Below are 55,020 nucleotides of genomic sequence, written 5' to 3'. Positions count from 1 at the left end.
AGCGTGCCCGCGCCGCTTCCCAACGCGCTCATCTTTGGTTTGGCCCCGCTGAGTGGCTTGATGTCCGCTGGGGACCGCGAGGCGGTGCTCGAGGCGGTGACCGCCGGACTCGACATCGTGTCTGGCCTGCACGAGTTCCTCAACGACGACCTCGAGATCGCGACCGCCGCCGCCATCTCCGACGTGGTGCTTCACGACGTCCGCAGGCCGCACGCGACCAAGGACTTGCGCATGTTCGACGGCGCGATCGACACGGTGGACTGCGTGCGCATCGCGGTGCTGGGCACCGACGGCGCTATCGGCAAACGCACCACGTCGACGTTGCTCACCAAGGCGCTCAACGATGCGGGCATTCATACGGTCATGGTGGGCACCGGTCAGACGGGACTCATGCAAGGAGCCAAGTACGGCGTGGCGCTCGATGCGATTCCCGCACAGTTTGGCGTGGGCGAACTTGAGGGCGCCGTGGTGGCGGCGTGGGAGGGCGAGCACCCCGACGTCATCGTGATCGAGGGCCAGGGCGCGCTCAGCCACCCCGCCTACCTCAGCTCCACCGTGGTGCTGCGGGCCTCGCGCCCCCAGGCGGTCATCATGCAGCACGCGCCCGCGCGCACCATGTTGTCCGACTATCCCGATGTGCCGATGCCGTTGGCCGCCACAGAGGTTGCCCTCATCGAGGCGTTCGGCAAGACCACAGTGATTGGTCTGACTATCAATCACGAGGGCATGACGCCCGCCGAGGTGGACGCTGCAGCGATCCTGTACGAGGCCGAGTTGGGCATCCCCGCCACTGACGCGCTGTGGCGCGACCCCCAGGAACTCGTGGTGATGGTGACAGACGCGTTCCCGTTGCTATTGGCGCCGCTCGCGCAACCGACGGAGATCAGATGATCTCGCCCCGCATCGAGATCGACCTCACCGCCGTGGAGCACAATGCTCACGAACTGGTGAAGGCCCTCAAGCGGCGCAACATCGGCGTCACTGGCGTGACCAAGGCGACTCTCGGCTCGCCAGAGGTCGCGCACGCCATGATGCGCGGCGGCGTCAAGCGCCTCGCCGACTCCCGCATCGAGAACCTCGAGGCCATGCGCGACGCGGGCATTCGAGTTCCCATGACCTTGCTTCGTGCACCTGCCCCAGAGTGGGCCGACCGCGCGGTCGCGTGCTCTCAGGCGAGCATGGTGAGCGACCTCGGGATCGTCACGGCACTGTCAGTAGCGGCCGGGAAGCGGGCCCTCATCCACGGCATCATCTTGATGGTGGAACTGGGGGATCTGCGCGAGGGCATCATGGTGGCCGACGTGTTGGACGCCGCCCGCGTCATCTCCCGCACCAGGCACGTGGTGCTCGCCGGCATCGGCACCAACCTGGCGTGCCGCAGTGGCGTGGTCCCCGGCGACGACCAGATGCAGGAGCTCTCCGCTCTCGCCACCACGATCGGCTCCAAGTTTGGTGTGCCCACACCGCTGGTGAGCGGGGGAAACTCCGCCAACCTGGCCTGGGCTCTGGGCAAGGACCGCGTGGGCGCCATCAACGATTTGCGGCTGGGCGAGTCGATCCTGCTGGGCCTCGATCCGCTCACGCGCAAGCCCGTTCCCGGCCTGCGTCAAGACGCCTTCACGGTGGTTGCACCGGTCATCGAGTCGCTCGTCAAGCCGACGGCTCCGTGGGGCCTGCGCGGTCAGGCCGCCTTTGGCAAGCCCGATGCGGCGCGCAGTCGCGGCACCATTGTCCAGACCATCGTGGCGCTTGGTCGCCAGGACGTCGACCCTGACGGACTCACCCCGCCGGTGGGCATGTCGATCCTCGCGTCCAGCAGCGATCACCTCGTGCTGGAGACGCCCGGACGTCTCGCGGCCGGCTCGGAACTGCGATTCACCCCCGACTACTCTGCGCTGCTGCGTGCCATGACGTCACCGTTTGTGCCGGAGCGACTGCTCACCATGGCCGTCGGGGTTCCCGACAAGGAACCCGCCACCCGCTAGCGTTCGCTATGCGCCGGTGAGCATTGCCGCGAACGCGAGCGCAGCGGGTGCGGGATCATGCCCTGCGGTGACGAAGATCTCCCGGTAGGTCGGGGGATTGCTTGGCAGGGTGACGATGCCTGGCACTGGCGGGCTTGCGTCGATCGCCATGCGCGGCAACAGCGCGACGCCCAAGTAGTTGGCCACCAGGTGCTGGGCGGTGACGTAGTCCTCTGTCACAAATGCGATCTCTGGCGTGAACCCCGCTTCGGCGGCCTGCGCGTTGAGGTGGTTCTGGCAACGGTTGCACCCGGAGATCCAGCGATCTCCGGAGAGTGCGGCCATATCCGCGTGAGGGCCGCGGGCTTGGGAGTGGGCCTCCGGCAGCACCGTGAAGTACTCATCGTGCTTGAGCCACGTGAGCGGTAGGCCAGACGGCGGGGGTGTGGCGGTGTCAGCGAAGCCGATGACGAGGTCGGCCGCGCCGTCGCGCAGCAAGGCGAGAGCGTCGTCGGTCTCTGCCTCGACAAGCCCAATCTCGACCCCTGGGTAGGTGCGGGCGAACAGCGCGAGCGGTGCCGGGAGCTCCATCGAGGCAAACGAGGTGAACGCGGCGATCTGGAGGCGGCCGACGCTGAGTTCCGCGTGCTGGTGCAGCGCCCGCTCGGCATTGTCGAGGCTGACGGCGATGGCGTCCGCGTGCTCGAGCAAAGCTTGGCCGGCGGGGGTGAGTTGTGTGACGCGGCCAGCGCGCACCGTCAGTGGCACGTTGGCTGAGCGCTCAAGTGCGCGCAGGTGATGGGCGACGGTGGGCTCGGCGACGCCGAGGGCGCGGGCGGCGGCGGCCTTGGAGCCATGCCGGGCTACCGCACGCAGGATGAGGAGTCGTTCGACGTCGATCACCAGACCATCATCCCATTGAGGTTTAGGTAACAACAACAGTGGATTGTGTGAGTCCGGATACCGGACAATGCTGGGAATCATGATGAATGTCGCCGTCGCGAATGCGTTCGACCGCGTGCCCGGGTACCTGGACACCGCGAGTGTCGGCCTGCCTGCGCGAGCGACCGCCGTGGCCCTCCACGCGGCAGTGGGCGACTGGGCAGCTGGCCGGGTCGATCCGGCCGCACTCGACGGGCCGGTCGACCGGATGCGCGCTGCGTACGCGCGGATCGTCGGCGGCGAGGCCACCGACGTCGCGTTGGCCGGATCGGTGTCCCAGGTGGTGGGGATGGTGGCCGCGTCGCTTCCCCCGGGCTCGCGGGTGCTCGCGGCAGAGGGCGACTTCGCGTCGGTGTTGTTTCCTTTCATGGCTGACGGCAGGCTTGACGTGACGCTGGTGCCCCTCGAGGGCCTCTTGGACGCGGTGCGCCCTGGCGTAGACCTGGTCGCGGTCAGCGCCGTGCAATCGTCCGACGGGCGCGTGATGGATCTGGACGCACTCGCCAAAGCCGCACGGGCAGTCGGCGCCAAGACGTTGATCGATGCGAGCCATGCGGCGGGGTGGCTGCCGATGCGGTCCCGCGACTTCGACGTGGTGGTCTCCGCCGCGTACAAGTGGCTGACGGCCCCGCGTGGCATCGCCCTCACCACGGTGCACCCACGCGCCACGTGGCTGCGCCCAGTTAACGCCAGCTGGTACGGCACCGACGAGCCTTGGAACAACCTCTACGGACCGCCAATGCACCTCAGCGCCACGGCACGACGCTTCGACACCTCCCCGCCATGGCAACTGGTCGAGGCAGGGGCGGTGGCGCTTGAGCTACTCGCCGGGCTACGCCGATCCGACGTGCGGGACTACAGCGTGGGCCTGGCCAACCAGTTCCGTGACGCGGTGGGCATGCCGCCAAGCGACAGCACCATCGTGGCCGTTGGTGGTGTTGATGCACGCCAACTGGCCGACGCTCGTGTGCGCGCCTCCGCGCGCAGCGGTCGCGCTCGACTGTCGTTCTACGTCTACAACGATGCGAGCGACGTGGACGCTGCTGCCAGGGCGCTGCGCGTCCGCGCGGCTGCGTAACCGGAACACCGGTGGCGCCGTACCCTGACGAACATGGCCGTCAGCCACACCCGTCGAGCCCGCGCCGCCCGCAGGCGCAAGCGCAGAGTCGACGCTGCCGACAACGACCTCACCCCCGCGCAGTGGAACGCGATCCTCGCCGCGTGGGGAGGCTGCGCGTATTGCGGAGCCCAGGCGTCTGCCGGGGCGTCGCTCCAGCGCGACTGCGTGCTTCCCATCTCGCGCGGCGGGCGCTACACGCTCGACAACGTCGTCCCGGCGTGCAGGTCCTGCAACGCGAGCAAGTGCAACGAAGAGGTGACGCACTGGTTGCGGCGCAGGCGCCTCGACGAGCGGGCCTTCCTCGTGCGGTTCTATGAGGTGACTGGGGCATTGGCGGATGTCACGTAGGTCGAGCGACGCCGCGCCAGCGGCTCAGGTGAGTCGGAGTGCAAACGAGCGCCCTGGATGGGCCCTTTCCGAGAGGAAGCTCGCTAGGCGGTGAGAACCACCAGGCGTTGCGTCGCCCTTGTCATCGCGACATAGCGATCCACTGCACCCTCGATTCCGATCCCCAACGCCTGCGGCTCGACCAACACGACCAAATCGAACTCGAGCCCCTTGGCCTGCTCGGGGGTCAGCGAACTGACGCGCGACGTCGCCCGATATCGGGGATCGCCGATGACGCAAGCGATGCCGTCGATGTGCTCGGCGAGCCAGCGATCGACAATCGCGTCGAGGTCGTGGGTCGGCGCATGCACGACGGGTACGCCCGTGGTGCGAATCGAGGTGGGAACGTTCGCGTCGGGGATTGCGTCCTTGATGATCGGCTCTGCCTCTTCCATGACCTCGGCAGGAGTTCGGTAGTTGATGCTCAGTGTGGAGACCTCGATCAGGTCGAGGCCGATCCGTTCGAGGCGCTCACGCCAAGACTCCGCGAAGCCGCGGCGTGCCTGGGCGCGGTCGCCGACGATAGTGAAGCTACGCGAGGGGCAGCGGGATAGCAGCATCCGCCACTCGGCGTCCGTGAGTTCCTGAGCCTCGTCGACGACGATGTGCGCGAACGGCCCGGAAAGTACATCGCGGCCATTGATGGGCTCCGCGCCTGCGTTTGCGAGCGTGGCCCTCAGGTCCTGTCCACGCAGCATCGACATGACGTGAAGTTCGGAGTCGTCGGTGGCGATCAGATCGCCCACCACCTCCGCCATGCGCTCGCGTTCAGCGGTGCTGGCGGCCTTGCGCTCACGAGAGCGCCGCGACGCGGCCGGGTTGCCCAGCCTGCGCCTGGCCGCGTCCAGGATTGGCAGGTCGGACACTGTCCACGCTGTCGGGTCGGCACGCTGGAGAGCGGCCACCTGCTGAGATGAGAGCGACGGCGCACACATCGCGAGGTACGCGGGCACTGACCAGAGGTCGCCGACAATCTCCGCCGGATCAAGGAGCGGCCACGCACGGCCGAACACACGGGAAAGCTCGTGGTTACTCGCCATGGCGCGCCGAACTTGCGCACGCGGATCCTCGGTGACCATTCCATACGCATCGAAGTCTTCGCTCGCGCTGGAGTCGCCGTCCCCATCGTCCTCGTCACGTTGATCGCGAAGTTTGTCCGCCACGATCGTGACTAGTGCCTCCCACGCCTGATCCCTGGCGTCGTTGTGAGGCGTTCCTGGCTCGGGAGCGTCGAAGGCCAGAGCCCACTCGTCTCCGCCGAGCACCACGTCGCCCCACGAAGTCTCCACCTCGAAGGTCTCGGTCGGCGGCTGCTCGTAGAGCCGCACGGCGGGTTCGATCGCATCGAGTAGTTGCGAGCGGCCTTGACTTGCGCCACTTCCGCATGGGGCTCGAGCACAGCATCCGGTCCCTCGGGCACGAGGTCGCGCAGCGTGCACGTTCGCACGCCCTCCTCGCCGAGGCTTGGCAGCACGTCGGAGACGTAGTCCAGGTAGGCCCGGTGCGGGCCGATGAACAGGACACCGCCCCTGTTGCGCGCCAGTTGCGGATCCGAATAGAGGAGATACGCGGTGCGGTGCAGGGCGACCACTGTCTTGCCCGTGCCTGGCCCGCCGTCGACTACGAGCGCGCCGCGGGATCCGGCCCGGATAATGGCGTCCTGGTCCGCGGCGATGGTGGCCAGCACGTCCCTCATGTGCGGCGAGCGGCTCGCGCCGAGGCTTGCGATGAACCTCGACTGGTCGTCGAGCGCCGCGCGCGCTCCAACGCCCGCGATCACGAGGGCCTCGTTCTCGAACACCTCGTCCCAGTAGTCGGTGATCTGCCCACGTGTCCAGTGATATCGCCTGCGGCTTGCCAGTCCCATCGGGTTGGCATGCGTCGCGCCAAAGAACGGTTCCGCCGCCGGTGAGCGCCAGTCGACGAGCAGCCTGCGCCCAGCGGCGTCCTGGAGGCCAAGGCGCCCCACATAGACCGGCTCGCCGTGACTGGCGCTGACCATGCGTCCCAGGCACAGGTCAAGACCGAAGCGCTCCAGAGTCTTCAGGCGCGCGGTGAGGCGATGGACCTCCATGTCCCTGTCCATCGCCTGCTGACCGTGGCCACCCGGGCCCCTGCGCGCGTCGTCCAGGCGGAGCGATAGGTCGTCAATCGTGTGGCGGAGAGCCGCCGACATCGCCTCGAAGTGGAGCTCATCATCGGCAATGAGTTCGGGACTTGCCTTGGCGGCGAGGCGAGGGGCAAGGTCGAACACACTGCTGGTGGGGGGATGCACGTGATCAACTCCGTTCGTCCTCAACCAGGCGATAGTGGCGGATCCGCCGCAGACGCGGCGCCGCTCCCGGTGTCGGTCGACAAGTGTGCGCCGTCAGGGGGGCCTTGCCGCAAGCCCCCCAGTGCGATATAGATTGGAAATGGAAGGTGTTGCTCGGCTCTGACGACACCCGTCACGCGGTGATGGCGTGCGACTCAGGGTGGTGCGCGTCAAGCGCAGACGAACTGACTCGCCGACGCGGCGCGAGGCCGACGGGATCTCTCTCTACCCGACCACAGGCAGCACCATGCCCCCGTCTGGAACAGAGCCCCATCGGCATTGACGGCCTGACAGAACGCCGAGCCGCGGTCCACCTTCGATGGCCCACCGCCGTGATTGTCGTGTTCACCATGGTGCGAGTGATGCGGTCCGTCGCGTCCTCGTAGCGGTGAAAGCCGCCGCGGAAGCCGTCGGTGTTGGAGCCACCCGACCCGCACGGTAGGCCAGGAACGCCACCGTGCTCCGATGATCGAACTTGATCGCGGTGCACCCAGTGAGTTTGTCGAGGCGGGTGGCGTGGCTCTCGCGCTCACCGTCGCTCGAAATCCCGTACAGTGGGCCACGAGGGGAGTACTTCTCAAGTTCCGTTTCGGTCAATACGAACATCCCACGATGTTCCCGAGCGGGCGCCAGCCGCCAGCACATGCGGAAGGTGAAGGAGACCTCAGAGCTACAGTGTTCTGAGGAGACCCCGTTTGTTGACTGTCCCCCTTCTTGCCTCGCCTTTCGCGACGGCCGCACCCCTCGCGTCGGTCGCCGACGCGGTGGCCCCCCATCCGACCATCGGCACCCCTTTGCTGTGGGCAGGGACGTTGGTGGCCGTGCTCGTCGTCGTGGTCCTGGACTTCTTGGTCACCCACAAGCCCCACGAGGTCTCGATGCGCGAGGCCGTCAAGTGGTCGATCATCTACATCGCGCTGCCGCTCCTCTTTGGCGTGTGGGTCATTGCTGCGCACGACAGCACCACTGGCATCGAGTACTACACGGGCTACCTCGTGGAGAAGTCGCTGTCGGTGGACAACCTGTTCGTGTTCATGCTGCTGCTTGCGGCGTTCGCGGTGCCCAGGGAGTTGCAGCAGCGGGTGCTGCTGATCGGCGTGGTGGGCGCCCTGGCGCTGCGCGGCGTGTTCATCGCGCTTGGCGCAGAGATGCTCCAGCGCTTCGACTGGACGTTCCTGCTGTTCGGCCTCATCTTGGTCGCGACCGCCGTCAAGGTGCTGCGCGACGCGATCGATGGTGACGAGAACGAGGTCGATCCAGACCAGCTGCGCTCCGTGCGCATCATCCGCAAGTTCTGGCCCGTGACCAACTCCTACCGCGGCACCAAGTTTTCCGTGCGCGAGCACGGCCGACGCGCGGTCACCCCCCTGCTGCTGGTGGTCATCGCGGTGATGTCGACAGACGTGGTGTTCGCTGTGGACTCCGTGCCAGCCGTGTACGGCATCACCGGCGACCCCTACCTGGTGTTTGTCACGAACGCCTTCGCGCTCATGGGCCTGCGCGCCCTCTACTTTGTGCTGGAAGGGGCCCTATCGCGACTCGTGCACCTGGGCTACGGCCTCGCCGCGATCCTGTTCTTCATCGGCGCCAAGCTGGCGCTGCACTGGGCGCACGGCATCTGGCCAGCCACGCCCGAGATCCCCACGCTGGCGTCGCTTGGCGTGATTGTGGGCATCCTGGGTGTGGTGACGGCCACGAGTCTGTGGGTCACGCGCCGCGGAGTGGGCGTGGATAAGGGCGTGCACCTCGGCGGGTAAGCCGGACCGTCCGCGATGCGTCCGTCGGGACTGGATCCGCTGTGGTGCGGCATGTCTCACTCGATAGGACTCACTTGACAATATGGAAAGTCATGTCCTAACTTTCCACTATGGAAAACGACGAGACCTCAGAACTGAGCCCCGCCGATGCGCTCGCCAGCACCCGCGCCGGTCGCGAGGCGATCGCTCGCCGCATCCGAGTGCCGTGGCAATGGGACGCGGGCGAGGCGGTGAGCATCGGCATCTTCATGGCGCTCATTGCCTACACGAGCCCGCCGTGGACCACCATGGTGATATCCGGCTGGGCCATTGTCTTCCTGGGCATGGTCGAGGCCAGGCGCCGCCGCACGGGGATCGTGGCCGGCGGCAATACACGTCGTACCTTCGACCCTTTGCACCTGGTGGTGCTGGTGGTCACGCTCGGCGTCTTCACGCTGGGCATGATCGCTGGGGCCCGGTGGTGGGACGGGATCCCTGTCGTGACAGCCGTCATCGCGGCCGGCGTGATCCTGGGTGGCTATCGATGGATCAACCGCCGTGCCGTGGCACGGGTACTCGCGGGCTCATGACCGCGCCACGGTTCGATTCCACCATCCACGCCGCCACACGTCTGCAACTGTGCGCCATGCTCGCTGAGGTCGACGCCATCGACTTCGCGGCCGTGCGCGAGGATCTGGGCATCAGTGACTCAGTGCTCAGCAAGCACGTGAAGGTGCTAGCAGACGAGGGCTACGTGGCGGTCAAGACGTACAAGTCCGGGGGGCGGTCGCGCAAGCGGCTGGCATTCACCAAGATAGGCGCCCAGGCCTACGCGGGTCACATCGCGGAACTCAAGCGACTCATCGGCTGACGTCTCACGTGGGCCGCTTCGCCTATGGTGGATTCTGACCCAACCTTGAGGAGCAGCCATGTCCGACGCCACCCTTCCCCAGATCACCCGTGACGCCAAGGGTGCGCCCTCCGTCGACTTCACCGGCGCGAGCAAGCCCGACGGTCTGGTCGTCGAGGTCTTGGAGACCGGGGACGGTCCGGCCGTGGTCGAGCGCCAGCAGATCACCGTGCACTACACGGGGTGGCTGTGGGACGGCGCGCAGTTCGATTCGTCGTGGGACCGCGGCGAGCCCATCTCCTTCGGCATCGCACGCGGCTCGCTGATCGACGGCTGGGTGGACGGCCTGGTGGGCCAGCCGGTCGGCTCCAAGGTGCTGCTGGTGGTTCCGCCGGAGGCGGGCTACGGCGACCGCTCGATGGGTCCCATTCCCGGTGGATCCACCCTGGTGTTCGCAGTGGACGTGCTCGCGGCTAAGTAGCGGCACCCACCCTGGACGACGCCGAAGCCACTCCCAGCCACGAGTGCGGCACACGGTCGAAGCACCAGCCGAGTTTGGGTGCCTTATCCGAAATCCACAGTGCAGGGACCCGCTTGTCGCCGCGAGTGGAGCCCGCCAGCATGAAGCAGTGGTTCTTGGCGAGCAACTCGGGAGCGACCGTGGCGAGTGAGATGCCCTCGTCGATAGTGAGCGGCGTTCGGCCCCGCTGAGCGATGGCGGGCAGCGCGTCGCGGGGCGTGATGTCGCGGTACTCGTCGCCGCGCTCGACGCCGACGAGCAGGTAGAGGGGTGCGTCGGGCACCGCGAGCTCTGGGCGCGGGAGGTAGTGCGCGAGACCCTGGCGGGCGTCGGACGAGTGATTGCGGTCCAGCACGCCCTTGCAGTCCGAGTCCACAAGCCGCAGCAGCGGGACTCTGGCCTCGTCGCTGATGAGGGCCCGGGTCACTACGAGTAGCGCGGCCAGTCGTCCGGCAGAGGCTGGCTCCTGGTCGTGGGGAAGCACGGCAGCGCGGTCGATGAGCGGCGCGGCCAGTTCGCGGAAATCCTCTTCAGTGATGCCGGCGAACCGGGGATAGCCAAGGTGGCAGTAGGCGTCGACTTGGCTTGCGATGGTGTCGCTGAGGTGTGCGGACACGAGACCTCCGGTGTGGACGGACCGCAGTGGTGAGACGACAACGCGCAACGGAGCGATGCCGTTCCAGCGGACGCGCCCGCGGCGAAGGGCTTTGGTCCCAGACGTCGGTCCCAGGCTTTGGCACGCTCGTTCCATGGGATCGGCATTCAAAGAAGCCTCCATTGAGCCCACCGACGCGCGGATTCGTGAAGCGCTTGGCTCCAGCGCCGACGTGTGGGCGCAGGCAGTCGCACTGTTCGAAGACGCCAGCGCATCGGTCTCGTGGCGGTACTACCGGGACGGCGGATGGCTTGCGAGAGCCTCGCGCGGCAAGACAACGGTGGCGTGGCTTGCCGTGGAAGAGGACCTGCTGAAGATCGCGTTCTACTTTGCGCAGCGTCATCGCGAAGTTCTCACCGACTCGGAGGCGATTCCCCACGAGTTGCAAGAGCGGATCGCTGTCGAGCCCATGATGGGCAAGGTCCTTCCGGTCTCAATTGAGGTGCGAGACTCGACAGATCTCGCCCGGGTTGCGAGCGTCCTGGCCATCAAGCTGTCGGCGAAGTAGCACCTGGTCCGCCAGCTCATCCGCGCAATCCTCCGCGGCCGCGACGTCTACAGCACGCCGTAGGTGCTGAACAGCCCGCCAGCGATCACCGTAGCGGCGAGCACCGCCAAGACGATGCCCCGTGGCGAGCGCACCCGCATCGCGCAGAGCGCGGCCAGCACCGCCAACCCCACGGCCACCTCGGACCACCAATACCCTACCGGGGTGGAATCGGCGATGCGCGCGATCCCGTGTGCCGCCTCGCCCACCGCAATCCCCGGCCACACGGCGGCAGCGAGGCCGAGCCAGGAGGGCGACCGCGCCTGGTTGCCTGCGCCGCGAAGGGTCCACGTGGCCGCGCCCATGACTGCGCCCACGGCCACCCCGACCGTGCACCAGAACACGATCCACGAGGAGGACACCCCGAAGCCCCGCACCGCCGCCGTCGCGTAGTACCCGACCATCACCAGTGGCCCGGCAAGAGCCGCGAGCGCCACCGCATGCCACAGGCGTCGGCCAGCGAGCGCCGTTGCCGCAGCGACCGCCACGACTGGAGCGGCAGAGTTGAACAAGGGATGCAGCAAATCTGGCGCGACGGTTTGACCAAAGGACATGCCGACGCCCGCGAGCAGGGGGCCCGCCAAGGCGGAGCCGACGACAACGGAGCGGTGCATGCGCTCACGGTACGTGCACGACACACGCGCCGCTATGGGGGGAGTCCCTGATCTCGCACCGCGCACTTCTCGGGTAGGCATACCTGTCAGGGGCGTCGCGGCTAGGCTTGCTTCGCCGGCCAGTGTTGGGGGGAAGGTCTCCATGCTTCATGAGTACTTCTACGTGTGGAAGCCGATTCGCAGGCAGGTACCGTACGCGTACGTGTCGATGGGCCTCAAGAACGCGCTGTGGGCAGTGGCCGTTTCGCTGGTGGCTTCGGTCTTCTTCTTGGTCGACCTCCCAGTCTTCAGCGTCAGGTTCTTGGCCTTCCTCATCGCATTCCTTGGAGTGACCGTGGTGGCGGTCATAGTGGTGACCGCCCTGTGTTTGGCGGTGGCCTGGGCGGTTGAGAGGCCGGTCGCACCACCCGTAGCAGGCTATGTGTGGGACGAGACTGGCGTGGAGCGCGCCAGGCGTGCCAGTCCTGAGAACCCCGTGTCCGTGGACGAGATGCTCCGAGCCGCACGCGCGTCCTCCATGGCGATCGCATGCATCGCGACGGCCCTCGTGGTCTGGGGTTGGCTCGCGCGCGGCGGGTCGGTTCCCAACGCAGTCGCGACCACGGCTCTCTTGACCCCGGCGGCCATCGTCGCACTCCACTACGCCGTGAGAAGACTTCGGCAGGCATTCGCGCCCGTCTACCGTGCCTTCCATTTCTCGGCCGTGAAATGGGGGCTGCTTTTCTGGGTGTCAGAGCTCGCGGCCGGGTCGGCCATTGCTGGCGTCTTGGTCTTGCCGCTGATCGACTTTTCCGCGACCTCCGCAGCTGCGTTCAGTTATCAGCTTCATTGGCTCGTCTCGATCTCGTTGGGGCCGCTGATCGTCAATGCAGTCGACTTTGTCGTGCTCCGTCGAGGGCGGCATCTGCGTACCTTTGACGTGGCACCGTTCGTCACGCCTGCGGTGCGCGGCACTGTCGCGCAACAGGCGACGGACCTCAATCGAACGGACGGCGAGACGGGCGCGCTGGTGTGGGACGGTGACCGCCTCGTCGGGTATGTGCCGCCCCTCGCACTGCTCATGGAACCGCATACGCCTCTGGGCAACCTGCTTCGACCGCTCCTCAGTGCTACTCCGATTCCGCGCTTCTACGGGGGCGACGTTGACCCATTGCTGTTCTTCAATCCGGAACTTGAGCCGGAGGCGGTGTGTGTGGTCCAACACGAGGACGACGTGGTCGGCTACATCACGACATCGATTGTTGTTGCTGCGTACTCCGGCCTTCTCAACGAGAAGCTACGGCCGGATCACCAAGGGGATCTGCCGCAGGGCCTTTCGTAGGAGCCACGCACGTCCTCGACGGGCGCCAGCGCGCCGGGCAGCCAGGCTTCGCGCACATGACAGAGGCGGCGCGGTCGTACGGACATGACGCCAGCCTCACGGCTGGAGCTCGACCTGGGTCCATGTGCCGCTGACCAACTCATAGAGCGTGCGAGCGTGGAACCGCGCATCGGAGAACTCCATGAACTCGATGCGCTGAGGCGAGATGATCCAGCCTCCCCACGAGTCCGGCATGGTGGGATCGGTGTCGCGCGAGGCCGCGTAGGCCGCTTCCAGCGCGCCGCGCACGGCTGGCTCGCCTTGGTGGCTCACGCTCGCCACGATGCGGGCCTCGCGCGACCGAGCCTCGAAGATTGCCCGCGCGCGTTCTCGTTCCAGCAATGAGGCGACACCCTGGACCCGGACTTGCCTGCCGAGGGCGTCCCACCACATCGTCAACGCGCATCGAGCATCGGCGGCGATTTCACGGCCTTTGCGCGACCCCAATGGTCCCGAGATGACGATGCCGTCGGCGTCGACGTCCTTCACCGCGACCGTGCGCGCATTCGGATAGCCATCGAGCCCCGTGGTGGACAACACCGCTGAGTGTGGTAATCGCAGATCGGTCTCGCTGGCGTGGTCGAGCCATTGGCGAAGCTGGTCGAGCGGTTGGGGGGACATAGAGCGATTTTAGTGCGGTCAGCGCGGGCCCACCGCGGCGTCGCCTGGTTGCGCGCAACACGGGGGACCTGTGCGGGTAGAGGCACGGGCCACGGGGCCGGATGCTCGCTCGCAAACGTAGCCAAGTCCCTGGAACATGTCCAGACCCCGGGTCTGGCTCCGCGCCGCACTTGACTCTCCCCTTGCGGGACACTGTTGCCTGGCAGTGCAAGGAGGAAACCGTGGATTCGCTCATGCCGATCGGCCGCTTCTCGAGGGCCAGCCGCCTGTCCGTGAAGGCCCTGCGCCTGTACGACGCAGAGGGGCTGTTGGTGCCCGCGCGGGTGGATCCCGCGTCGGGCTATCGCCACTACCGGCCGGATCAGATCAGGCGGGCCGAGGCGATCCGGGTGCTGCGCATGGTGGACATGCCGCTGGCGCGGGTGCGTCAGGTGCTCGACCTGGACAGTCCCGATGCTGTGCGCGCGGCGCTCGCGGAGCATCGGGCGCTACTGGCCGGGAGGTTGGACGAGCAAGAACGGATGCTGCGGTTCCTCGAGAGGCTCATCAACCGAGAGGACATTGCCATGCCGTACGACATCACCATTAGGACCATCGAGGCCCAGCGCGTGGTGGGACACCGCGTCCATACGTCGCTCGCGAACATCGGGCAGGCGGTGGGCGAGGCCTTCGGCGGCGCGATGGGCGCCATCGGCGCAGCGCGCGCCATCCCGGCCGGGGTTCCGTTCCTGGTGTACCACGACGTCATCGACGACCAAACAGAAGGCGAAATCGAGGCCTGCATCCCGGTCGCTCCGGGCGCGGCCGACGGTGTGGCCGCCGACATCCCCGCCGCCGAGGTGGTCTCCACGCTGCACCGCGGTCCGTACATGGAGATCGGGCCCGCCTACGAGGCACTCGGGGCGTGGCTCGCGGAGCAGGGCCGTGAGCCGGTGGGCCCGCCGCGCGAGATGTACCTCAACGACCCCAACGAGACCGCGCCTGAGGAGCTGCTCACCGAGGTGCAGTTCCCGCTGGCCTGGAAGTAGGGCGACTGTCGTGAAGGCCGCTGTCGAGAGGATCGACCTCAGGAAGATCGTCCCCAGCTACGCGGCGCGTCGGGGTCGCTTCGACATCATCGACGTACCGCCGACGCGCTACGTGGCGGCCGATGCGGAGGGCACCCCCGAGGGGGAGTCGTTCGCCGGGGCGCTGGGCGCGCTGTTCCCGCTGGCCTACGGGCTCAAGTTCGCCTCCAAGAAGGAGCAGGGTCGCGACTATGTGGTGCCGCCGCTGGAGGCGCTGTGGTGGGCCGACGACCCGGCCGCGTTCACGTCGGGCGACAAGTCCGCGTGGCGCTCGACCGCGCTCATGCTGCTCCCGGAGTGGATCACGGACGTCGACGTGGAGGCCGCGCGGGAGGCGGTCGTTGCAAAGGTGCCCGCCGAGGACCTCGCGCGCGTGCGGGTCGAGGTGCTGGAGGAGGGCCGATGCGCGCAGACGCTGCACGTGGGTCCGTTCAGTGAGGAGGGCCCGGTGATTGAGGAGCTGCACGCGGTTCTGGAAGGCGCCGGGCTGGCGCTCGCGGGCAAGCACCACGAGATCTACCTCAGCGACTTTCGGCGCACGGCCCCCGAGAAATTGCGAACCATCCTGCGGCAGCCGGGGGCTGTGCGGAATTAGCCCCCAGGCGAACTCTTGCAAGCGGGTCATTCTCCAAGTATTCTCGAACTACAAGTGGTAGTTGGATTTGGAGAAACTGTGAAGACGCCCCTCGCGCCACCCCAGCTCGACGCCCCCGACCATCTGGGGAAGTGGCTGGAGCGCGCCTTCGTGGCCGGCATCGGCCCGTGGATCGCCGCGTCGCACTCCGAGTACCGGGCGTGGGAGACCTTCCGATTCCAGACGCCTCCCGAAGGCTTCACCGCCGAAGAATGGTGGCATGTGGTGAGGACGTCGCGACGCGCGTCGGCCCGTCGCATTCCCGGACTGACCGACAAGGCAGGAACGCCTTTCACGTTCAACCTTCCAGATGCCGTACTTGAGACGTGCGAGGCGATCTCCCGCGAGGCGTCGGGGCAGATTCAAGCGAGCGAGCTCGTGACCGACCCTGACACCCGCGATCGCTACGTGGTGAACTCGCTCATCGAGGAGGCGATCACGTCGAGCCAACTCGAAGGGGCCGCGACGTCGCGGCGGGATGCCAAGGAGATGATCCGTGAGGGTCGCGCGCCGCGAGATCACAGCGAGCGCATGATCCTCAACAACTACTTCGCGATGCAGCGCATTCGGGAACTGTCCCAACGTCCGCTCACGCCGGACATGGTGCTGGAACTCCACCGCATCGTGACGGACGGCACGCTGGAGCACCCGGAATACGCGGGACGTCTGCAGGACGACGAGCGCCTTCGCGTCTCGGTGTGGGGAGACGGCAACCAGTTGCTGCATCGTCCGCCGCCTGTCGCGGAACTGCCTCAGCGGCTTGAGGCACTGTGCGCCTTCGCCAACGGCCAGGATGACGCGCCCTACATGCCCAAGGTGCTCCGTGCGGTCACGATCCACTTCATGATGGGCTACGACCACTACTTCGAGGACGGTAACGGGCGCACGGCGCGCGCACTCTTCTACTGGTCGATGCTGCGCGAGGGTTACTGGCTCACGGAGTACCTCTCGATCTCGCGGATTCTGCGCAAGGCGCCTTCGCAATACGCGCAGTCATTCCTCATGACCGAGGACGACGACGGAGACCTCACCCATTTCTATGCGTATCACCTTGGCGTAATCCGCCGCGCGATCAAGGAGCTTCACGAGTACCTCACGGTCAAGGCGATGGAGATCCGGGAGGTGCAGTCGAGGCTGAAGGGGCTACCGGGAGAGTTCAACCATCGCCAATTGGCGCTCCTTGAGCATGCGGCGCGGCACCCATCCGCGCACTACACCGCGAAGTCCCATGGCGGCAGCCACCGTGTGACGATCGAGACGGCGAGGCACGACCTGCTGGCTCTTGAAGCCCGCGGGCTCCTTGAGCGCTTCAAGATCGGCAAGCAGTTCGCGTGGCGCCCGGTCCCCGATCTTGCCGAACGGATCTAGCGATTCTCCCAATCTTCTCCAAGTGGCGCTTGGATTTGGAGAATGCCGCCCTGTGGTGCGGCTGAGAGTGCATCGTTGGGTCAAAGAACCCGTTGATCGAGCCCTCGGTATTGTGTTCAGCGTGACTGCTTCACTGCGCATCGAACTGTTTCCCGCCGACCTTGAAGTGTCCGTCGACTTCTACATCTCCGTGCTCGGTTTCGAGGTCGGCAAGGATGACCGCCCTGGTGGAGGGCGCTACGTCTGGTTGCGTCGCGACGACGTGGGTTTGGGGCTGATGGAACGCCGTCCCGCTGACAGCGGGCCAACGGTCCCGCCGGTGGCCGTCGAGATTGTGCTCGAGGTCGACGATGTGACGGCAGAGCGCGACCGCGTGGTCGCCGCAGGCGGCGAGTTGGCCGACGACCTGATCACCCGGCCCTGGGGCCTCACCGACTTCCGCCTGTACGATCCGGACGGCAACTACTGGCGCATCACCCACCGGTAGTGGCGGTGAGGCGGTCTTGGGTCCGGCGGCCTACCCCATCGTGACGGTCAGCACGGCCCCATCGCCCAGCGCCTCAACAGGCACCAGCGCCCCTCGTTTGCCCTCGTCTTCCGTGGACGCGACCTCCACCCCGTCGATCGTGACGGAGGAGACGCCGGTCGCCAGGCCGTCGACGTTGACCACGTTGATCGTCAGATCCATCCCTCGGAAGCGCCGCGTCACCTGATACCCGCCCCAGCCCTCCGGCAGGCACGGGTCAATCCGCAGGCCCGACAGTTCCGGCCGCACACCCAAGATGTACTGGGTGACGCCCACGTAGGACCACGATGCGGTGCCGGTCAGCCAAGGGTTGCGGGCCTGCCCAAACCGAGGCGACTCCGGCCCGTGCGTGAACTGGCAGTACACGTACGGCTCGACCTGGTGAAGTTCTGCCTGGTCGTTGTACTTGGCGGGCAGGAAGCCTCGGTAGTACTCGTAGGCGCGGTCGCCGCGGCCAAGGATGCCCTCCGCCACGATGGTCCACGAGTTCGCGTGGCAGAAGATGCCGCCGTTCTCCTTGTGTCCCACCGGGAACACCAGGAGCGACAGCCCGACGCCCGGCACCTCCTTGGTGTGGGCGGGGGCGCACAGCGCGACGCCGTGCTCGGTGGACAGACGCTCGTACACGGAGTCCATCGCGCCAATCGCTCGCGCCTCCGGCACCGTCTGCGAGATCGCGGCCCACACGTTCGGCTCCAAGTAGATCTTGCCCTCGTCAAGCGCCTCCGAGCCCAGCTTGGCCCCCGTGGAGGAGATGCCGCGGATGTACCAGCCGCCGTCCCACGCGTTCTCCAGCACCACTTCGAGGTCCTCCAGCACGCCACGCGCCCACGCCGCGTCGTCTTCGCGACCCGTCTGCTCCGCGAGCTCCGCAATGATGCGCACGCCGTTGGCCATGAGGAAGGTCGAGAACATGGACTCTCCCGTGGTGCCGAACTGCAGGCAGTCGTTCCAGTCGGCCTGCAGCCCCTGCACCAGCCCGTTGTTGCCCAGGTGGCCCAGCGAGAACTGGATGGCCTGCTTGAGGTGCTCGAACACGGTCGCCTCGCCGTGATCCGCATACGGCAGCACGGTGTCGAGGTACGCGACGTCGCCCGTCTCGTACACAAAGTTGGCCACGGTGATGGGAAGCCACAGCGGGTCGTCGGAGCGATACTGCTCCAGCGTCGGCGTCTTCTCAGACCCCGGCCGATGCGTCAGCGGCTTAACCAGCGGCATGGCGCCGCCCTCCTCGGTTTGGCCAGTGAGGATCATGTCGAGGCGCTCGCGGACGGCGTCGGGGATAGCGTGGATCACGGCCAGCATGTCCTGCACGGTGTCCCGGTAGCCGAGCCCGTCGCGGTCGCCGGCCTCGATCAGCGAGACCCCGCGCGACCAGTTGAACGTCATGTGGGTCTGGTAGGCGTGCCACACGTTGATCATGGAGTTCATCTGCTCGTCGGGCGTGGCCACCTGGAGGGGGGCCAGGAACGAGCGCCACTCCTCGCGGATGGCCTCCAGCTCGCGTTCCACCGCCTCCGGCGTGCCGTACTCCGCCATGATCTCCCGGCCGGGACGCACGGCGACGTCGTCGGCGTCGGCCCACGCAGCGTCGGGCGCGCCCACGCCCATCATGTAGATGACCTGGCGAGTCTCGCCGGGCGCAAGCTCGAGTGTGGCCTGCAGCGACGTGCAGGCGTTGTCGCCCGTCGCCTCTGAGCCGGAGCAGTGCCCGCGCTCCACGGCGAGCGGCGCCGCCTGCGTCCGGTAGGAGCCAAGGAAAGCGTCGCGGTCGGTGTCGAAGCCAGCGACATCTGCGCCGGCCATCCCGAACCACAACTCCGACGTGTGCGTGCGTGTCGAGTTGGTCCGGTGAATCATGCCGTCTTCCATGCGGCACACCACCACGTATTGCGAGTACTGGAGGTTCTCCAGGTCCTGGCGATAGTTCCACTCGTTCGACAGCTCTGCGTAGGAGAACAGCGACACCTTGCGCGGTTTGGCGGTGGTGTTCGTGACCTTCACGGACCAGTACTCGAAGGCCTGCCCCTGCGGGATGAAGAACGTGGCCTCCGAGTCGATGCCTCTGTAGGACGAGTGGAAGATCGAATAGCCCAAGCCGTGCCGCACGGACGACGCTTGGGTCGGGTTGCCCGCAGCGTCGGCGTCGTCCCCATCCCGGCCCTTGAGCGGCTTTCCCACCGGTTGCCAGGACGCGGACCAGAAGTCACCGTCGGCGTCGTCGCGCAAGTACACAAAGCGCCCGGGCTCGTCCTGCGGGACGCCGTTGAAGCGGAACCGCAGCACCCGGCCGGTGCCGCCCGACTTGTAGAAGGAATAGCCCCCGGCGCCTTGCGTGATGATGCCGCCGTACAGGCGAGAGCCCAGGTAGTTGGACCACGAGCGCGGGGTGTCTGGGCGTGTGATGACGTACTCGCGGGCCGCATCGTCAAAGTGGCCGTACTGCATCGGATCCTCCGGGCGGGTGGTGCTGGCATGGATGCTCAAGGCGTGGCACCCTCACCGATGTGAGAGCGCGATCACCAGCGTAGTGGGCCTCGCGCCCGGGCCGACGCTTCGCCAGCGCGGGTGGCCTCGGCCGCGCGGATCAGGGTGCTAGCGTGGGCGCGGGTCCAGGACGCGCTGAGGCGTCGGGCACTTCTTGGGGGAACAGCGCCATGATTCTTGGGTCTTCGACACTGCTGGTAACGTCCACCGCAGTCGAAATCGACCGCTTCACCGTGAACATGTGGGTGCGCATCGGCGCCGCGGTGCTGATCGTCATTGCGACCGTGATCGGCGCTGCGCTGCTCAACCGCGTTGCGCGCAAGATCAAGAAGGTGGGGGCGGGCCTCGGCTGGGTGTACCGCCGCAAGGGAACGCCGCTTGCGGTCCAGGAGTTCAGGGGATTCCCGCTCGGGGGGCTCGCCAGCGGCGCGGTCGACCACGAGATCTCTGGCGTCTGGCGCGGGCGCCCCGGCAAGGTGTTCGTCCTTCACGAGAGCCCTCCCGGGTACTCCGCGAAGTTCCAGGTGACGATGCTCGCCCTGGCTAGGCCCATGCCGGTGATCGAGCTCCACCCCAGGAGCAACCTTCAGCGCAACTTCGACCTCGCGCAAGAGGTTCTCACGGGCTTTGACGAGTTTGACAAGCGCTGGCGGGTGATCTGCCAAGATCCACGCTACGTGCGCTCGATCATGACCCCCGGGCTGATGCAGCGCCTCCTGACCGACCCCTCCGCCCAGATCCCCGTCACCATTGACGGGTCCGCGATCTACTCGTGGTCTCCCGTGCATCGGGCGCCTGGCGGCGACGTTCCGGCCACCCTTGGTCTCCTGGCCGACGTGGCTGAGATGCTGCCCCTCGGCCTCGGCGGTTTCGGCGGTTTCGGCGAGGTAGCAAGTGTGCCCTCCCCGGGCCCCGCCGCGCCGCTTCCCGACGCCCAGATAGTGGCGAGGCCACAACCCAGCAAGAACTCCCTCGCACTGCTCTCGGTGCTCGCGTCGGTGACGTGCTTTCTCGCGCCGCTCGGCGTGATTCTTGGACATGCCTCTCTTCGCGCGAACCGCCGTGGCGAGGCGAACAACCACCGCTGGGCGATCATCGGCCTCGTCTTCAGCTACGCCATCACCGGGGTTCTGGCGCTGTGGATGCTCGCGGCGGCGTTGGTGACTCTGGTGGCGCCTCGCTGACGGGGACTAGGCAAAACGTCCCGGTCCCGTTAGCGTTCTCGGAAGCGGTGAGGGAGACAAGCATGGCCGAGTACTTGCGCGACATCGCGCGCCCAGACGAGCAAGTCGAGACCGCCGAGGGTGAGCTCATAGCCCCCGGTATTGACGGACTCGAACTGCGCAAGCCGGTGCAGCACGTCGACAACAGGGGCGTGGTGTTCGAGGTGTATGACGGCGACCCGGTCAAGTTCCCCGACCCCGTGGTGTGGGCCTACCAGACGTCCGTGTACCCGGGAGTGATCAAGGGCTGGTTCGTGCACGACGAGAAGGTGGACCGATACTCCCTCGCCCACGGAGCGCTACTGGCTTGCTTCTACGACGACAGGCCGGGCTCTGCCACCCGTGGCACCACGCTGCACACGATGCTCCACCCGCGCGGCGTGCGCCAGGCGATCATCCCCATCGGCGTGTGGCACCTGATCGCGAACATCGGCGACGAGGATGCAGAACTCATCAACCTTCCCACGCGGCCCTACCACCGCGAGAAGCCTGACCGCCGCGGTTTGCCGTGGGATACCGACAAGATTCCGCTCGACGTGAGGTCCCTGCTGCCCGCCAACTGGCCCCGCTAGTGCTGGTCTCGCCAGGTAGTGGTCGAGTCACCATCGGGCTGGTGGCGCTCGGCATCAAGGAGGGACTCCCGCGCGCCATCGACGCGTTTCGGGAGCACGACGCTCACGTGGACTTTGACGTGGTGTGCGTCATCAACGACGTGTCACCGGACAATCCCGCGCTCGCGACTCTCCCCGCAGACATCACCGTGGTGCCACGTCGCGCGAACCTGGGCTACACCGGTGGCCTGCACGTGGCGCGGGCGCACTCGCACGGCGAGTTCCTGGTGTGGGGGCAGGACGACATGACGCCGGTCGAGGGTTGGCTGGACGCCCTCGTGGATGCGGCCGATGCGTCCCAGGGGGCCGGCATGGTGGGGCCGCGGCAGGTGGACCAGGAGGGGAACACCCGTCCGCTCAATAGTGGGCGCACTCTTGCGGGACAGTCCTCCCTCACCTGGCCCAGCACGGCCGATGCCCCGGTTCCGGTGCGGGAAGCGCCGTGCGACGTCGGCTGGGTGTCGGGGGCAGGCGCGCTCGTACGGCTCAGCGCGTGGGACGCCGTGGGTGGCGTGGACCTGCGCGTGTGGCCCCTCAACTATGTCGATCTGGCCTTCTGTGCGCACGTGCGAGCCCATGGCTACGGCGTGGTTCACGCTCCAGGTGCCAAGATCGAACACGCCAAGCACGGCAGCTCCACGAGCGTGCTGCTCAACTACACGCAGGCGCGCAACACCCAGTTTCTCGATGGCGAAGGATGGCCTGGCGTGACCGAGCGGTTGGGTGAGATCGCCGCCAGCCCGGTGCCGCACCCGTGCTCACCGTGGCTCGGCGCCGACATCACCCAGATCGAGGCCCGACAGTTGGAGGAGGCCTCGCTGGCGTATCTCCCACTCGGCAGGGACTACAGCGACTACCGGGACGCCGCCGAAGCGCGCATCGCCAGCCTGCTCGGGCGGGATGCCTTGCTCGATGACGTGTTCGCGTCGAGGTCGTGGCGAGTGACCGCCCCGCTCCGCGTGCTCGGGCGCTTGGTTCGCAAGGCGCTCGGGCGCAGGTAGTTGCGGTTCGCCTACTCGCCGGCGAGTTCCGCGGCGAGTTCACGCGTGCGGCGATCAGCGGCAGACAGCCCGACGGCGACGACGGTCTGCAGTCCCGCGTCTGACATGGCGCCAAGCGCCGCCAGCGTGGTGCCGCCCTTGGACGAGACTCGCGCCCGTAGTTCGCCGGCGCTGGCCCCAGAGCTTTCCAGGAGCCGACCGGCGCCGATGAGGGTTTGGTTGGCGAGTGCCGTCGCGACATCGCGGTCTAGACCCAGCGTGATTCCCGACTCGATCAGCGCCTCGACAAAGGCGTAGAAGTACGCCGGGCCAGAACCGGACACCGCGCCCACCGCGCTGATCTGAGACTCGTCGACCGTGACCACCAGACCGGTGCCAGCGAGCACGCGAGAGGCGACGGCGAGATGGGCGTCGGTGGCCGATGCCCCTGCGGAGATCGCGGTGGCGCCGAAGCCGACGAGGGCGGGCGTGTTGGGCATGGCCCTCACCACCGCGGTGCCATGGGGCAGGCGCGCCTCGTAGTACGACGTGGGGAGCCCGGCCGCGACGGTGAGTAGCGTCGCGCCCTGCTTCACGTGCTCGCTGAACTCTGCAAGTACCTCCGTCGCGTCTTGAGGTTTGACGGCGAACACGATGACATCCGCGCCCCGGGCAGCCTCGGCCAGGTCGGTGGTGGTGACTAGGCCGTGCGCGGCCGCGAGGTCCGCGAGCGTCTCGGTGTTCTTGTCCGCTACGGTCACCGCGTCGGCTGGCCAACCACCCGCGCGCACGGCGGCCGCGATGGCGCCGCCCATGACTCCGCCGCCGATGACGGCGACTGTGGACGATGATGCAGGTGCGATGTCAGTCATGCCTCCAGGCTATCGGTGGTCGCTGGGGGATGTGCCGCCGGTCAGTCGGTACGGCGGCGCAGCGTCATCGCGCCCAGCACTAGCGAACCGGCGATGAACGCCACCAGGATCGCGACGGGAACCCAGATGCCGTCGCCGTTGCCAGCGAGAATGTCGTTGACCGCGTCAATCGAGTAGCTGACGGGGAGCACGTCCGAGACGTACTCGAGCGCGACCGGCATGTCGCTCCTGTTCACGAACAGCCCGGCCAGCAGCAGCTGCGGGATGATCACCATCGGCATCATCTGGACCGCCTGGAACTCGGTGCGCGCCACTGCGGAGGCGAGCAGGCCCAGAGCTGTGCCTACGAGCGCATCCAGCACCATCACGAGCCCAAGCCGCCACAGTCCCGTCGGGATCTCGAGCCCGAGCGGCCACACTGACCACGCGGTCATCGCGATGGCCTGCACCGTCGCGACCAACCCGAACGCGAGTGCATAGCCGAGAATCACGTCTGCCTTGCCAGTGGGCCCCACCATGAGCCGCTCGAGCGTGCCCGACTGGCGCTCGCGAAGCATCGTGATCGACGTGATGATGAACATGAGGATCAGGGGGAACAGGCCCATGATGCGCGGGCCGATGGTGTTGAAGATCGGCCCCGTGGGCGGCACCGGCGACTCGGAGAAAATGTACTGCAGCAACCACGTGAGTCCGGTGGGCAGGACGATGAGCATGGCGAGCGTGCGCGGGTCACGGCGTAGTTGAGTGAGAACCCGCTTGGCGGTGTTCCAAGTCAGCGCGAGGTTCATGCTGCCCTCCTGTCTGTGAGCGCCAGGAAGGCGGCATCGGCGTTGTCGGTGCCGGTGTCGGCCAGGATGCTCTCAAAGGTGTCGTCGGCGAGGATGGCGCCGTCGCGGATGAAGACGAGCCTGTCGCAGCGGCTCGCCTCGTCCATGACGTGGGAACTCACCAGCAGGGTCTTTCCAGCGTCCCGTAGTTCGTGGAAGAGGCCCCACAGGTCGCGCCGCAGGGCGGGGTCGAGGCCGACGGTGGGCTCGTCGAGTACGAGAAGTTCTGGGTCGCCGACGAGCGCGGCGCCAAGCGACACTCGCGACTCCTGGCCGCCCGACAGGGTGCTCACGGGGCGGTCTGCGGCGTCGGCGAGGCCGATGTGGTGGAGCGTGGTGGCGACGGCATCTGCCCCCTCGCCCACCGTCCTGGCAAAGTAGGCGAGGTTCTCCCGCGCGGTGAGGTCGGGGTAGATCGACGGCGCCTGGGTGACGTAGCCGATGCGGCTGCGTAGCACGGCGGAGCCAGCCGGATGGCCGAGCACCTCCACCGATCCGCCTGCCACGATCTGGGCGCCGACGATGGCACGCATCAGGGTGGTCTTGCCGCCGCCGGAGGGGCCGAGCAGGCCGACGATCTGGCCGCGTGGGACGTCCAGGTCGATGTGCGGTAGGACCTCGTTGCCGCCGCGGATCACGTGGAGCGCGCGGATCGAAATGGCGGCTCCCTCAGGGGCGTTATTCCTCATACGGGGAATTATGCTCTCGCGTGGCGCGCCTGTCAACCGCTGGGTGACGAGCGGGACCGCTCGCGCCCCACGCCCGTAACATGCTCAATGGGCAAAATTGCGCAATGCGCAAAAAGGGCCTAGGGTGGCGTCTGCCCCTGATCCCCGACCAAAGGCATTCCCCATGTCCGCATTCCTCTATCGCCTGGGCAGGCGAGCCGCCCTGCGGCCCCTGGTGCCACTGTTGTCCTGGCTCCTCGTCATCCTCGCGGTGGTCGCTTTGCTCGCGACGCAGAGCACCTCGATTTCCACGAACCTCACCCTTGACGACGCCCCGGCCCAGCAGGTGTTGGACGATGTCACGGAAGCCCTTCCAGAGGCGGGGGGCACCCAGGGCACCCTCGTCTTCCACGCGACAGACGGGGGCCTTGTCGATACCCCAGAGCGCGCCGATGCGATCGGCCGCGCGCTTGACACGGCTACCGAAAGCGGCCTCGTTCTCGACCGTGACGCGCGTTTGCTCGCGCAACAGGCCGACGTCGAAGCCACTGTCCGCGAGAACGTAGAGTCACGCGTGGCCGACGATGTCACCGCGCAAATCGAGGACCTGCTCGAAACCCTCGACGGGGGCCTCCCTGTCGATGGAGCCGCCGCTCCGCGTCAACAGGTTGCCCAGTTCGCGGCTCGAGTCGAGGAGATCGGCACCACCGCACGCGCACTCCTGGCTGCATCAGACACTGAACTCATTGGCGGTTCGGCCGAGCTCTTCGCCGACGTCCTTCGGCTGCAGGCTGACTTGAGCAGCGTCGGCATTGACCTCGGCGCGCTACCCGCTCCTGAGGATGGGGTGACAGATCCCGCAGCCGCCGTCGACGCCGCGGTGGCGACCGCGACGGCGGACGCGCTGGGCAGGCTCGACTCCCTGATGCGCGGCACGTCACCTCGCGGCACAGAGCTCGTGACCTCCGACGGCGTGCGCCCATCGGTACTCGTCGCAGACGATGGAACGGCTGCCATCGCCTCCATTCAGTTCACCGAGCAGCTGTCCGACCTTCCCGCAGGGAGCCTCGACGACCTGCTCACCTCGATCGACACGGTGGTCGCGGACGACGGGCTCACTGTCTCGGCGAGCAGTTCACTCCACCCTGAGGAGGCGCCGATCGGCGGAACCGAGGCCATCGGACTTGTCGTCGCAGCGGTGGTTCTGATCATCACTCTCGGCTCGCTCATCCTGGCCGGACTGCCTGTCCTGCTCGCGCTGGTGGGCGTATTCATCGGCGTCGGTGGAGCGTATTCCCTCTCGGCGAACTTCGAGATGACCACGTCCACCCCGGCGCTGGGTCTGATGCTGGGCCTTGCCGTGGGGATCGACTACGCCTTGTTCATCGTGCACAAGCAGCGTTCGTTGCAGGTGCACTTTGGACTCGACACGATCGAGTCCACCGCGCGCGCAATCGCGACCGCCGGAGGGGCGGTCCTGTTTGCGGGCGGGACCGTCATCATCGCGCTCCTTGGCCTGCTCACGCTGGGGATGGGCTTCGTCTCGACGATGGCGGTGACCGCGGCAGTTACCGTCATGCTCGCCGTGGCATTGGCGCTGACCGCGCTGCCAGCCTTGCTGGGGTTGATCGGGCGCACGCGGCGTCGGCCTGCCGTGGCCAAGCGGCAGGCCCCTGCCCCACCGCAGCGAGAACACTCGCGGTTCGGTCGCGCAGCCCAGCGGTGGATCACCGCCGTCACAGCCCGACCGATCTTGACCATCGTGCTGGTCGCGGTCACGCTCGGCGGTCTAGCGATCCCCGCAAGCGATATGGAGCTGGGGATGCCGTCCGGCTCGGTCGCCGCTCTCGGGTCGGAGCAACGGACGGCGTACGACGCTGTAGGCGACGCCCTCGGGGAGGGCGCCAACGCGCCGCTCGTTGTGGCATTGACTCCGACAGATCCCGACGCCGTGGATCAGGATCGCCTCGAGGCGTGGCAACAGGAGCTCGCCGGTCACGATTCCGTTTCCAACGTCCAACTCATGGGCACTTCGGAAGACAAAGCCCTGGTTCTGTTCACCGTTGTCCCCGACGGGGGACCGACCGCCACCGATACGGCAGACCTGGTCCACGCCGTTCGTGGCGGCGACATCGCCGGCGTGGAGGAGGTCGGCGTGACGGGGTTGACTGCGATCAACATCGACCTTTCCGAGTCGTTGAGGAGCGCCATTCCTGTCTACGTGGCGCTGGTAGTCCTGCTGTCGCTCGCGATCTTGCTCCTCGTCTTCCGGTCCCTCGTGGTCCCGTTGGCGGCCACGGGTGGGTTCCTCCTGTCCATCGGCGCCACCATGGGGCTGGTGGTGACCGCATTCGGCAACCCTGACTTCACGTGGCTTGTCGGTATGGATCGTGCGGGTCCGGTGCTGAGCTTCCTCCCCATCATGGCGACCGGAATCCTCTACGGGCTGGCCATGGACTATCAGGTATTCCTCGGCACATCGATCCGCGAGGCCTACGTCCACGGCGAGTCTGCCCAGAAGGCCGTGGTCGACGGGTTCCACCACGCCAGCCGTGTCGTGATGGCGGCCGCGATCATCATGGTGTCTGTGTTCGCTGGCTTCGTGCTCAGCGAAGACGCGATGATTCGCCAGTTCGGCTTCGCGCTGTCCATCGGAATTCTCATCGACGCGTTCCTCATCCGCATGACGCTCATTCCCGCGGTCCTGCACCTTGCGGGCGACCGCGCGTGGTGGTTGCCCCAGTGGCTGGGTCGTTTCCTGCCCAACCTGGACCTTGAGGGAACACGGCTCGATGCGACTATCTCCCCCCATCGAGGCCCTGACGGCGACGCCGGTGCCCCCACGCCGTCGTGAAAGACTGGCGTCGTGACTCCTGGCCTCCGAGACGTGAAACGGGCTGCGGTCGCGCGCCGGCTCGCCCGCATCGCGTTCGAGCAGGTTCGCGAGCAGGGGCTCGGTAGGGTCACCGTGGAGGGCATCGTCGCTGAGGCGGAGGTGTCGAGGCGCACCTTCTCCAATTACTACCCGTGCAAGGAAGCCGCCGTCGCGGCGGTCGTCGTGCATAGTGTTGAAGCGGGTCTCGCCGCGTGGGATCCGCCGGAATCGGCTGGCGTGCTCGAGCTCGCCAGGAGTCTTGTGGAACACCAGGTCAAGAGCGGGGTGCTGAGGCAACTTGCCGAGGTGGCCGCCCTCGCAACGGAGTACCCACAACTCGTGCCATTCGTGCGGGCAGCACAGTGGCAGATGTGGTCCGCCGTCGGGGACAAGGTTCTCGAGGCGGTCCCGGAGCCTGACGACGAGGACGTCGAGGCGGTGAGGCTGGTCGTGGGCGCCCTCTTCGGGATTGTGACTTCCGGTCTCAACGCGGCGGGCATCGGCGACGGTGACGCTACTCGGACTCTTCGCGCCTCGGTTCAGCGGGGGCTCGTGCGACTCGAGCAAGGGCTCGGAAGTGAGGGCTGACCGCTAGGCGGTGTCTTCTCGCAGCAGCCGCGTGACGATTGGGCCGAACCGCTCGACAAGAGAGTCCGCCGACTCCGATGCGAGGGGCTCAACCTTCGCTGAGTGCCTCAACATCGCAAGGCCAAACACTTGAGAGGCCGCCGTCGCCGCCGCCCGCGCCGGGTCCTTCGCCCCCACCTCTGTGGCGACACGAATGACGACTCCCTCGATGACCAGTTTGCGCACAAACTCTGCGACCTCCGGATAGTCGAGCGCGGCACGCATCAGGGCGATCACGCGGGGCCCGCGCACTGGGTCTTCCCACAACTCCACAAAGAACGTCATGACCCGGTTGCCCACCAATGCGGGGTCCCCCTGCGCGATGCGCGCAGCGTGGGCGCCAAGGTCGATGGGGGGTCTCATCGCCTCAAAGAACAACACGCTCTTCGAGGCGAAGTAGTGGCGCACCAGCGCCGGGTCCACCCCAGCCGCCCTGGCCACGGCGCGGACAGAACCGCGCCCGTAGCCGTCCCTCGAGAACACGTCACCAGCGGCCGCCAGAATCTCGGCGCGGGTATCGGGGCCCCCGGGGCGCGGGCCCCGTTTGCCGCCGGAGCGGGCCACGGCTAGACCCCGTAGTGCTCGTAGAAGTCCAGCACTTCGTCGGCCGGGCCGGTGAGCACGAACACCGCAGTGACGTTGCGCCACACGAGCGTGCTGGTCGCTGGCTTCGCGAACAGAGCCCGCTCGCCTACTTGCTCGTCGTCAACAAGCACAGGCTCCACGTCGGTGGCGCCCTCCGCGTAGGACTCATACGCCACCTGCGCGTCGTCGACGTTGTAGTGCTGATACGCGTCCACGACAAAGTCTGGCCTGCCATCGTCCGGGCCGGACCCATAGCCGAGCGTGTGGTGCTCGGCTACCCGCGCGGGCAGCGACGGCTCGGTCACCGGGTCGATGCTCTCGTGAGCCACCAACACGTCCGTCCGCACCGTATCGGGTAGCGCCGCTACAAAGTCGCTCGGATCCTCGATCGTGATCGGCTCGCTCACCGGTGCAGCGGGAGACGCTGTGATCGTCGGAACCGGCAAGGTGATCGGTTCGGGAAGGAGGAACATGCGGTAGACGAGGATGCCGGCGGCCGCCGCAATCACGATCCCCAGGATCAACCACCAGATCCACCGCTTGCCACGCCGCGGACTGGCGGCCGCCACATCATGCTCGTCCGCCGAGCCGCTGGCGCCGTCTTGGGCGTCACGGTCAGTGCCGGTGCTGGAGTCAACGTCGAACGGAGTCTCCCCCTCCGGTGGGTCGGCGCGTGGCACCTCTCCTGACGGCATGTCGCCTACGGCACGGCGAGGCACGATCGGGCTTCTGGCCGAGGTCGGCTCTGCCGACCTGGAGGGGGAGTCGTCTGTAGGCGCCGAGGTCGTGTCCGACCTCGCACCGTCCAGCTTCGCGGCCTCTAGCCCGACCCCGGGAAGAATGGTCGGAGCCGCAAACTCCACATCGTTGGTGTTGACGGCCGCCCAAGGGCGCGCGGGCGTCGGCGGGTCCTCCGGCGTTGGCGTGGAGGCCGCCGCATCTGGCTCCCCCGGTGACTCGTGTCCTAGTGGAGTCCGCGTGGGGCCAGCACCGTCTGGCGGCGAGGCACTCAGTTCCACTCGTGGCGTGTACGCGGGCTCGTCCGTCTCTGGAACGTCAAAGTTCGACAGGGGAGGCAGCGGTCGCGGCGTGGGCGCGGCGAAACTCACCGAGGGAGTCTGGGGTGGATCTTCCCGTGCGGGTGCCTCAAAGCGCGGCACGAACGGTTCCTCTTCGCCGAACTCAGGGAATGAGTCGCTGTTGTCGTCGGCCCGCGGGACGCCACCCATGGGTGTGGGCGCCCCTGCGGCTTGCAGGCTCGCATTCGACAGCGCCGAGGCACCGAGTTGCCTGACGGAGTCCGCTGGTGCGGGGGAGAACTGTGTGGCGTCCGGCGTGTCAGGGGAGCCAGGGGACCTCGAAGGCGTGCTGGGTGACTCGGTCGGACCGGCGTCGTGCTCCTCTTCGCCCGCCCGCGGAAGGATCTCCGACGCAGGCGGCGGGAGGATGGGGGCGATGATCTCTGCCTCATCGGCCTCGATAGGCGTGGGTACGTCGCGCGCGCCGGGCGAGGGTTCCGGCTCCGGTTCCGGTTCCGGTGAGGATCCCGGTTCGGCCTCGGCAGGACGTGCCGCCGTGTAGGCGCTCTGCGGCATCTGGGGCTTGGTGGGAGTGAGGTCGTCTGGCCTCGCCGTGGGTGCGGCTCCCAAGATAGGAGCTCTCACGGGGGTGGTGGGCGCCCACGCGTCTTGTGCGTCGGTGTCAGCAGGGGGCTCGTAGTCGCGGTGATCCGTCTGAGGTCGCGTGCCGCTCAGATATGGGCTCATCGGGGTCGCGGGGGGTTGCTGCGGGGGCGGAGCCTCTTGCGCAGATTCCTCGCGCGGTTGCGAGTCATCGCCAGCGGTGTCGAGCCGAGCGGCAACCTCGCGTTGAGCACTGAAGAAGGCCGCCGCCGCGCTGGGCGACGGGCTCGACGCGGACTCAGGCTCGGGGGCCTCGAAGGGCGATGGCGCTTCTGCGGGCGCCGCGACCTCGGGTGCAAATGGCGTCACCGGCTCCTCGAAGGGCGTCGGTTCCGCGCGGGGTTCGGGGGAACGCGAGTCACCGAACGGCGAGTACGGCGTCGCCTGCTGAGGCTCCTGTGAAGGAGGTGCGCTGGGTTCGGGCGAAGGGGGCGGCTGGTCCGTGGTGACCTCGCGCTCAAGTGCGTTCCACTCGACCGCGTTCCGATGGGCCTCGGACGCCTCAAGGGCGTCGGAGGGCGCGGATGCCTCCGGTGTGAAGGGTTCCTCGGGCGTGGGGGCGAAGGGTGCGGATGCCTCCGGTGTGAAGGGTTCCTCGGGCGTGGGGGCGAAGGGTGCCGGTTCCTCCCGCGCAAACGGCGCGGCGGGTTCGGGTGCAAACGGCGCGGCGGGTTCGGGTGCAAACGGCGCGGCGGGCTCCTGTGTGAAGGGTTGCTCGGGGGCAAACGGCACCGTGGGCTCGGGTGAAGGTGCCGTCTCGGCGTCGTCCGTCGCTGCCTCCGGCGTGTTTTCGCTGGTCTCCGCAGGTTCCGGCACGGGGTTCACCGGCAACCACGGGGGACGGTACTCGTCGCTTGACATGCACTCAGGTTATGCCCAGCGTGCCGCGCACCGCAGTTCGTGCGGCCCGCGCGTGTCAGATGCGGCGGGTAGCGTGGCGGCATGGCGACTCCCAAGAAGACCGCTCCGGCGTATCGGTGTACCGAGTGCGGGTGGACTGCGGTCAAGTGGGTAGGTCGCTGCAGCGAGTGTCAGCAGTGGGGCACCGTGGTCGAGGTGGGCGCCAAGGCAGGCCCCAGTACCAAGGCCACGGCCGTCGCCACACCTGCACGGCCCATCGCCGACGTTCCCCGCAGTGAGTCCGCGCGTCACCCCACCAAGGTGGCGGAATTTGATCGCGTGCTGGGCGGCGGCCTCGTCGCTGGCGCGGCCGTGCTGCTTGCCGGAGAGCCGGGCGTCGGCAAGTCGACGCTGCTGCTCGAGGTAGCGGCGCGGGCAGCCCGTGAGGGAACCGACGTGCTGTACATCTCGGGGGAGGAGTCGGCAGGGCAGGTCCGCCTGCGCGCCGAGCGCATGGGCGCCCTTGAGCCGCGACTCAAGCTGGCCGCCGAGACGGACCTTGGTGTGGTGCTCGCTCACCTTGCTGCCGAAACGCCTGGGCTCGTGATCGTCGACTCCATCCAGACCATCGCGTCGGCGTCCATCGAAGGCTCCCCCGGAGGGGTGTCCCAAGTGCGCGAGGTGTCCGCCGCCCTGATTCAGGCGACCAAGTCGTCGGGAGCCCCCATGGTGCTCGTCGGGCACGTCACCAAGGACGGCTCAGTGGCGGGGCCTCGGCTCGTGGAACACCTGGTGGACGTGGTGTGCCACTTTGAAGGCGACCCGCACTCGCCCTTGCGGCTGCTGCGTGCGCTCAAGAATCGCTTCGGCTCGGTGGATGAGGTGGGATGCTTCCAACTGGTCGAGTCCGGCATCGAAGAGGTCCCCGACCCTTCCGGACTGTTCCTCTCGCAGACGGGTGAACCGATCGCGGGGACGTGCGCGACCATCACCATTGACGGCAGGCGGGCCCTTCCCGCAGAGATTCAGGCGCTCGTGGCGCCCTCGGCGCTGTCCAACCCCCGCCGCGCGACGTCGGGCATGGACGCCGCAAGGGTGGCCATGATGCTCGCCGTGCTGCACCGGCGGGTGGGAGTGGCGTTGGTCGCGGACGACGTGTACGTCTCGACGGTTGGTGGCGCCAAGGTGGCCGAGCCCGCCGCAGATCTCGCGCTCGCCTTGGCGCTCGCGTCCGCGCGTGCAGACCGCCCCGTGCGCAAGGGCTTCCTCGCGGTGGGGGAGGTGGCACTTTCTGGCGCCGTCAGGCCGGTCAGCGCCATCGGCACTCGACTGTCAGAGGCGGCCCGGTTGGGCTTCACTCACGCGATTGTCCCCGCGGGAGCGGAGGCGTCCGCCAGGGAGGCCGTCGCGGCGCGCATGACCATCATCGCGGTAGAGACCCTCGCCGATGCTGTGCGGGCCGGCGTCACGCCAGCCCAGTAACAGAAACTAGCCCGTCAGCACGAACCTCGTGTCTGGCGCCTCAATGCCTTGGATCTTGAGCAATGCGTGATAGGTGCCATTGCCAGGGGAGGCCGAAACGGGAGTGCACTCTGGAGCCGACCGCTGGCGAGACCAGGTGACCGTGAACGTCTCCTTGGCGCCCGGCTGCAACAAGAACTCGCGTGCGTTGATCGTCGGATCGTCCGGACAGTCGAGCGAAGAATAGATGCGGTCGCTTCCCGACGTGATGAGCAGTTCAGTGTCGGCGGCGGAGGTGTCGAGTAGGCAGGGCGCCGTGCCGGTGTGGGTGATCGAGACGTCAAAGACGGGAAGTGCGCCCGCGCCAAACTCACGAGGATTGGGGGTTGCCGTGAGCGTCACATCGGTGGCGGTACACGCGCGGGACACGTCGGTGGCGCCTGCGGTCGCGTCGTCGGTAGGCCCGGCCGTAGCGTCGTCGGGATTGGCGCTGGCGTCGGCCGGCCCACCCGGGTCGTCACCCCCAGGCGAGGACACCAAGAAGTACAGGACCACGAGGAGCAGCACGGCTCCCACGATCGCGACGATGCGGCGACGCCAATACACCTCGGGGGGCTGAGCGCCCACCGGCTCGCGAAGACCATCCATCATGGGCCTCCTTCCGATGCACTCACCGTAGCCGGGGTGAGCGCTGGAACAATGAAGGCCATGCCGTATCCGCCACACTCCGAACGCCTCGACGCGACCAGGGTTCGCGCCGTCGCGACGTGGTACGACTCGCACGCGCGGGACTTGCCGTGGCGGCGGCCGGAGTGCAGCGCGTGGGGCGTGCTTGTGAGCGAGGTGATGCTGCAGCAGACCCCCGTGGTCCGAGTCCTTCCCGCCTGGGAGCGGTGGATGGAACGCTGGCCCACCCCAGCAGACTTGGCATCGGCCACTCAGGCCGACGCGGTGCGGGCGTGGGAGCGCCTCGGCTATCCCCGCCGGGCCAAGCGCCTGTGGGAATGCGCGCAGGCACTCGTGGAGCGGCACGACGGCGCGGTCCCCGCCGACGCCGACGCCCTGCTCGCCCTTCCAGGCGTGGGCGACTACACGGCGTCGGCCGTGCTCACCTTCGCGTTCGGACACAGGGCGGTGGTGCTCGACACGAACGTGCGACGGGTCATCGGACGGGCGTGGCGTGGGGTGCCGCTGCCAGGCCCCAGCGTCTCTCGGGATGAACGCGAGCTTGCCGCGAAGGTAGTTCCCGCCGAGGTTGCAGATGCGGTGCGGTGGGCGGCCGCGTCCATGGAACTGGGCGCGCTGGTGTGTACTGCGCGCGCGCCGCGCTGCCAAGACTGCCCTCTGGTCGCGACGTGCGAGTGGGTCGCGGCAGGATCGCCCGGCCTCGCCGATGCGCCGCGCCGCACGCAGGCGTGGCACGGCACTGACCGGCAGGTGCGCGGGCGGATCCTGGCGCTGCTGCGCGCGTCGCCCGACCCCTTGACAGTGGCCGGGAGTGCGATGCTCGCCGACGTGGAGCCGGGCCAGATTGACCGTTGCCTCCACGGGCTCGTGGTCGATGGGCTCGTTGCGTTGGTGGACGCCGAGCGTGGCCGTTTCGCCCTCGCGTGAGCGAGCGGTATCTTGAGGGGGCGCGGCCACCGAGGGCGGTGCTGAGGAGGGGACATGTCAGCGGCACCCGGGTGGTACGACGACCCATCGCAGCAGGGGAATCTGCGGTACTGGGACGGCCAACGATGGACCGAGCACACCCACGTGAAGCCAGCACCGGCTCCGACGCCTCAGGCCTACGCGGCAGCCCCTTTTGCGCAGGTTTCCGAGCCCCGGCGCGCGCCAGGCACCGGCGCGATCGTGGGGATCGTGGCGGCAGGCGTGGTGTTGCTTGGCCTCATCGCCGGAGGCATCATCTATTCCCTCAGCGGGCCTTCGGACGAGCCGGGCGAGGTCGACCTGGCCGTCATATCGCCAATAGCGACTCCCACGGACGAGCCAGCGGACGAGCCAGCGGTCTCCGACGCCCCTACGGAACCGCTGGCAGACCGTGAGGTTCCTGACGGATACGTGCAATTCGATCACCCTGACGTGGGCGTCTCCTTTGTGGTGCCGCAGGGCTGGACGGACAAGTCCGCTGAGATGGCCGAGGGCATGGGCGACGAGCCCGTGGTGACCGTGGGAGAGACGGTGACCCTTGTGGGGGCGTGGTTCCCCCGCAGCCCCGCAGGGGAGGGGTCAGAGGCGGTGATCGTGCTCCACTCACAACTAGATTTCGACGTGTCGCCAGAGCTCTACGCCCAGAACACTCGGCGTGGATTCGAGCAGACGTCAGGCGACGTGGAGTGGTCGGAGGCCACGTCCTACGTCAACTCGCAAGGCGAGGAGGTCACCATGTTCACTGCCACGCCAGTGGAAACCTCGTTCATGGTGCGCACGGACATCTACCTGGTAGGCGAGGGTAGGTCCAACGTCTTTGTCGAGTGCATGGAGTACGTGGAGTCCGATCGATGCGCCGGTATTGACGAGATGATCGACAGCCTCACTGTGAATTGATGGGGAGCGGCTAGAGCCACTCGGTACCGTGCACCGCGTACGGCTCCACAGCCGCGATCTCGTCCTCTGACAATGGATCGAAGCTCAGCGCGGCAACGTTGTCCCGGAGTTGCTCGACGCTCGACGCACCGATGAGCGCGCTCGTGACACGGTCGTCACGCAGCACCCATTGCAAAGCCATCTGCGCGAGCGTCTGCCTGCGCCCCACCGCGATGTCGTTGAGTGCACGCGCCCTGTCCAGGTAGGTGTCCGTCAGGTTCTTCTGCGACAGGAACTGGCTGTGGGTGACCCGCGACCCTTCGGGGACGCCCGTGAGGTAGCGGTCGGTCAGCATGCCCTGCGCGAGCGGCGAAAACACGATGGAGCCGACGCCCTCTCGCCCGAGCACGTCGAGAAGCCCCTCTTCCGGGCGGCGATCAAACATCGAGTAGCGGGGCTGGTGGATCAGTAGCGGCGTGCCCAGGTGACGCAGGATGCGGATGGCCACCTCGGCGTCGTCCGGTCCGTAGTTCGAGATGCCCGCGTACAGCGCCTTGCCAGAGCGGACCGCCTGGTCGAGGGCCATCATCGACTCCTCGATGGGCGTGTCGGGGTCGGGACGGTGGTGGTAGAAGATGTCCACGTACTCGAGCCCCATGCGCTTGAGCGACTGATCGAGTGAACTGAGCAGGTACTTGCGGGAACCGAAGTCGCCGTATGGTCCCGGCCACATGCCGTAGCCGGCCTTGGTGGAGATGAGGATCTCGTCGCGATACGGCGCCAGGTCGCGCTTGAAGATGCCACCGAAATTGCGCTCCGCACTTCCGGGTGGCGGACCGTAGTTGTTGGCGAGGTCGTAGTGGGTGATCCCCATGTCGAAGGCGGCCAGGATGATGTCGCGCTGGCGTTCTAGCCCTGTCGCATCGCCAAAGTTCTGCCACAGCCCCAGACTGACCGCGGGGAGGCGGATGCCGGAACGACCGCATCGGCGATAGGTCATGGAGTCGTAGCGGTCTTCAGCGGCGGTGTGCGGCGTGTGAAGGGTCATGCTTTCAGCCTAGCGAGGTGCCTAGCCCACGTCCGATGCGCGCTTGACCACGGCCTCGCAACTACCACCCGTGTCTTTCACATATGCGATCCACTCGCCGCGCATCCGCCACGGCCCGCAGTGGGCGTCCTCGATCCATACCCATGACCGGTCGCTGCGTCGCACCAGCGAGGTGCCGCCAGCGGTCTGCTCGCCTTCCCAGGAGCCCACCAACACGTAGTCGGGGCCAAGCAGTACCTCGCCAACCAGGGCCTGGCCCGGCTCGCCGATTGCCCATACCTCACCGCCTTGGAACAAGGTGGCCTCGCGCCCCGCATCCGCCGAGCTGCTCACGACGGCCGCGTAGGAGGCTCCGCAAGACGTGGTGGGGGCGCCCAGTCCCATCGAAGCCGGGTAGCTCACTTGCGTCATCGTCGGCGCCTCGCCCGCTGGCAGAGAGACCACCCACTGGGTGCCTGCTCCCTCATCCAAGGCGCCGATCGTGAAGGCGCGTGCATCAGGGGGTGCGCACAGGTCACGGTGCACCCACGCGACGCGACCGATGTCGGTGGCGACCAGCTGAGACTCTCCCGACGCGGTGTCGATCAGCGCCAGGGCGTCGCCGCTAGCGGTCGCGGCCACCAGGCGGTCGCCCGCTACATGGAGTTGATGGTCCACCGTATCGAGGCGGTCGCCGTCAACGGTCGGCGACGGCACCTCGGCGAGGGGCCCCGCGACGGACCCTGCAAAGTAGTGGGTCTCGCTGGCACTGGCTCCGGTGGCGCGAAGCTTTACGGCGGCGGTGCCGTCGAGGTCGCCCGTCACCGTCCACGCGACACCGGGAGTCTCTTGGGCCTCGAGCAACGTGGTGCGGGTGCCCTGCTGGGTCTCGACCACGATGCCAGGGCGTTCGCCTTCCGGATACGGGTCGGCCCGATAGGGGTCGCCGGTGTGAGGGTAGACCGCGTAGAGCGCGCTGCCGTCCGCGTCGATGGCGAGCAACAACTCGCCAGGCCCGTCCTGACCGCCCGAGCCGAAGAGGGTGCCCTCGGGGCCAAAGGTGTCCCACACGAACATCGCGCCTAGCCCAAGGAGAAACGCCATGCCGCCGACGATGGCGGCGCGTACCCGCTGAAGCATCCAACCAGACTAGCGCTGGCCGCGGGCACGCCTGACTGCTCGCCAAACACTGCGAGGGAATGCGCCAGCCCCAGCGTCGCGTTGGCCAGACAACCGTGGTGACGTGTTACCACATCGGGGTGGCACAGGACCATTCAAGGAGATGACATGAATATCGCACTGTGGATCGTGGCGAGCTTGACCGCCGCAGCCTTTCTGATGGCCGGCATGATGAAGATCAGCCAGGGCAGGAGGGTGGAAGAGAAGGGAATGGCTTGGGCCAGGCACTACTCCGACTCCGCCATCCGCGCCATCGGCACCGCCGAGGTCGCTGGCGGGCTTGGGCTGATCCTTCCAGCCGTGACAGGGATTGCGACGTGGTTGGTTCCGGCGGCCGCCCTAGGGCTGGTCCTCGTGATGATCGGCGCGGTGTCCCGTCACGTGCGTGATGGCGACGGACCTCGAGTTTTCGCTCCCGCGATGATGCTCGGCATACTGGCTGTGGCTGTGGCCGTCGGTCGCATTTGGGTGGCGCCGTTCTAGCCCTGGCTGAAATGCGTGACACGACAAGGCCCCGGCTCCCTTGTGGGAGCACGGGGCCTTGACGTGGTGGAGGGTTAGGACTCCTTCGAGTCGCCCTCGTCGTTCTTGGCTGAGCCGTTGGACTTCTCGGCGGTCGCTGGCACCGGGTCGGTGGTGATGGGCTCGCCCACCACGGCGTCCCTGTCGATGCCCTCGAACGTGAACTCGCCCAAGACGCCGTCGCCGTGCGCGTCGACGCGGATGATCTGGCCGGACGTGATCTCGCCGAACAGGATCTTCTCGGACAACGGGTCCTCGATCTCGCGCTGGAGCGCTCGACGCAAGGGTCGCGCACCCAGGACTGGGTCGTAACCGCGTTCGGCCAGCAACCTCTTTGCCTTGTCCGTGAGCTCGATGCCCATGTCCTTGTCCTTCATGCGCTCGTCCAAGCGGGCAACCATGAGGTCCACGATCTGGATGATCTCGTCTTGAGTGAGCTGCGGGAACACCACCACGTTGTCCACGCGGTTGAGGAACTCTGGCTTGAAGTGCTCCTTCAGCTTGGAGTTCACCAACTTGACCATCTCGTCGTACGTCTGGCCGCCCTCTTGAGCCATCGCGAAGCCGGTCGCCTGACGCTTGGAGATCGCGTCGGCACCCAGGTTGGTGGTCATGATGACGATGGTGTTCTTGAAGTTCACCTCGCGGCCCTGAGCGTCTGTCAGCTTGCCGTCCTCCAGGATCTGGAGCAGCGAGTTGAAGATGTCGGGGTGGGCCTTCTCGACCTCGTCGAACAGGACAACGGAGAACGGCTTGCGACGCACCTTCTCGGTGAGCTGTCCGCCCTCTTCGAAGCCGACGTAGCCGGGAGGGGCACCGAACAGACGCGCCACCGTGTGCTTCTCGCCGTACTCGGACATGTCGAGGCTGATGAGCGCGTCCTCGTCACCGAACAGGAACTCGGCGAGCGCCTTGGCCAACTCCGTCTTTCCGACGCCGGTGGGGCCGGCAAAGATGAACGAACCACCCGGACGCTTGGGGTCCTTGAGCCCGGCGCGCGTGCGGCGGATCGCCTGCGACAGCACCTTGATGGCCGCTTCTTGGCCGACGATCCGCTTGTGCAGCTCGCCTTCCATGGCAAGCAGCCGAGACGACTCGTCGGAGCTGACGCGAGCCACCGGCACGCCGGTGGACATCGCGAGCACCTCGGCGATCAAGTCCTCGTCCACCACGGCGGCGATGTCAAGGTCGCCAGACTTCCAGGCCTGCTCCTTCTCGGAGCGTTCCTCGGTGAGCTTGCGCTCGACGTCGCGCAACGACGCCGCCTTCTCAAAGTCCTGCTCGTCGATTGCCGATTCCTTGTCGCGGCGCACGTTGGCGATCTTCTCGTCGAGGTCGCGCAGTTCTGGGGGGCTGGTCATGCGACGGATGCGCAGGCGCGCGCCCGCCTCGTCGATGAGGTCGATCGCCTTGTCCGGCAGGAATCGGTCGGAGATGTAGCGGTCTGCCATCTGCGCGGCGGCCACGATGGCGTCGTCCGTGATGGTGACGCGGTGGAACGCTTCGTAGCGGTCGCGCAGGCCCTTGAGGATCTCGATGGCGTGGCTGAGTTCCGGCTCCGGCACCTGGATGGGCTGGAAGCGGCGCTCGAGCGCGGCGTCCTTCTCGATGTGCTTGCGGTACTCGTCAAGAGTGGTCGCGCCGATGGTCTGGAGCTCCCCACGCGCAAGCATCGGCTTCAGGATGGAGGCGGCGTCGATCGCGCCCTCGGCGGCGCCAGCACCCACCAGGGTGTGGATCTCGTCGATGAACAGGATGATGTCGCCGCGCGTGCGGATCTCCTTGAGCACCTTCTTGAGGCGCTCCTCGAAGTCACCGCGGTAGCGAGAACCGGCCACCAGCGAACCCAAGTCCAAGGTGTAGAGGTGCTTGTCCTTGAGCGTCTCTGGCACGTCTCCGCGCACGATCGCCTGGGCCAGTCCTTCGACGACGGCGGTCTTGCCGACGCCCGGCTCGCCGATCAGCACCGGGTTGTTCTTGGTGCGTCGGCTGAGTACCTGCATGACGCGTTCCATGATGAGCTCGCGGCCGATGACAGGGTCGAGCTTTCCTTCGCGCGCGGCTTGCGTGTAGTTCCGGCCGAACTGGTCGAGCACGGTGGAACCTGCGGGTGTGCCCTCTTGGGGTCCACCAACGGCGGCACCCGCACCGGCGGTCTCTTTGCCCTCGTAGCCGGACAGCAATTGGATGACCTGCTGGCGCACGGAGCTCAGCTCCGCGCCAAGCTTGCCGAGCACCTGTGCCGCGACCCCTTCGCCCTCGCGAATGAGGCCGAGCAGGATGTGCTCCGTGCCGATGTAGTTGTGGCCGAGTTGCAGCGCCTCGCGCAGTGACAACTCGAGAACCTTCTTGGCGCGCGGCGTGAAGGGGATGTGACCGGAGGGGGCGTGCGAGCCCTCGCCGATGATCTCTTGCACCTGCTCGCGGACGCCGTTGAGGGAGATGTCCATCGCTTCGAGCGCCTTCGCTGCAACGCCTTCGCCTTCGCGCACCAGGCCGAGCAGGATGTGCTCGGTGCCGATGTAGTTGTGGTTGAGCATGCGCGCCTCTTCTTGGGCGAGCACCACCACACGACGGGCCCTGTCAGTGAACCGTTCGAACATCTTCAACCTCCTCGGCCACGAGGGAGTAGTCCTCGGGGCGTGTCATCAGGCTAACCACGTGCCTCGGTGCGCGATGCCCATGTTCGCGTTGGGCGTGAGAGTTGTTACCGCAGCGAGATCAGCGGCCGACGCCGGTTGACGGGGACGCCGACCGTATGTATCGTTTATCAATAACAACGACAAACGATAAGGAGTTCACCGTGAACAGCCCATCTGCTCCGCTCAAGCGCAGCGAACGCATCAGCCTCTACTTCTCTGCAGCAATCGCGATCGCGGCCATCGCCGCCGGTGGCGCGGCCACCGTGATTCGACTCATGGAGGTCGCCCCCGGCCACGACATCCCCGTGCTCGTGCCGCTCGCGGACGAGCAGGCTTCGCTGCCTCTTGGCCCCGACGGCGCCCCGGTGACAGTGGACGTCGAGACCGCCACCGTCGTCGTCGCCGACCCCGCGCCCGCCACCCTCTTCGCCCTGTGGGCCCAGCCCATCGCCCAGTTCCTCGTCATCACCGCAGCCATGGTGATCGCGGCCGCGTTCATGGTGCGCCTTGCCCGCGGCCGGGCCTTCGAGCGCGGAACCGCTGGCCTCGCGTACGCGGCTGGGGCTGTCATTGTGGGCGGCTGGTTCGTGGACACGATCCTGACCGCCATGACCACGAATGGCGCGATGTCCGCCACGAGCGACTACACCTACGACGCCGCTCTCTTTGAGGTCACGTTGGGTCCCGTCATTGCCGTCTTGGTGATCGCGGCGGTAGGCGTGGCCCTGCAAATTGGAGAGCGACTGCAGCGCGAGACAGAGGGTCTCGTATGAGCCCCGCGGAGTCGGAGCACACCGGCATCCACTGCCGTCTCGACGAGCTCCTCGAGCAGCGGGACATGACGCTCACCCGGCTCAGCGAGACCGTGGGTGTATCGCTCGTGAACCTGTCGGTGCTCAAGAACGATCGCGCGCGAGCCATCCGCTTCTCGACCCTCGTGGCCATCTGCGAGGCCCTCGACTGCGAGGTCGGCGACCTGCTGGTCCGTCAGGCGCCGTAGCGCCGCTCAGGCCTCGAGCAGGATCGTGATCGGGCCGTCGTTCGTGAGGCTCACCTCCATGTGTGCGCCGAACACCCCTGTGCCCACGGTGAGCCCCCGCTCGCGCAACGCGTCCACCACGGCGTCGACGAGCGGCTGGGCCACCGGGCCAGGGGCCGCCTGGTTCCACGTGGGGCGGCGGCCCTTGCGGGTGTCCGCATACAGGGTGAATTGACTGACGACGATGACGGGGGCGTCTTCGTCAGCGACGGAGCGCTCGCCATCGAGCAGGCGGAGATCGGCGATCTTGCGGGCAATGGTCTCGGCCTGAGCTGGACCGTCCTCGTGGGTCACGCCCACGAGCGCGACGATGCCCTGGCGGTCAAAGGCCGCGACCTCCCGGCCATCGACCACCACTGAGGCGCGCGACGCCCGCTGCAGCACGGCGCGCATCGGCCGCTACCAGCCGCCGGTGTTGCGGGTGTTGCGGCCGCCGCCAGAGGGGCCCTTGCGATGGGGCCCCAGTGCTGGCTTGACGCCCACGTGGTAGACAATCACGGCGACCGCTGCGGCGAGGCCGACGATGCCGAATGGCCCTGAACCCCCTCCTAAGGGGAACGGCAACGAGATGAAGAGGAGTGCCGTCGCCACCACGAGGATCACCACCCACAGCGTCTTGGTCTGCTTGCTGGCGCTCACAAAGGCCTCGTTGGAGCGTCGGGACGCGTCCACAAGGCCCCAGATGGCGGCACCGAAAGCCGCGTAGGAAATCGCGGCCACGACCAAGAACTGCAAGAACGAAAACATCCCTTACCTCCGCGGGCCACGCTATCTCATCCGTCGAAGCCGAGAATGCTGGTCCGCGCGGCCTTTCGGCACGCTACATGTCCCCGCCATCGGCGGCGCAGCCCTTGCCCATCAGCAGTCCCTTGGTGGTGGGGCCAGGCTTGGGCGGCCTATCCGCAGAGAAGCCCTCCGCGTTCACGATGATCTCTTGAGCCGCGTCGATCGGCCCGTCCTCGCCCTCCACGTGGAGGGGCGCCCGCGGGTCGGTGGACCGCTTGAGCACGGCCAGCGCGATGGGTCCCAGTTCGTGGTGCCTCGCCACGGAGGTGACCCGCCCGGCGGGCTTGCCGTCGGAGGCCAGCGCGATAGCGGCACCCAGCGCGGGCAGGTCTGCGCCGGAACCGTCGAGGTGCAGCATGGTCAGCCTGCGCGGCGGTCGGCCCACGTTGTGGACCTTTGCGACGGTTTCTTGACCGCGGTAGCAGCCCTTGTGCAGGTGCACTGCGGTGCGCAGCCAATCGAGCTCGTGCGGAAGGGTGGTCTCGTCGATCTCTGTCGCGGAGCGCGGACGATGCGCGGCGATGCGGAGCGCTTCGCTCGCCCAGGTGCCCGCCAGCCGGGCGCCCGCAGCGACGCGGACGTCAATCTCCGCGTCGAGTTCTGCACGGGGGACGAGCGTGAGGCGCCACGGCCGCTCTGCGGGTTCGGCGCTCGCGGCATCCGTGTACGACGTGCCACCGGGGCCGACGTGTGGCCACGGGTCCACCCACGTGACCCCTGCGTCGGCGCCCCGCTCCGCGCTGGGCTCGCCAATCGCGGCCCAGTCGGCCGTGGCATCGGCGACCTCGACGCGCAGCATGAAGCGCATCCGGTCAAGGAAGGAGGCAAGCCCCTCAGCAGTCTCGGTGATGAGCCACGCGGTCTCGCCGTCGTCAACGGCGGCGGCCACGTGCTCGATGCGACCCTGCGGATTGAGGATCATCAACTCGGTGGAGGCGCCTGCCGCGAGCGTCGCCACCTCTTGAGAGGTGAGCGAATTGAGCCACGTCAGCCTGTCCGGCCCGGTGACGGTGACCACGCCAAGGTGGGACTGATCGACCACCGCAGCGCCAGCCTCGAGCGCCCTCTGTTCAGCCGTCGGATCCCCGTAGTGCCACGCGACCCCCGCATCGGGGCCGGTGGCTGCCACCGCGCCTGGGCGCGAGAGCAAGGGAGAAGAGGCAATGAGTGCGGAGGTCATGACAGGTCAACGACCGGGCGGGCCGTCACGATTCCTCGATGCGAGACATCCGGCCCGATGCGTAGCTACGCAGGTCGTTTCCAAAGGCCGCAATGTCGAAGGCGAACATGAGTTCCCCGCCCACGTGTCCGTACAGTCGGGAGGCCCCACCAACGTCGGGGGCAGATGCCGAGCGCGCCATCAGGTCCGACGCGAGTTCGATCTTGCCGTTGCCCACCGCGCCGATCAGCAACGCGATCGAGCCGGACGCATCAGCCAGCATCAACTCCACCGGGTACAGGTTCTCGCCCAGTTCGAGCCCCTCTGGCGCCTGGGGCGGCACGCGCCAGTAGCCCTGCTCGCTCGACCACACCGGGCCGCGCTCGCCGTCTGCGCCCACCACGGTCCACGTGGAGCGATAGATCAGGTACGGGCCGCCATCGTGCTCAAACGACACCTCAGACCTGAACTCCGTGCGCGGGATATCGGGGTACTCGATCACTCCGTGTCCAGACCACGAGCCGACCAGCCACGCGAGCGGATAGACCTCCGGCGCGAGATCGTCCGGCAGTGTGAACGTCACCGCTTGGGGGCCTTCAACACGCGCCACAAGACGATGCCGACAATCCACGCCGTCGCGCCAAAGGACGCGATGGCCAAAGCAGTGAAGGTCGCTTCGAGTGCAGTCATGGTCTCTCCAGTGTAGGCAGGGCCGCTCAGGTCACCAACGCGTAGGCGCGCCGACGGGTCAGTACACCAGCGCAGTGGTGTCAGGGTCCAAGCTCTCCGACACGAAGGCCGCTGAACCCGCGATGCGCACTCCCTCGAGCAGGTCGCGCGCTCCGATGTCCCGGCGCTGCACGCACTGCGTGCACACCGTCACGGTGCCCGCGGCAAGTACGGCCTCCCGCAAATGTGACAGCGGCGGACTGTGTGGCAACTCCACGTCCGCGACGCCAGGCATGGCCTGAAACACCGCATCCCCCGTGAGCCACAGGCTCACGTCCACACCAGAGGCGGCAGCGGTGGCTGCCACGGTGAACGCCTGCAGCAGCGTCTCGGGGCGCTCGGCACCCCACGTGCACTTGACCACCAAGCGCGGCACGTTACGCAGCCTTGCTGGTGGCGCGCTTCATGAGCAGGTAGATCTCGCAGCCCGCGCAGAAGCCGAACACGCCATTGAGGAACGATGCGATTGCCACCAGCGCGGCGAACACGTAGTAACCGGCGTCCGCACCGACAAGGCCAAGGATGAGCCCGGCCGCCGCCATGACAAGGCCCATTTGCTGGGCGAAGCGTGGGGGGCGGAAGCTCTCGGTTTCGCTCGGCGGACCGAGACGCGGTCGTATCAGCGTGCGGAACAGCCAGGACTGCAACGTGACCTGGGGGCCAATGGTGGCGCCGGGCACAAACATCGCGGTGAGCACCGCCACCACCACGATGCCGGCGGTGTTGGCGCCGACCACCAAGGCGGTGAGCGCGACGGCGAACGTCACGAGCGCGCCGAATCGGTATCCGCGCGGGTCGATCTGAATGTCAGACGTGGGGGACACGAGACCTCCTGGGTAGGCTGGACATTCTATCGGGGTGGGCGTGTGCGGACCTAGATCGAGTACTCGCCTGGCGGCGGCAACTCGTCCAGCGCCTCGCGGGCCTGCGCCTGCGTGGGGGCGCCATTCATGCGGGCGACCACCACGCCGTCGGCGTCGAGCACCAACGTGGTGGGGGTGCGCATGATGTCGAGGCGACGCGCGAGGTCGAGCCGCTCAGACGCGTCAATCTCGATGTGGACCACGTGCGGATACTCCTCAGCCACCCGCAACAGCAGGGCGCGCGTGGGTGGGCACTTCGCACAGATGGGCGTGGAGAACTGGACGAACGTGGCACGCAAGCCGCGGGGTGCCCCCAAGTCCTCCGGTGTGAGCGCCCCAGGAATATGAACGCGCTGCACCCGGCCCTGGCGGCGAGACCACCACACGTACACGACCGCGCTCGCGGCCAGCAGCACGAGCACCGCAATGAGTCGGACAAGCACGTCCACGTCAGCCCACCAGCAGTCGGCCGCTCAGATACACGAGCACGCCAGCCGACAGCACAGGAGTGATGCCGGAGGCGATCGCGGCCAAGGCTCTGCGCGGCGCGGGCTCCCGATTGGTCAGTTCGGTGACGACCACCACGGAGGCAGCACCGGCCACGCCCACCAACGCGCCACCGGCCCAACTGATCGAGTCGAACAACTGCCCCAACGCGGCGCCAGTCAAGGTGCCAAGGGCCAGAGCGATCAGGGCGTTCGTCGTGGGACGTTTGGTGATGACCACGGCCAAGCCAGCCACCGCGATCGCGGCCGCGGCCGCTACCACCAAGTCCGTCGCACCCGCGGTCCGGTTCGCGGCCACCCAAGCGCCGGCCGACACCGCGACGAGCGCCCCGGACATCATGCCGGTGACGGACGTGACCGCGCGGCCGGGGGGCGAAGGGAAGAAGACCTCGGCGGCCAAAGAGAGCAGCACTGCCGCTCCAGCGGCCGCCACGGCATAGCGCAAGTACGGCTCACCGCGGCCCACGCCGATCGCGACCACCGAGATCGCGCCCGACGTGGCGATGATCACGGAGCTGACTCGGCGGCGGTACACCCGCAACAGGCGCGGCCACCCAAAGGCGGCCACCACGATCAGAGCGCTCACACCCAGAGCGAGATAACGGGTGCCATACAGGCCCGTCACCGCGACGACGGTAGCGGCAGCAAAAGTCGCCGTGGCACGCGTCGAGGGGTTCACGCGCGTAAGTCTGGCACGAGTGCTAACGGTAAGGTAATCCCAACCTGGAGGTAGCCATGGCAGACCTGCTTGTGCTGACGCCGTCGACAGACGGTGCCGCAGCGGTGCTGCCCGCGTTGGCCTTGCTCAGCCACCGGACCCGGGTGGTGGCGCCCGAGCCGTCTGCGATGATCGACGCCCTCGACGCCGACGTCTTGGTGGTGGATGCCCGCAACGATCTGGCTGAGGCACGCAACAATTGCAGGCTCGTCCAGGTCACCGGGGTGAAGGTTCCCCTCCTGCTTGTGCTCCGCGAGGGCGGGATGTCGATAGTCACCGCCGAATGGGGGGCCGACGACGTGGTCCTCACGGACGCCGCCCCCGCCGAGGTCGAGGCGAGGGTGAGGCTCTTGTTGGGAAGAGCGTCGTCCGTCGATCCCCTAGAAAAGGCCGCCGAATACCAATCGGGCGACCTCACAGTGGACGTGGGTGGTTACACGGCGCGACTTAAGGGCAGGCCCTTGGACCTCACGTACAAGGAGTTCGAGCTCCTCAAGTACCTCATGCAGCACCCAGGGCGCGTCTACACCCGCGACCAGTTGCTTCAAGAGGTGTGGGGCTTCGACTACTACGGCGGCACTCGCACCGTGGACGTCCATGTGCGACGGCTGCGCGCCAAGCTCGGTGCCGAACACGAGCAGCTCATTGGCACCGTTCGCAACGTCGGCTACCGCTTTGACCCGCTGCCAGTGAAGCACGCGGCTGATCCCGCGCCGCGCTCGGCGAACGCCTAGATCGAGCGGGGAAGCGTGCGCGTCACCCTGGCGTTGAGGACAGCATCCGCACCCACAACGCTAGATAGGCTAGGACACGCCAACGTTGGTCTAGCCCCACAACGAAAGTAGGTTCCGATGGCCCGCTCCCGCGCCGCCAGGCTCTTTAGCCGCCTGACGCCGTCGACGGAGGAGACCCTTGCGGACGTACTGCGCACGGAGCGTGCCGGCGGCGTCCTCCTGCTGATCGGCACCGCGGTGGCGCTCATCTGGGCGAACTCGGGCTGGGCCGACATGTACGACACCGTGAAGAACACGGCGATCGGGCCGGAGGCGCTCCACCTTGACTTGGCGCTCGAGACGTGGGCCAAGGATGGCCTACTCGCCATCTTCTTCTTTGTGATCGGCTTGGAACTCAAGCGCGAGATCGTGGCTGGCGAACTTCGCAAGCCGTCCACGGCCATCGTGCCGATCGTCGCGGCGGTGGGTGGCATGCTCGTGCCTGCCGGTCTCTACGTGCTGGTCAACCTTGGGGGCGAAAGCGGTTCGTTGTCGGGGTGGGCCGTGCCGGTCGCGACCGACATCGCGTTTGCCGTCGCCGTTCTCAGCATCGTGGGCCGATGGCTGCCCAACGCCTTGAGGGCCTTCCTGCTCACGCTTGCGGTGGTCGACGACCTCCTCGCGATCATCATCATCGCGGTGTTCTTCAGCGATAGCTTGGCGTTCGCGTGGCTGGGGGCCTCTGCCCTGTGTATTGCACTGTTTTGGTTCCTGATCCGCAAGGGCATTACGACGGCCTGGGTGTTGGGGCCACTGGCGTTGATGGCCTGGGGATTCATGCATGAGTCGGGGGTGCACGCCACGATCGCGGGAGTCGCGCTCGGACTGGCTGTCCCCGCCATCGCCAGAAAGGGCCAGGACGACAGCCTCGCAGAGCATTGGGAACACTGGTGGCGGCCCATCTCGGCCGGAGTGGCCGTGCCAGTGTTTGCGCTCTTCGCCGCCGGAGTCGTCATCGACGGCGCCGCCATCTCTGTTGCCGCGTCGGACCCCGTGGCGCAAGGAGTGGTGGCTGGCCTCGTGATCGGCAAGCCCCTGGGAATCCTCCTGTTCACGTTCCTCGTGGCCACCTTCACGCGGGCGTCTCTCGATCGCGGCCTCAGTTGGTGGGACGTACTGGGCATGGCGTGTCTGGCAGGAATCGGCTTCACCGTGTCGCTTCTCATCGGCGACCTCGCGTTCGACGGCGAGCGCGTCTCCGAGGTGAAGATGTCTGTGTTGGCGGCATCCCTGCTGTCCGCGATCTTCGGCTCCGCGATCCTGATGTGGCGCGACCGGTTCTACCGGTCCGTGTTCGAACGGCGTTCCACGCCAGTGCCCGATTCTCCGCATGCCAAAGAAATGGCGCACGAGCGGGAGCTCGAAGAGCACGGTCGTTCTTAAGCGTCTCAGCCGACGCTTCCTGCAGAAGGACACCAGCGGGCGATCTCGCAGCCGCCGCAGTCGGGCTTGCGCGCCGTGCAGCGCCTGCGTCCGTGAAAGATGATGCGGTGTGACCACAGCGTCCACTCGCGCTTCTCGATGAGCGCCATGAGATCGCGCTCGACCGCCACAGGGTCGTCGTTGACGGTGAGGCCAAGGCGCCGTGAGAGCCGCCCCATGTGAGTGTCGACGGTGATCCCTGGCACGTTGAAGGCGTTGCCCAGCACCACGTTGGCGGTCTTGCGGCCCACGCCGCGCAATTCCACCAGATCTCTCAAGCGGCCGGGGACCTCTCCGTCGTACCGGCGCACCAGGTCGGCGGAGAGCTCCAAGAGGGACGACGCTTTGGCGCGGAAGAAGCCCGTGGAACGGATGAGTTCCTCGAGTTCTTCTCGCGGCGCCGACGCCATGGAAGCGGCATCGGGGAAGCGAGCAAAGAGGGCGGGCGTGACCTGGTTGACGCGCACATCCGTGCACTGCGCAGACAGCACCGTCGCGACGAGCAATTGGAAGGCGCCCGCGAAATCGAGTTCGCAATGGGCGTGGGGATAGGTCTGCGCCAGCGTGCGGTTGATGGTTCTCGCCCGCCGCACCAGGCTCACGGTCGGCGCCTCGTTCGCGACCGCGACCGTGAGTGTCCCGCGAGTGGCCATGTCTCAACTGTAGGTGGGACTCAAGGCTCGCCGGTGTGACGCCGATACAGTTCACGACCGGCAATCCGCCGGCGCATGGCGCGAAGGGCGGTGTCCGTGGCACTCAGTAGTGACGCTGCGCTCGCACAGTTGCGCCACCAGCGCCGCGAGATGCGCCGAGAGCTGGCCCGGATCCGGTGGTGGCTGCGCCTTCTTCTGGCGCGTCGCGACCTCTTGGTGGCGCAGGTGGCCCCTCCGGGAGAGACAGGCGCGATCGATCTTGACTCCGCATGGGAGGCGCTGGCGGCCGATGCCCCCACCTCCGCAGAACTCGCTGCAGCAATCTGGACAGAGGCCCCACACCGGATTCCCGGTAGCATCGAGCGCATCGACGCTCTGACCGCGCGTCTTGAGTCATATGAAGCGCGAGTCAGTGAGAACCTGGAGACTGTGACGGGCGACATGGTGAAAGCAATGGGCGAGGCGCATCGGGCGTCGTTGACACCGAGGATGAGCCATGCCTGAAAATCCTCGCGAAGAACAGCTGCTGCGTTCCGCACCGCTCTTTGGCGGAATGGACGCCGAGAACGCTCGCTCATTGATTGCCATGATGGTGCGCCGTGAAGTGTCTCGCGGTGAGACCCTGTTCCGCGAAGGCGACGACGGCCACGCCATGTACGTCCTCGTGCGAGGCAAGGTGAAGCTGGCCCGCACCGCGCGCGACGGGCGCGAGAACCTCTTGGCGCTGCTTGGTGTCGGCGACATGTTCGGTGAACTCACCGTGTTTGACCCAGGCCCACGCATGTCGCGTGCCCACGCCGTGGAGGACTCGATCGTGTACGAGCTTGCCAAGGACACCTTGGATGTGTGGCTCGACGATCACCTCGACATGAGCCGCCACATGCTGAGGGCGTTGGCTCAGCGCATCCGCCGCACGTCCAACACGATGGCCGACCTCATCTTCTCTGACGTTCCCGGACGCGTGGCCAAAGCGATTCTCGACCTCGGCCACCGCTTTGGACGGATGGAGCGCGGGCACGTCACGGTGCGCCACGGCCTGACGCAAGAGGAACTCGCCCAGTTGGTGGGGGCCTCGCGAGAGACCGTCAACAAGGCGCTCGCGGACTTTGCGTCTCGCGGCTGGATCGACGTCCACATTGGTGCCGTTGAGGTGTACGAGCCCGAGCGTCTGCGGGCCCGCTCGCGCTAGACCCTGGGGCCGGTGAGGTCTACGGCTTGACGGCTACCGTGAGTTCGATCTCCACGGGTGCCCCGAGTGGCAAAGAGGCGACGCCGACGGCGGAGCGCGCGTGGCGGCCAGCGTCACCGAAGACTTCCGTGAGCACGTCAGAGGCGCCGTTCACCACGGCTGGCTGTCCGACAAAACTCGGCGCCGATGCGACAAAACCGGTCACCTTCACCACCTGGGTGATCGCGTCGATCCCGCCCGCTGCGGAGGCGGCGGCGGCGATTGCGTTGAGCACGGCGGTGCGCGCACAGGCCGCGGCGACCTCCGCGGTGACCCCGCCGTCGGCGCCCACGATGCCGGTGGCCTGCAAGGCGCCATCCACGAACGGAAGTTGCCCAGACGTCGTCACCAGGTCGCCATAGCGAAGGGCTGGTACGTAACTGCCCACCGGGGCCGCAACCTCCGGAAGCGTCAGGCCCGCTGCAGCCAAACGAGCGGAGTGGGTCACGAGGTGGGCCGCTTCAGATACGCGACGATCCCGCCGGTCGGGCCAGTGACGATCGAGACCAGTTCCCAGCCGTCTGAGCCCCACTGGTCAAGGATCTGTTTGGTGGCGTGCTCGATGAGCGGAACGGTGGCATACTCCCATGTGGTCATGCGAAGAGCCTAACCCCGGCAAGGAACCCGGAGGGGTCGCCACACGTTTGCTCTCCAGTCCGCCCGCTTCACGACGTAAGGTTCTCCCATGGGACTGTTTACTTCCGACCGCGCGCGCCGCGACGGACGCGTCACGATTGTTCAGTTCGTGACCTCGCTCGCTGGCTTCCTGCTGTTCTCCGTCATGGGCGGGGTGCTCGTAGCCGGGCTCGCGCTGCCAGCGGTCACCGTGGGCGGTCAAGCCGTCAACGGCACGGCCACGGTGTTTGAGTCACTGCCGGACGAGTTCAAACAGACTGAGCTGCCGCAGGCGTCTTCCATTTATGCCTCCGACGAAACGACGCTGCTGGCGACCTTCTACACGCAGAACCGTGTGGTAGTCCCGTTGGAAGAGATTTCGCCGTGGATGCAGAAGGCCCAGATCGCGATCGAGGACAAGCGCTTCTGGTTGCACAACGGAGTCGACGGCGAGGGTCTGCTGAGCGCCGCCGTTGAGAACGTGAGTACTGAGGACACGCGTGGTGCGTCGACCATCACTCAACAGTTGGTGAAGAACACTCTGCTTCAGGCGGCGGAGGCCATCAGGGATGAGGCGGAGAGCCGCGAGGCCATTGAGGAGGCGACCGAGGTGTCGCTGGCCCGCAAGATCAGGGAGTGGCGCCTGGCGCTCGCCTACGAGGAGCGGCTCAACGAGATCTACGGCACCACGTGCTCCGAGGACCCGGTCGTTGACTGTGGCAAGGAGCAGGTGCTCCAGCAGTACCTCAACATCGCGCAGTACGGCCCCCGCCTGTACGGCGCCGAGGCCGCCGCGCAGTTGTACTTCGGCATTCATGCGAGCGAGTTGAATGCGATCCAGGCGGCGTCCATTGCGGGTATCACCCAGAACCCGACCAAATGGGATCCGCTGAAGGGGCTCGACGAAGGCGACTTCACGGACATCACATTCCGTCGCGACACCGTGCTCAAGGTGATGCGCGATCAGGGTCTCATCACGCTTGCCGAGTACGTGACGTACATCAACACGCCGTTCGAGTCGACGCTCAACGTCTCGTACCCCAAGTTCTCATGCTCGGCGTCTGACATTGCCCCGTTCTTCTGCGACTACGTGACCAAGGTGATCGCAAACGATCCCGCATTCCAGGGCGAGGGGACGCAGTTGCTCTACAAGGGCGGCCTCAACATCGTCACGACACTCGATCCACGCATGCAGGTCGAGGCGAATGCGGCCTTGCTTGCCGAGATCCCCGTGAACGACGAGTCGGGCCTTGAGAACGCGCTTGTCGCCCTCGACGTGACGAACGGCAACATCCTGGCCATGGCTCAGAATCGCTCGTTTGACCCGACGTCCAAGGAGCCGTATTCCACGGCCATCAACTATGCGGTGGACCGTGAGTACGGCGGCTCGCGAGGATTCTCCCCAGGTTCTTCCTTCAAGCCGCTCGTCTTGGCGGAGTGGCTCGATTCTGGACATCCCCTCATGCAGACGATCGATGGCGTTCCGCGCTTGTGGGAGGCGGACTCGTGGCGCGCGAACTGTCCGGAGGGCGAGAACTACGCCAGCCCATACAAAGTGAGCAACTCGTTGGCGTCTGAGAACAAGCAGATGTCGGTGCTGACCGCGACCACGCTCTCGGTGAACACTTCCTACGTGGCGATGACCAACCAGTTGGACCTGTGCGAGATCAGGGACATGGCGCTGACGCTCGGGTTCCACCGCGCGGATGGGCTGGACTTCCAGGTCCTTCCGTCATCGACGCTCGGTTCGCAGAACGCCTCGCCACTGACGATGGCTTCTGTGTATCAGACCTTCGCCAATCGCGGCATCCATTGTGAGCCGCGTGCGATCCTCTCGATGACCAAGCTCGACGGCTCCGAGGTGACGCTTGAGGACGGCACCCCGATCGAACCTCCAGGCGTGAGTTGCGCGCAAGCGATCAGGCAGGAGGTCGCAGACGGTGTCACCTATGCGCTGACCCAGGTCATGACCTCCGGTACCGGCAAGCGGCTCGGCATCGGTCGCCCCTCGGCGGGCAAGACGGGCACGGCCCAGAACAACACCCACATGTGGTTTGTGGGATACACGCCGCAAGTCGTGGCCGCCGTGTGGAGCGGTAGCGCGGACGCCGACATCCCCTTGCGATTCATGAGTATCAACGGGAGGTACCAGAGGTATTGGTACGGCGCCGACATCTCAGGACCTGCCTGGCAGACCTTCATGTCCAAGGCAATAGCGCCGTACGGGGTGGTCGGTCTCCCCTCAGCGTCAGACTCCATGATTAACGGCGTCAATTTGAGGGTGCCGGACGTGGTGGGCCTCTCCGAGAAGGAAGCGCACTGGGCAATCAATGACGCTGGCTTCCAATACGCCAAGTCAGCCCAACCGGTGTATCAGCCTGGAGTTCCCGCGGGCCAAATAGTCCAGCAGTCGCCTGTCGCCGACGCGACAATGAGGGCTGGCGGCACCGTGACGTACTACATGTCCACCGACGCGTTGCCCGGCTGGTGGCACAACTGGCCTGCCGGTTGGAACCCGAACGTGGCGCCAGCCGACTGGTGGGGAGGCGCGTGGCCGCCACCCGACTGGACCCCGAATAACCCGTCGCAGGGGTGGAACCCCAACCCAGAGCCAGACCCGGACCCAGAACCGACCCCTGAGCCCACTCCCGGGCCCTAGGGCGAGATGAATCGAGCCATGGCGGCCGCGCTGGGCATCGGCGCGGCCGGGGCGGCGTGCGTGGCGTGGGGGTTTGCGGAGGCTCACGCCTTCACGACACGCAGGGTCACGGTGCCACTGCTCGCGCCGGGCAGTGCGCCGGTGCGGGTGCTACACCTGTCCGACCTCCACCTGACCCCGGGCCAGCGAGACAAGATCGCTTGGACCGCGTCGCTCGCGCACGAACGACCAGACCTGGTGGTGGTCACGGGTGACAACCTTGCCCACGTTGATGCCGTCCCTGCGTTGGCCGAGGCGCTCGCGAGCCTGTTGACCGTCCCCGGGTTGTTTGTGTTCGGGTCCAACGACTACTACGCGCCCCACCTGAAGAATCCCTTCGGATACTTCGCGGGACCCTCGAAGGCGCGTCACGCGCAGGTGCGCCTGCCTACCGAGAGACTGCGCAGCGTGTTCCTTGAGGCGGGATGGCACGATCTCAACAACGCGAGGGCGGTTCTCGATGTGGGAGGTCTCGCCGTGTCTGCGGTGGGCATGGACGACCCGCATATCGAGCGGGATCGCATGCCGTCACCGGACACTGGCGAACGGGGGCAGCTACACCTTGGTGTGGTGCATGCGCCCTACCGCCGGGCGTTGCAAGAGCTTGCCGCTGACGGCGCGGACCTCATGCTCGCCGGACACACCCACGGTGGGCAGGTGTGCGTGCCAGGGTTTGGCGCTCTGGTGACCAATTGTGACCTGGATAGGCGCCGAGTCAAGGGCCTGTCTACCTGGCCGGGCGACGGCACCGGAGCGGACGACGCGTGGCTTCACGTGAGCGCCGGAGCTGGCACATCTCCGTTCGCACCGGTGAGATTCGCATGCCGACCGGAGGCGACGGTGCTCACCTTGACGGCGAGGGAGTAGACGCTAGGCGGGCGATTTCGCTACGGGGTGTCCGGTCGGATATCCTAGGCAGGCTTTTCACGGGGTGTGGCGCAGTTTGGTAGCGCGCGTCGTTCGGGACGA

At 67.0% G+C, this 55,020-nt stretch carries 58 protein-coding genes (1 of these 58 only partly in view); 31 read left to right on the top strand and 27 right to left on the bottom strand.

What is annotated here, in order from left to right; translation table 11 throughout:
- Nucleotides 1-891, top strand: partial view of a DUF1611 domain-containing protein gene (locus QZZ33_RS04520; RefSeq protein WP_291378474.1) — the 3' portion only. It extends 285 nt beyond the left edge of the window; only the last 891 of its 1,176 coding nucleotides appear in the window; its start codon lies beyond the left edge, outside the window; its stop codon occupies nt 889-891.
- Nucleotides 888-1,985: an alanine/ornithine racemase family PLP-dependent enzyme gene (locus QZZ33_RS04515; RefSeq protein ID WP_291378473.1), complete on the top strand. Its 1,098-nt coding sequence runs from the start codon at nt 888-890 to the stop codon at nt 1,983-1,985. The genes QZZ33_RS04520 and QZZ33_RS04515 overlap by 4 nt, the downstream gene beginning before the upstream one ends.
- Before the next feature lie 6 nt (nt 1,986-1,991).
- Here QZZ33_RS04515 and QZZ33_RS04510 read toward each other — a convergent pair whose 3' ends face one another.
- A complete protein-coding gene (locus tag QZZ33_RS04510; RefSeq protein WP_291378472.1) occupies nt 1,992-2,948 on the bottom strand; it encodes a LysR substrate-binding domain-containing protein in 957 nt (318 codons plus the stop codon).
- Here QZZ33_RS04510 and QZZ33_RS04505 point away from each other — a divergent pair.
- Entirely contained in the window at nt 2,947-3,984 is a 1,038-nt protein-coding gene (locus tag QZZ33_RS04505; protein WP_291378471.1) for an aminotransferase class V-fold PLP-dependent enzyme, read from the top strand. The genes QZZ33_RS04510 and QZZ33_RS04505 overlap by 2 nt on opposite strands.
- 33 nt (nt 3,985-4,017) lie before the next feature.
- Nucleotides 4,018-4,374: an HNH endonuclease signature motif containing protein gene (locus tag QZZ33_RS04500; RefSeq protein ID WP_291378470.1), complete on the top strand. Its 357-nt coding sequence runs from the start codon at nt 4,018-4,020 to the stop codon at nt 4,372-4,374.
- Between the two features lie 83 nt (nt 4,375-4,457).
- Here the strand turns inward: QZZ33_RS04500 and QZZ33_RS12520 are convergent, their stop codons facing one another.
- Nucleotides 4,458-4,973, bottom strand: a complete 516-nt coding sequence (locus tag QZZ33_RS12520) for a hypothetical protein (protein ID WP_366475605.1) — start codon at nt 4,971-4,973, stop codon at nt 4,458-4,460.
- 611 nt (nt 4,974-5,584) lie between these two features.
- Nucleotides 5,585-6,688 (bottom strand): hypothetical protein, encoded by a 1,104-nt coding sequence (locus QZZ33_RS12515; protein ID WP_366475595.1) that lies wholly within the window; start codon nt 6,686-6,688, stop codon nt 5,585-5,587.
- 737 nt (nt 6,689-7,425) lie between these two features.
- On the opposite strand from QZZ33_RS12515, the gene QZZ33_RS04490 reads away from it, so the two are divergent.
- The 4 genes from QZZ33_RS04490 to QZZ33_RS04475 all read left to right on the top strand — a co-directional run bounded on the left by QZZ33_RS04490 (nt 7,426) and on the right by QZZ33_RS04475 (nt 9,794).
- Nucleotides 7,426-8,484, top strand: a complete 1,059-nt coding sequence (locus QZZ33_RS04490; RefSeq protein WP_291378468.1) for a TerC family protein — start codon at nt 7,426-7,428, stop codon at nt 8,482-8,484.
- A 110-nt stretch (nt 8,485-8,594) separates the two neighbouring features.
- On the top strand, nt 8,595-9,053 hold the full coding sequence (locus QZZ33_RS04485) for a hypothetical protein (protein WP_291378466.1): 459 nt from the start codon (nt 8,595-8,597) through the stop codon (nt 9,051-9,053).
- The gene (locus tag QZZ33_RS04480) at nt 9,050-9,334 is read left to right on the top strand and encodes a transcriptional regulator (RefSeq protein WP_291378464.1); all 285 of its coding nucleotides are present in this window, start codon (nt 9,050-9,052) and stop codon (nt 9,332-9,334) included. The genes QZZ33_RS04485 and QZZ33_RS04480 overlap by 4 nt, the downstream gene beginning before the upstream one ends.
- Nucleotides 9,335-9,392: 58 nt before the next feature.
- Nucleotides 9,393-9,794 carry an FKBP-type peptidyl-prolyl cis-trans isomerase gene (locus QZZ33_RS04475; RefSeq protein ID WP_291378462.1) on the top strand — a complete coding sequence of 134 codons (402 nt, stop codon included), beginning with the start codon at nt 9,393-9,395 and terminating at the stop codon, nt 9,792-9,794.
- On the opposite strand, the gene QZZ33_RS04470 is transcribed toward QZZ33_RS04475, so the two are convergent.
- Complete coding sequence (locus tag QZZ33_RS04470) at nt 9,787-10,449, bottom strand: DUF5701 family protein (RefSeq protein WP_291378461.1); 663 nt, start codon at nt 10,447-10,449, stop codon at nt 9,787-9,789. The two genes, QZZ33_RS04475 and QZZ33_RS04470, sit on opposite strands and share 8 nt — an antisense overlap.
- Before the next feature lie 133 nt (nt 10,450-10,582).
- Here QZZ33_RS04470 and QZZ33_RS04465 point away from each other — a divergent pair, with 133 nt between their 5' ends.
- On the top strand, nt 10,583-10,996 hold the full coding sequence (locus QZZ33_RS04465) for a DUF3788 family protein (RefSeq protein ID WP_291378459.1): 414 nt from the start codon (nt 10,583-10,585) through the stop codon (nt 10,994-10,996).
- A gap of 47 nt (nt 10,997-11,043) precedes the next feature.
- On the opposite strand, the gene QZZ33_RS04460 is transcribed toward QZZ33_RS04465, so the two are convergent.
- Nucleotides 11,044-11,649 carry a DUF6518 family protein gene (locus tag QZZ33_RS04460; RefSeq protein ID WP_291378457.1) on the bottom strand — a complete coding sequence of 202 codons (606 nt, stop codon included), beginning with the start codon at nt 11,647-11,649 and terminating at the stop codon, nt 11,044-11,046.
- Nucleotides 11,650-11,791: 142 nt separating this feature from the next.
- On the opposite strand from QZZ33_RS04460, the gene QZZ33_RS04455 reads away from it, so the two are divergent.
- A complete protein-coding gene (locus tag QZZ33_RS04455) occupies nt 11,792-12,970 on the top strand; it encodes a hypothetical protein (protein ID WP_291378456.1) in 1,179 nt (392 codons plus the stop codon).
- Between the two features lie 96 nt (nt 12,971-13,066).
- Here the strand turns inward: QZZ33_RS04455 and QZZ33_RS04450 are convergent, their stop codons facing one another.
- On the bottom strand, nt 13,067-13,630 hold the full coding sequence (locus QZZ33_RS04450) for a pyridoxal 5'-phosphate synthase (RefSeq protein ID WP_291378455.1): 564 nt from the start codon (nt 13,628-13,630) through the stop codon (nt 13,067-13,069).
- 221 nt (nt 13,631-13,851) lie between these two features.
- Here QZZ33_RS04450 and QZZ33_RS04445 point away from each other — a divergent pair, with 221 nt between their 5' ends.
- The 4 genes from QZZ33_RS04445 (at nt 13,852) to QZZ33_RS04430 (ending at nt 17,186) form a co-directional block, all read left to right on the top strand.
- Nucleotides 13,852-14,658 (top strand): MerR family transcriptional regulator, encoded by an 807-nt coding sequence (locus tag QZZ33_RS04445; RefSeq protein ID WP_291378453.1) that lies wholly within the window; start codon nt 13,852-13,854, stop codon nt 14,656-14,658.
- 10 nt (nt 14,659-14,668) lie between these two features.
- Nucleotides 14,669-15,292: a GyrI-like domain-containing protein gene (locus QZZ33_RS04440; RefSeq protein ID WP_291378452.1), complete on the top strand. Its 624-nt coding sequence runs from the start codon at nt 14,669-14,671 to the stop codon at nt 15,290-15,292.
- A 78-nt stretch (nt 15,293-15,370) separates the two neighbouring features.
- Nucleotides 15,371-16,699 (top strand): Fic family protein, encoded by a 1,329-nt coding sequence (locus QZZ33_RS04435; protein ID WP_291378450.1) that lies wholly within the window; start codon nt 15,371-15,373, stop codon nt 16,697-16,699.
- 121 nt (nt 16,700-16,820) lie between these two features.
- A complete protein-coding gene (locus QZZ33_RS04430; protein WP_291378449.1) occupies nt 16,821-17,186 on the top strand; it encodes a VOC family protein in 366 nt (121 codons plus the stop codon).
- A 30-nt stretch (nt 17,187-17,216) separates the two neighbouring features.
- Here the strand turns inward: QZZ33_RS04430 and QZZ33_RS04425 are convergent, their stop codons facing one another.
- Entirely contained in the window at nt 17,217-19,712 is a 2,496-nt protein-coding gene (locus QZZ33_RS04425; protein WP_291378447.1) for a glycosyl hydrolase family 65 protein, read from the bottom strand.
- 170 nt (nt 19,713-19,882) lie between these two features.
- Between QZZ33_RS04425 and QZZ33_RS04420 the strand changes: the two genes are divergently transcribed.
- From QZZ33_RS04420 to QZZ33_RS04410, 3 genes are all read left to right on the top strand, one after another.
- Nucleotides 19,883-20,896 carry a hypothetical protein gene (locus tag QZZ33_RS04420; protein ID WP_291378445.1) on the top strand — a complete coding sequence of 338 codons (1,014 nt, stop codon included), beginning with the start codon at nt 19,883-19,885 and terminating at the stop codon, nt 20,894-20,896.
- A 62-nt stretch (nt 20,897-20,958) separates the two neighbouring features.
- Nucleotides 20,959-21,507, top strand: a complete 549-nt coding sequence (locus QZZ33_RS04415) for a dTDP-4-dehydrorhamnose 3,5-epimerase family protein (protein WP_291378444.1) — start codon at nt 20,959-20,961, stop codon at nt 21,505-21,507.
- Nucleotides 21,508-21,548: 41 nt separating this feature from the next.
- Nucleotides 21,549-22,547 carry a glycosyltransferase gene (locus tag QZZ33_RS04410; RefSeq protein WP_291378442.1) on the top strand — a complete coding sequence of 333 codons (999 nt, stop codon included), beginning with the start codon at nt 21,549-21,551 and terminating at the stop codon, nt 22,545-22,547.
- A gap of 11 nt (nt 22,548-22,558) precedes the next feature.
- On the opposite strand, the gene proC is transcribed toward QZZ33_RS04410, so the two are convergent.
- From proC to QZZ33_RS04395, 3 genes are read right to left on the bottom strand one after another with little or no spacing between them, the layout of a single operon-like run.
- Nucleotides 22,559-23,398 carry a pyrroline-5-carboxylate reductase gene (gene proC, locus QZZ33_RS04405; protein WP_291378440.1) on the bottom strand — a complete coding sequence of 280 codons (840 nt, stop codon included), beginning with the start codon at nt 23,396-23,398 and terminating at the stop codon, nt 22,559-22,561.
- A gap of 41 nt (nt 23,399-23,439) precedes the next feature.
- Nucleotides 23,440-24,186 (bottom strand): ABC transporter permease, encoded by a 747-nt coding sequence (locus QZZ33_RS04400; protein ID WP_291378439.1) that lies wholly within the window; start codon nt 24,184-24,186, stop codon nt 23,440-23,442.
- Entirely contained in the window at nt 24,183-24,914 is a 732-nt protein-coding gene (locus QZZ33_RS04395; protein ID WP_291378437.1) for an ABC transporter ATP-binding protein, read from the bottom strand. The genes QZZ33_RS04400 and QZZ33_RS04395 overlap by 4 nt, the downstream gene beginning before the upstream one ends.
- Before the next feature lie 163 nt (nt 24,915-25,077).
- On the opposite strand from QZZ33_RS04395, the gene QZZ33_RS04390 reads away from it, so the two are divergent.
- Both QZZ33_RS04390 and QZZ33_RS04385 read left to right on the top strand, forming a co-directional pair.
- A complete protein-coding gene (locus QZZ33_RS04390) occupies nt 25,078-27,747 on the top strand; it encodes an MMPL family transporter (protein ID WP_291378436.1) in 2,670 nt (889 codons plus the stop codon).
- A 12-nt stretch (nt 27,748-27,759) separates the two neighbouring features.
- On the top strand, nt 27,760-28,356 hold the full coding sequence (locus QZZ33_RS04385) for a TetR/AcrR family transcriptional regulator (RefSeq protein ID WP_291378435.1): 597 nt from the start codon (nt 27,760-27,762) through the stop codon (nt 28,354-28,356).
- A gap of 3 nt (nt 28,357-28,359) precedes the next feature.
- On the opposite strand, the gene QZZ33_RS04380 is transcribed toward QZZ33_RS04385, so the two are convergent.
- The gene (locus tag QZZ33_RS04380; protein ID WP_291378433.1) at nt 28,360-28,959 is read right to left on the bottom strand and encodes a TetR family transcriptional regulator; all 600 of its coding nucleotides are present in this window, start codon (nt 28,957-28,959) and stop codon (nt 28,360-28,362) included.
- A 2-nt stretch (nt 28,960-28,961) separates the two neighbouring features.
- Nucleotides 28,962-31,523 carry a hypothetical protein gene (locus QZZ33_RS04375; protein ID WP_291378432.1) on the bottom strand — a complete coding sequence of 854 codons (2,562 nt, stop codon included), beginning with the start codon at nt 31,521-31,523 and terminating at the stop codon, nt 28,962-28,964.
- Nucleotides 31,524-31,604: 81 nt separating this feature from the next.
- Here QZZ33_RS04375 and radA point away from each other — a divergent pair, with 81 nt between their 5' ends.
- Nucleotides 31,605-32,984 carry a DNA repair protein RadA gene (gene radA, locus QZZ33_RS04370; RefSeq protein ID WP_291378430.1) on the top strand — a complete coding sequence of 460 codons (1,380 nt, stop codon included), beginning with the start codon at nt 31,605-31,607 and terminating at the stop codon, nt 32,982-32,984.
- Nucleotides 32,985-32,990: 6 nt separating this feature from the next.
- On the opposite strand, the gene QZZ33_RS04365 is transcribed toward radA, so the two are convergent.
- The gene (locus tag QZZ33_RS04365; RefSeq protein ID WP_291378429.1) at nt 32,991-33,614 is read right to left on the bottom strand and encodes a hypothetical protein; all 624 of its coding nucleotides are present in this window, start codon (nt 33,612-33,614) and stop codon (nt 32,991-32,993) included.
- A gap of 57 nt (nt 33,615-33,671) precedes the next feature.
- On the opposite strand from QZZ33_RS04365, the gene QZZ33_RS04360 reads away from it, so the two are divergent.
- The gene (locus tag QZZ33_RS04360) at nt 33,672-34,577 is read left to right on the top strand and encodes an A/G-specific adenine glycosylase (RefSeq protein ID WP_291378428.1); all 906 of its coding nucleotides are present in this window, start codon (nt 33,672-33,674) and stop codon (nt 34,575-34,577) included.
- 54 nt (nt 34,578-34,631) lie between these two features.
- On the top strand, nt 34,632-35,513 hold the full coding sequence (locus QZZ33_RS04355; RefSeq protein WP_291378427.1) for a DUF2510 domain-containing protein: 882 nt from the start codon (nt 34,632-34,634) through the stop codon (nt 35,511-35,513).
- 10 nt (nt 35,514-35,523) lie between these two features.
- Here QZZ33_RS04355 and QZZ33_RS04350 read toward each other — a convergent pair whose 3' ends face one another.
- Together QZZ33_RS04350 and QZZ33_RS04345 are read right to left on the bottom strand one after the other, a co-directional pair.
- The gene (locus QZZ33_RS04350; protein WP_291378425.1) at nt 35,524-36,540 is read right to left on the bottom strand and encodes an aldo/keto reductase; all 1,017 of its coding nucleotides are present in this window, start codon (nt 36,538-36,540) and stop codon (nt 35,524-35,526) included.
- A gap of 21 nt (nt 36,541-36,561) precedes the next feature.
- The gene (locus tag QZZ33_RS04345) at nt 36,562-37,659 is read right to left on the bottom strand and encodes a hypothetical protein (RefSeq protein ID WP_291378424.1); all 1,098 of its coding nucleotides are present in this window, start codon (nt 37,657-37,659) and stop codon (nt 36,562-36,564) included.
- Between the two features lie 147 nt (nt 37,660-37,806).
- Between QZZ33_RS04345 and QZZ33_RS04340 the strand changes: the two genes are divergently transcribed.
- Nucleotides 37,807-38,181: a DoxX family protein gene (locus tag QZZ33_RS04340; protein WP_291378423.1), complete on the top strand. Its 375-nt coding sequence runs from the start codon at nt 37,807-37,809 to the stop codon at nt 38,179-38,181.
- Nucleotides 38,182-38,255: 74 nt separating this feature from the next.
- On the opposite strand, the gene QZZ33_RS04335 is transcribed toward QZZ33_RS04340, so the two are convergent.
- On the bottom strand, nt 38,256-40,823 hold the full coding sequence (locus QZZ33_RS04335) for an ATP-dependent Clp protease ATP-binding subunit (protein WP_291378422.1): 2,568 nt from the start codon (nt 40,821-40,823) through the stop codon (nt 38,256-38,258).
- Nucleotides 40,824-41,023: 200 nt separating this feature from the next.
- On the opposite strand from QZZ33_RS04335, the gene QZZ33_RS04330 reads away from it, so the two are divergent.
- Nucleotides 41,024-41,635: a hypothetical protein gene (locus tag QZZ33_RS04330; RefSeq protein WP_291378421.1), complete on the top strand. Its 612-nt coding sequence runs from the start codon at nt 41,024-41,026 to the stop codon at nt 41,633-41,635.
- Nucleotides 41,632-41,862, top strand: a complete 231-nt coding sequence (locus tag QZZ33_RS04325; protein ID WP_291378420.1) for a helix-turn-helix transcriptional regulator — start codon at nt 41,632-41,634, stop codon at nt 41,860-41,862. Before QZZ33_RS04330 ends, QZZ33_RS04325 begins: the two co-directional genes overlap by 4 nt.
- Before the next feature lie 6 nt (nt 41,863-41,868).
- On the opposite strand, the gene dtd is transcribed toward QZZ33_RS04325, so the two are convergent.
- The 8 genes from dtd to QZZ33_RS04285 form a co-directional block, all read right to left on the bottom strand.
- The gene (dtd, locus tag QZZ33_RS04320; RefSeq protein WP_291378419.1) at nt 41,869-42,294 is read right to left on the bottom strand and encodes a D-aminoacyl-tRNA deacylase; all 426 of its coding nucleotides are present in this window, start codon (nt 42,292-42,294) and stop codon (nt 41,869-41,871) included.
- A gap of 6 nt (nt 42,295-42,300) precedes the next feature.
- Complete coding sequence (locus QZZ33_RS04315) at nt 42,301-42,648, bottom strand: DUF2516 family protein (RefSeq protein WP_291378418.1); 348 nt, start codon at nt 42,646-42,648, stop codon at nt 42,301-42,303.
- Nucleotides 42,649-42,721: 73 nt separating this feature from the next.
- Nucleotides 42,722-43,867, bottom strand: coding sequence for a folate-binding protein (locus QZZ33_RS04310; RefSeq protein WP_291378417.1), 1,146 nt, complete (start codon nt 43,865-43,867; stop codon nt 42,722-42,724).
- A 25-nt stretch (nt 43,868-43,892) separates the two neighbouring features.
- A complete protein-coding gene (locus tag QZZ33_RS04305) occupies nt 43,893-44,429 on the bottom strand; it encodes an FABP family protein (protein WP_291378416.1) in 537 nt (178 codons plus the stop codon).
- A gap of 165 nt (nt 44,430-44,594) precedes the next feature.
- Nucleotides 44,595-44,951: a DsrE family protein gene (locus QZZ33_RS04300; protein ID WP_291378415.1), complete on the bottom strand. Its 357-nt coding sequence runs from the start codon at nt 44,949-44,951 to the stop codon at nt 44,595-44,597.
- A 1-nt stretch (nt 44,952) separates the two neighbouring features.
- Nucleotides 44,953-45,399 carry a DUF4395 domain-containing protein gene (locus QZZ33_RS04295; protein WP_291378414.1) on the bottom strand — a complete coding sequence of 149 codons (447 nt, stop codon included), beginning with the start codon at nt 45,397-45,399 and terminating at the stop codon, nt 44,953-44,955.
- Nucleotides 45,400-45,449: 50 nt separating this feature from the next.
- Nucleotides 45,450-45,887 (bottom strand): thioredoxin family protein, encoded by a 438-nt coding sequence (locus QZZ33_RS04290; protein WP_291378413.1) that lies wholly within the window; start codon nt 45,885-45,887, stop codon nt 45,450-45,452.
- 1 nt (nt 45,888) lies between these two features.
- The gene (locus tag QZZ33_RS04285; RefSeq protein ID WP_291378412.1) at nt 45,889-46,623 is read right to left on the bottom strand and encodes a hypothetical protein; all 735 of its coding nucleotides are present in this window, start codon (nt 46,621-46,623) and stop codon (nt 45,889-45,891) included.
- Between the two features lie 56 nt (nt 46,624-46,679).
- Between QZZ33_RS04285 and QZZ33_RS04280 the strand changes: the two genes are divergently transcribed.
- Both QZZ33_RS04280 and nhaA read left to right on the top strand, forming a co-directional pair.
- Nucleotides 46,680-47,396 (top strand): response regulator transcription factor, encoded by a 717-nt coding sequence (locus QZZ33_RS04280; RefSeq protein ID WP_291378411.1) that lies wholly within the window; start codon nt 46,680-46,682, stop codon nt 47,394-47,396.
- A gap of 117 nt (nt 47,397-47,513) precedes the next feature.
- Nucleotides 47,514-48,818: a Na+/H+ antiporter NhaA gene (nhaA, locus tag QZZ33_RS04275; RefSeq protein WP_291378410.1), complete on the top strand. Its 1,305-nt coding sequence runs from the start codon at nt 47,514-47,516 to the stop codon at nt 48,816-48,818.
- Between the two features lie 5 nt (nt 48,819-48,823).
- On the opposite strand, the gene nth is transcribed toward nhaA, so the two are convergent.
- Entirely contained in the window at nt 48,824-49,510 is a 687-nt protein-coding gene (nth, locus tag QZZ33_RS04270) for an endonuclease III (RefSeq protein ID WP_291378408.1), read from the bottom strand.
- Nucleotides 49,511-49,606: 96 nt separating this feature from the next.
- Between nth and QZZ33_RS04265 the strand changes: the two genes are divergently transcribed.
- Nucleotides 49,607-50,014, top strand: a complete 408-nt coding sequence (locus tag QZZ33_RS04265) for a hypothetical protein (protein WP_291378406.1) — start codon at nt 49,607-49,609, stop codon at nt 50,012-50,014.
- Complete coding sequence (locus QZZ33_RS04260; protein WP_291378405.1) at nt 50,007-50,699, top strand: Crp/Fnr family transcriptional regulator; 693 nt, start codon at nt 50,007-50,009, stop codon at nt 50,697-50,699. Before QZZ33_RS04265 ends, QZZ33_RS04260 begins: the two co-directional genes overlap by 8 nt.
- A gap of 19 nt (nt 50,700-50,718) precedes the next feature.
- Here the strand turns inward: QZZ33_RS04260 and QZZ33_RS04255 are convergent, their stop codons facing one another.
- Both QZZ33_RS04255 and QZZ33_RS04250 read right to left on the bottom strand, forming a co-directional pair.
- Nucleotides 50,719-51,186 carry a RidA family protein gene (locus QZZ33_RS04255; protein ID WP_291378403.1) on the bottom strand — a complete coding sequence of 156 codons (468 nt, stop codon included), beginning with the start codon at nt 51,184-51,186 and terminating at the stop codon, nt 50,719-50,721.
- Nucleotides 51,183-51,335 (bottom strand): DUF4177 domain-containing protein, encoded by a 153-nt coding sequence (locus QZZ33_RS04250; RefSeq protein WP_291378402.1) that lies wholly within the window; start codon nt 51,333-51,335, stop codon nt 51,183-51,185. Before QZZ33_RS04250 ends, QZZ33_RS04255 begins: the two co-directional genes overlap by 4 nt.
- 88 nt (nt 51,336-51,423) lie before the next feature.
- Between QZZ33_RS04250 and QZZ33_RS04245 the strand changes: the two genes are divergently transcribed.
- Nucleotides 51,424-54,012, top strand: a complete 2,589-nt coding sequence (locus tag QZZ33_RS04245) for a penicillin-binding protein (RefSeq protein WP_291378400.1) — start codon at nt 51,424-51,426, stop codon at nt 54,010-54,012.
- A gap of 6 nt (nt 54,013-54,018) precedes the next feature.
- Entirely contained in the window at nt 54,019-54,918 is a 900-nt protein-coding gene (locus QZZ33_RS04240; RefSeq protein WP_291378398.1) for a metallophosphoesterase, read from the top strand.
- The last annotated feature ends 102 nt before the right edge of the window (nt 54,919-55,020 follow it).

It is taken from the genome of Demequina sp. (genome assembly GCF_016278775.1).
Classification (GTDB): Bacteria; Actinomycetota; Actinomycetes; order Actinomycetales; family Demequinaceae; genus Demequina.
This window is presented reverse-complemented; position numbering and strand designations above follow the sequence as displayed.

Coding starts and splice junctions, on each gene's coding strand:
- QZZ33_RS04260 (WP_291378405.1), top strand. CDS start 50,007: ATGCCTGAAAATCCTCGCGAAGAACAGCTGCTGCGTTCCGCACCGCTC.
- QZZ33_RS04455 (WP_291378456.1), top strand. CDS start 11,792: ATGCTTCATGAGTACTTCTACGTGTGGAAGCCGATTCGCAGGCAGGTA.
- QZZ33_RS04240 (WP_291378398.1), top strand. CDS start 54,019: ATGAATCGAGCCATGGCGGCCGCGCTGGGCATCGGCGCGGCCGGGGCG.
- radA (WP_291378430.1), top strand. CDS start 31,605: ATGGCGACTCCCAAGAAGACCGCTCCGGCGTATCGGTGTACCGAGTGC.
- QZZ33_RS04400 (WP_291378439.1), bottom strand. CDS start 24,186: ATGAACCTCGCGCTGACTTGGAACACCGCCAAGCGGGTTCTCACTCAA.
- QZZ33_RS04315 (WP_291378418.1), bottom strand. CDS start 42,648: ATGTTTTCGTTCTTGCAGTTCTTGGTCGTGGCCGCGATTTCCTACGCG.
- QZZ33_RS04335 (WP_291378422.1), bottom strand. CDS start 40,823: ATGTTCGAACGGTTCACTGACAGGGCCCGTCGTGTGGTGGTGCTCGCC.
- dtd (WP_291378419.1), bottom strand. CDS start 42,294: ATGCGCGCCGTGCTGCAGCGGGCGTCGCGCGCCTCAGTGGTGGTCGAT.
- QZZ33_RS04245 (WP_291378400.1), top strand. CDS start 51,424: ATGGGACTGTTTACTTCCGACCGCGCGCGCCGCGACGGACGCGTCACG.
- QZZ33_RS04415 (WP_291378444.1), top strand. CDS start 20,959: ATGGCCGAGTACTTGCGCGACATCGCGCGCCCAGACGAGCAAGTCGAG.
- QZZ33_RS04250 (WP_291378402.1), bottom strand. CDS start 51,335: ATGACCACATGGGAGTATGCCACCGTTCCGCTCATCGAGCACGCCACC.
- QZZ33_RS04395 (WP_291378437.1), bottom strand. CDS start 24,914: ATGAGGAATAACGCCCCTGAGGGAGCCGCCATTTCGATCCGCGCGCTC.
- QZZ33_RS04465 (WP_291378459.1), top strand. CDS start 10,583: ATGGGATCGGCATTCAAAGAAGCCTCCATTGAGCCCACCGACGCGCGG.
- QZZ33_RS04280 (WP_291378411.1), top strand. CDS start 46,680: ATGGCAGACCTGCTTGTGCTGACGCCGTCGACAGACGGTGCCGCAGCG.
- QZZ33_RS04505 (WP_291378471.1), top strand. CDS start 2,947: ATGATGAATGTCGCCGTCGCGAATGCGTTCGACCGCGTGCCCGGGTAC.
- QZZ33_RS04345 (WP_291378424.1), bottom strand. CDS start 37,659: ATGCTTCAGCGGGTACGCGCCGCCATCGTCGGCGGCATGGCGTTTCTC.
- QZZ33_RS04460 (WP_291378457.1), bottom strand. CDS start 11,649: ATGCACCGCTCCGTTGTCGTCGGCTCCGCCTTGGCGGGCCCCCTGCTC.
- QZZ33_RS04500 (WP_291378470.1), top strand. CDS start 4,018: ATGGCCGTCAGCCACACCCGTCGAGCCCGCGCCGCCCGCAGGCGCAAG.
- QZZ33_RS04450 (WP_291378455.1), bottom strand. CDS start 13,630: ATGTCCCCCCAACCGCTCGACCAGCTTCGCCAATGGCTCGACCACGCC.
- nhaA (WP_291378410.1), top strand. CDS start 47,514: ATGGCCCGCTCCCGCGCCGCCAGGCTCTTTAGCCGCCTGACGCCGTCG.
- QZZ33_RS04375 (WP_291378432.1), bottom strand. CDS start 31,523: ATGTCAAGCGACGAGTACCGTCCCCCGTGGTTGCCGGTGAACCCCGTG.
- QZZ33_RS12520 (WP_366475605.1), bottom strand. CDS start 4,973: ATGCTGCTATCCCGCTGCCCCTCGCGTAGCTTCACTATCGTCGGCGAC.
- QZZ33_RS04515 (WP_291378473.1), top strand. CDS start 888: ATGATCTCGCCCCGCATCGAGATCGACCTCACCGCCGTGGAGCACAAT.
- QZZ33_RS04310 (WP_291378417.1), bottom strand. CDS start 43,867: ATGACCTCCGCACTCATTGCCTCTTCTCCCTTGCTCTCGCGCCCAGGC.
- QZZ33_RS04390 (WP_291378436.1), top strand. CDS start 25,078: ATGTCCGCATTCCTCTATCGCCTGGGCAGGCGAGCCGCCCTGCGGCCC.
- QZZ33_RS04365 (WP_291378429.1), bottom strand. CDS start 33,614: ATGATGGATGGTCTTCGCGAGCCGGTGGGCGCTCAGCCCCCCGAGGTG.
- QZZ33_RS04325 (WP_291378420.1), top strand. CDS start 41,632: ATGAGCCCCGCGGAGTCGGAGCACACCGGCATCCACTGCCGTCTCGAC.
- QZZ33_RS04360 (WP_291378428.1), top strand. CDS start 33,672: ATGCCGTATCCGCCACACTCCGAACGCCTCGACGCGACCAGGGTTCGC.
- QZZ33_RS04510 (WP_291378472.1), bottom strand. CDS start 2,948: ATGATTCCCAGCATTGTCCGGTATCCGGACTCACACAATCCACTGTTG.
- QZZ33_RS04420 (WP_291378445.1), top strand. CDS start 19,883: ATGATTCTTGGGTCTTCGACACTGCTGGTAACGTCCACCGCAGTCGAA.
- proC (WP_291378440.1), bottom strand. CDS start 23,398: ATGACTGACATCGCACCTGCATCATCGTCCACAGTCGCCGTCATCGGC.
- QZZ33_RS04480 (WP_291378464.1), top strand. CDS start 9,050: ATGACCGCGCCACGGTTCGATTCCACCATCCACGCCGCCACACGTCTG.
- QZZ33_RS04485 (WP_291378466.1), top strand. CDS start 8,595: ATGGAAAACGACGAGACCTCAGAACTGAGCCCCGCCGATGCGCTCGCC.
- QZZ33_RS04475 (WP_291378462.1), top strand. CDS start 9,393: ATGTCCGACGCCACCCTTCCCCAGATCACCCGTGACGCCAAGGGTGCG.
- nth (WP_291378408.1), bottom strand. CDS start 49,510: ATGGCCACTCGCGGGACACTCACGGTCGCGGTCGCGAACGAGGCGCCG.
- QZZ33_RS04340 (WP_291378423.1), top strand. CDS start 37,807: ATGAATATCGCACTGTGGATCGTGGCGAGCTTGACCGCCGCAGCCTTT.
- QZZ33_RS04350 (WP_291378425.1), bottom strand. CDS start 36,540: ATGACCCTTCACACGCCGCACACCGCCGCTGAAGACCGCTACGACTCC.
- QZZ33_RS04355 (WP_291378427.1), top strand. CDS start 34,632: ATGTCAGCGGCACCCGGGTGGTACGACGACCCATCGCAGCAGGGGAAT.